The organism is Microbacterium memoriense (assembly GCF_025398275.1).
GTDB classification, from domain to species: domain Bacteria; phylum Actinomycetota; class Actinomycetes; order Actinomycetales; family Microbacteriaceae; genus Microbacterium; species Microbacterium memoriense.
Genome location: NZ_JAODOR010000005.1, coordinates 114,456 through 172,126, shown reverse-complemented (window position 1 = coordinate 172,126; position 57,671 = coordinate 114,456). Strand labels below are relative to the sequence as shown.

Genomic DNA, 57,671 nt, shown 5'->3' with positions numbered 1-57,671 from the left:
CGGAATCAGCTACGCGATTGCTAGGGGCGTTGAGGCAGTAGCTCTGGTGAACAACGATGCTCTCCCTTCAACTAGCTGGGTCTCCAACCTTGCCTCTGAGCTGTTCACGACTCGCGCATCTATCGCGACAGGTCTGCTTCTCGACGGCGGCGGCAAGAGGATCGACACTTCTGGAGACTTTTACTCAAGATGGGGAATGCCATACCCCCGCGAGCGCGGCAAGCTTGCTGAAGAAGCATCATCATCGGGTCCCGTTTTCAGCGCGTCCGGTGGGGGGAGTCTTTATCGGACCGAGCTTTTTCAGGACATCGGCATGTTCGATGAGAAGTTCTTCGCATATTTCGAGGATGTCGATCTGAGCTTCCGAGCGCAGCTTCAGGGCAAAGAGATCCGCTTCGTGCGAGATGCGGTGGCGCTACACAGGAGAGGCTCGAGCAGCAGTAAGGTCGCCGGATTCACCACCTATCAGAGCCTAAAGAATCTGCCACTCGTTTTCTGGCGGAATCTCCCTGCTTCGACAATTCTGCGGGTTGGCCCACGATTCGCCCTCCTCTATCTGGCAATCCTCGCGAACGCTGTTCGAACGGGCAGAGGCCGACCCGCATTGCGTGGTGCATGTGAAGGGTTCGCCCTTGTTTTCACGCACGCACTTCCGACTCGTCGCGAGATACAGAGGAGACGAAGCATCACACCGAGGTCTGTTTCCGCTCTGCTGACGTCAGAGAACCCGTTTCGACCACATCGGTATCACTGAATTCTGCGGCGCTCGGCCCGAGCTCGGGCATCATACTCGACCTGGAATACGCTGCAGCAACCAAGATCGCGAACCACGGGATGGTGTGGTTGTCGCCATAAAACAAAGTGGTGTCCGTCATCCCGTGCACGAGCGGCCAGGCAAGCCCGGCGAAGACAACCACCAAGCGCGCGCTGTTGAGAGAAAGCACCTTTTCTGACCGTTGCGCCCTCATTGAGGCAACAACTGTCAGTAGCGGCCCCACAGCGAGCACAACCACCAGCAGCAGCGCGATCAGGCCCGAATCTACCCACGCCTGCGCGAAGAGGTTGTGCGGTGGGAGTACTCGGAGCGTCGGGTCACCTGCCAGTTGAGGATTCTCGACAACACGATCGACCATGCGCTCGCGCCAGTTACCGAAGCCCAAGCCGGAGAACCATCGAGATGGCACCGATTCCAGGACTAGGCCCCAGAGGACGGCGCGCTCGCCGATGGTGCGTGTTGCTTCTTCCAAGAGCTCAGGTTTCACCAGGCGAACGCCCACGACGAGAAGGACGGCGAGCGCACCGGCTCCCAAAGTGAGTAGAACACCGATCAGCGGTTTGCGAACGGCGATCAGGATTGCGAATGAGATGAGAGGAAGTACGACGATCATCGCGACGGGTGACTTGGACCCGGTGAAGAGCATTGCAACGCTGCACAACGCAGCGATAGACAGCAGCGCTGCCTTGCGACCCGGCCACCAGCAGCCGACCAAAGCGTAGACGCACGCGCAGAGCGCCATGAGTAGTGCAGCCGTATTGCCGTTCAGAAGCATCCCGCCAGACTTTCCAGGATCCAGAACGTTCTCGTAGCCGCCGGTGAAGAGCACGTCCACCCCAGGCTCGCTAACAAATCTCGCGATCGGAGATGCGAGGAATAGCTCTTCGACCGCGGGTGACAAACGGAAAAGAAGAATCATTCCCGCTTCCAGCACCACAACAGGCGAAGCAACGAGCACCGCGTAGCGGATGTCGCGGGGCGAATCTCGGAGAACCTCGCGCGCTATGAGGAACGCGGAGAGCAGAGCCATCGAGCCCATCACCCCGTAGGCCGCTGATCCGAACTTAAAGGACCAAAGCGACGAGACTCCTTGCCAGAGAACAAGTCCGCCCAGCGCCCACAGCCACCATTCGCGTCGTTGATGCCAAGTTCGGACGATCATGCCGGGCGCTAATCCAGCCGTAAACATCAGCGCGAACGACATGAATCCCAATGAGCCGAACCCTTGAAGGAGAGACACCACCAGGACGCTAGCCAGCAGCACTCGCAGAGGAAGTCGCAGGCTCAGGAAAAACAACGCTACTGAGGCGACAAGCCCGATGGCCGCCAGCAGCATGAAACCCCCCGGCGTCAGCGTCGCAGTGAAAGAAGGCTCAAATCTCATTCTTGCCGTCACCAATCCTCAGCGCGCGCGCCAGATCTCGTGCGTTGGTTTCATACGTCCGCGCGCCAATTCGCGCCCTCGCTCGATCGGCGCGTTCTTGTGCGGACTCGAGGTCCGCCATCGTGTCGAGCACACGCTGCGCGAGTGCAACTGAATCCGCAGGACGCGCGTAGAGCGCATCATCCTCCATCGAAACGCGGACGCCCCCGATATCTGTGCTTACCACCGCTGCGCCAGCCATGGTCGCCTCTGCGGGGGGTAGATGCCACCCTTCTGCATCACTTCCGCACAAGTACACCACCGCCTCGCCGTAAAGCGTGGCCAGTAGGGCTGGAGACGGGGCATGGTAGTAGGACACATACTCCGGCAAACCCTCAGGGCGCGTCTCCTGGCCGAATGCACGCAGGGTGATCTCGGGAGCGGCTCTGTGAATGCCCTCGAGTGCAGCGATCACAACATCAGCACGTTTGTACACATGCGGCGAGATCAGGCTGAGGACGCTCGGCTCTCGTTCTCGCAAGAACTTGCCACGGGGGAACGCTAGAGGATCTATCGCGTTGGGGATCAGGTGAGACCCCAGCCCGTTTAGCTTGCAGAGGTCTCCCAGCCATGGCGCGATGACGATTCTCTCATCCACCATTCCCCAACTGCGTTGGATAAAGGACTCGGAAGCAGCCCACGTTTCGTAATGCTGAATCAATGCGACGGATCTAGCTCCTGCGCGCGCAGCAGCTTTTGCGACTCGTGGAGTGGTCTCAACCGCAGAGGCGACGACCGCGTCACCAGGCCGCAACCGAGGGTTCGGATAGCCAGCACTCACCCTTACGCGCACGCGAGGGTCGATCTCGAACCACGAAATGGGGCGTCGCCCGAACCGGATTCTTGCCTGCAGCGCACGAGCCGCCGCCTTGATTCGCGCTGAAATCCGACGGGCACCGGGCAAATCCGCGTAAAAGGCCCGCGAATGCCACAAGGTCACGTGGAATCCGTGCGAGACGAGAGTGTTCGCGTACTCATAGACGACCTTGTATCCACCGATTGGCGTGGCCGATACACCCAGGAGGAAGAAGTGCACCTGCGGTCCGCCGCGGCGTGCACCTTCCGGACGTGGAGATTTCGATTGGCGAGTCATCCTTCACCTTCCCCGAGGTCAGAGTGTCCCCGTCTTTCACCCGCGTGGGGCACAAGCCCAACCCGGTAGGCGAGTGCGGCACACGTCGTGAGCGTAACGAACTCACTCAGTGCGAGACCCGCAGCGACTCCCGAGGCACCCCACCAGAGCACCGCGATCAACATCGTGGCAACACCCAAGAATGCACTGATCAGAGTGGTGATGAGCACTGCGCGATCCATTCGAGCCGGCATCAGGATGTTGCGGATGAGAGCGGTGGATATTGCAACTGAGGTGAATGCGATGCCCAGCCAGAGCATCGTGATGCTCTCGACTGCAACGGCCTGACCGAAAAGCAACGCTGTGAGCCAGCGACCCAACAGCGCAAGCGCTACTCCCCCGCAGACCCCGAGCGCGGTCATTGCGCAAATCGCGAAGATGTTTCGTCTGCGCCGTTGTTCTCCGATGACTTCAAGCACCCACCCCTGAAGAGCGTTTCCGAAAGCCACAACCGCATAGAGGCTGTAGCGGTAGAGCCTGTCACCCGATGAATAGGACGCCGCATCGGCGGGATCCCCGAGCGCCGCAGCCACCGGAACAGGCGCATTTGCATAAAGATTGCCGGTGATCTCAACGCTCCACGCAGCTTTTCTCCCCAAGAGGCCTGCCCGCACAACGACCCACCCCGGCCATCGCGGCCATACACGCCCGAAATTGCGTTGATGGAACGCCACGAGTCCGGCGAGAGGCGCAACGATCAAGCTGAGTGCGTAAATCATCACCTCCCCGGTCAAGAGAACAAGCGGCACCGCGACAGCCGTCACCACCGCGCGAGGAAGGAGCTCGTAAAGCGCTATGGTCGCCGGGGACGAAATGCCGACCGCGTACCACGCGATGCCGAGCGCTGATAGCGCGGCCCCAACCGCAAATATCGCGGCGACATGACGCGTTTCCGCTGGAGCAATCGAACTCGCTATGAGCGCGGCCAGAGGAGCCACAAGTACAAGAACTAGTGACCGGACGTATATTGAACGGCGATACAACTCGCGCCTGTCGCTAACGCTCGCTGCGACTGCGACCAACGGCGTTCCCAAGACATTCCAACCAACGAATGCTACGGCTGCGGCATACGACCCGATGGCCTGACCTATCGCAAGAGCCGACCACCCATCCACACCCCCGACGCGAGCAACGACGGGCAGCGCCACCAGCGGAACGAGGAGGGACAGGAAGGGAAGCGCAGTAAAACTCGCGAGCCGTTTGGCTAGATTCAGCATGAAGCGGAGCCCTCCGGCGCGACGAAGCGACGACTCTCGGTGCTTCCGTTGGCAGCAGCTCGCGAGATCATCATCGCTGGGCGGCGCGGTCCAGTTGGCGGCTCAGAACATCGGAAACTGATTCTGCCGCGAGTTCCCAACTGTATTCGCCGGGCGATGGAGGTTCAACCGAGATCCTCGATTCGGCGCACTCCATCATCACTTCGGCGAGCTGAAGATGATCATCCCACTTGGAGATCGCGAAACCCCGGGTTCCTACAATCTCGGCGACAGAACTGCAGCCTTCCCAAAAGGCGACCGGAGTCCCGCACTTAATACTCTCCAGAGCCGGCAAGCCGAAGCCCTCGAGTATCGAGGGAACCAGCGTCACGGATGCTCCACGATAGAGAGTAGCCATCTTTTCGTCGCTCACCCCCGAAAGCCAATCGATCCGATCGCCCACACCGACTCGGTGAGCGAGGTCTGCCACGGCCAGTTGTTCTCTCGCCGGCACAACTGCTTTCATTCTCATTCCCGGAGCCGCGGCCACCGCGTTTAGCGCGGTAATCAGATTCTTGTGCGGGCGAGCGTTCCCCACAAAAAGTGCATATGGCGGTCCATCTTCCGCCCAGAGGCCTCGCGTATTGAACTCTTCGGAGCACCCGATTCCGGCGTTCACAACCTCGACATCATCGTCGCGCAACCACTCACGAATGGCTTCTCGAGACGTCTCTGACACGGTGATCACTACGCCCGAGCGCCGGATCGCAGGCTTCAACACGCCCTGATAGTAGGCCAGATACTTCGCTCGCATAGGCCATTCTGTCCGCAGATGAATGAGATCGTGCACCGTGACCACCTGGTCGACGACGCGAAAACAGTTGTAGCCGGGCGTGTAAACCACGCTCCCAGAACGCGAATCGCGAGGACGGCGGAACGCATCTAAACCGCTTGTTGGTGATCCGGGAACAGACATCGGCCGCATCGGTACCTGCAACCGCGATAGGACTTCACGCGCGTATCTACCAATCCCATGTTCACCAGACCAGCGTTCGTCGATCAGCACTGCAGGCGAAGGAGCTCCGACCCTCATAGTCGCGCACCACCCATTCGCATCCAATTCTCTACGCCATTGCCGAAGGTGCGGTCTGAGAACTGCTCGGCTGTCTTGACGCAGTCGCTCGCGTTGGTGGCCAGCGCAACCTCAACGGCCTCCGCCAACTCCGAACCGCGCCACTCAGCTATAACGGCTCCCGTTTGGCGATGCACGACGGACTCCGCCGCGCCACCCACCGAGTTTGCGATCACCGGTGTCCCGGTGGCCATCGCTTCAACCGGGATTATTCCGAAGTCCTCAATTGGGGGGAAGACAACGACTGCTGCGCGACGGTACAGGTGAGCGAGTAGCGCGCGAGAAGGCTTGCCGACAAACGTCACATTTGCCGTGGATCCATTCGCCAGTTCGCGCAGTTGCAAGGCGTCGGGCCCTTCACCCGCTATTACCACCGGCATGTCCGCGGCCGCCCCTGTGGCGATCACTAAGTCGAGACGCTTGTATGACACGAGGCGGGATACGCCCAGCAGAAAGACCTCAGGGAGAGAATCGAGTGTTCGCTGGTCAATTCCCGTCAACTCAATCGAATCGACTCCAGAGAAAAAGCCAACATCCACCGGCGGGTATATGACAGTCGCTTCCCTCTCCCACGTCATGGCAATACGCGCAGCGACAAACCGACTGTTCGCGGCGATTGAGACCGGCTCCTGGGCACGCCTGCGATCCAGTGGCTTGAGCACGCTCGACGCCGCTCGCGCCATTGCGCCGCTTCCGCGCCCATCGAGCTCGGGAACCCATACGTAACGGGCAGGTGTATGAGCATAGACAAACTTCGGCGCCTCCCGAGCCGACCCCTTGAAACGCGCGTGGTGCGCGAAGAGATGGCTACTAGTGAGCACCCACTCCGCATCCACCGCTGGGAGTTGACGCCACGCGAGGGGCATCAGCGGGAGTGCGAGAGCTTTGCGACCCTTGAACGGTGTGCGTGCGAGCCAGGTCTCTCCGACGTCTTGGAACCGGCCGCCGCTCTCGTTCCAAAGACAATAGCGAGCGGCGTCCGGGAACACCTCGCTGAGAACCTCGAAGACGTTCTCCGATCCACCAGTCGGCGCAAGCCACTCATGCACAATCACACCAGACAAATGCCGAACCCCACAGATCTCATCAGTTGTTTCCAGCCTAGATGACCAAATGTCGTGTCCCGTATTCACACAGCCGCGGCCGGATTCCCGGACAAGCCCGCACACGCAGAACGCCCCCAGGAGCACGAGGCTCCCGGGGGGCGTTCCAGATCACGCGGTGTTACTTGAGGATCTTGGTGACCGTGCCGGCGCCGACGGTGCGGCCACCCTCACGGATCGCGAAGCCGAGTCCGTCTTCCATGGCGATGGGCTGGATCAGCTCAACGGTCATGTCCGTGGTGTCGCCGGGCATGACCATCTCGGTGCCCTCGGGCAGCGAGATGACGCCGGTGACGTCCGTGGTGCGGAAGTAGAACTGCGGGCGGTAGTTCGTGTAGAAGGGGTTGTGACGGCCACCCTCCTCCTTGGACAGGATGTACGCCGTGCCCTCGAAGTTGGTGTGGGGCGTAACCGAGCCCGGCTTCACGACAACCTGGCCACGCTCGACGTCGTCACGCTTGGTGCCGCGGAGGAGCAGACCACAGTTCTCGCCGGCCCAGGCCTCGTCGAGCTGCTTGTGGAACATCTCGATACCCGTGACGATGGTCTTCTGCGTCGGGCGGATGCCGACGATCTCGACCTCGGAGTTGATGGCCAGCGTGCCACGCTCGGCGCGACCCGTGACGACCGTGCCACGACCGGTGATCGTGAAGACGTCCTCGATCGGCATGAGGAACGGCTTGTCCTTGTCACGCACGGGGTCGGGGATGTTCTCGTCGACGGCTTCCATGAGCTCGACGATGGAGTTGACCCACTGCTCGTCGCCCTCGAGAGCCTTCAGGCCCGAGACGCGGACGACGGGAGCGTTGTCACCGTCGAAGTTCTGCGAGCTGAGCAGCTCACGGACCTCGAGCTCGACGAGCTCCAGGATCTCCTCGTCGTCGACCATGTCGCTCTTGTTCAGCGCGACCAGCAGGTAGGGAACGCCGACCTGCTTGGCGAGCAGCACGTGCTCACGCGTCTGAGCCATCGGGCCGTCGGTGGCGGCGACCACGAGGATCGCGCCGTCCATCTGAGCAGCACCGGTGATCATGTTCTTGATGTAGTCGGCGTGACCCGGGGCGTCGACGTGCGCGTAGTGACGCTTGGGGGTCTCGTACTCGACGTGCGAGATGTTGATCGTGATGCCGCGCTGACGCTCTTCGGGAGCGGAGTCGATCGACGCGAAGTCACGCTGCACGTTGGTCGCGGACGGGAACTTGTCAGCAAGCACCTTCGAGATCGCTGCGGTGAGCGTGGTCTTGCCGTGGTCGACGTGACCGATCGTTCCGATGTTTACGTGCGGCTTGGTGCGCTCGAACTTGGCCTTAGCCACTGGGTCCTCCTCAGGACGTTCGTGTAGAGGTCCCGGTCGCTGGTTTGCGACCGGTTTCTACGGGGATGGTGTCAGTGTAGTTGACGGTTCTGTATTCAGTTTGGGTGGATGCTGTGCGCCGCCGTGGCGCACAGCATCCGTTCGGGCGGTGCTACTCGCCCTTGTTCTTCTGGACGATCTCGTCGGCGACGGCCCGCGGGACCTCCGCGTACGAGTCGAACTCCATCGAGTAGACGGCACGGCCCGAGGTCTTCGAGCGCAGGTCGCCGATGTATCCGAACATCTCCGACAGCGGAACGAGAGCACGGACGATCTTGATGCCCGAACCATCCTCCATCGACTGGATCTGGCCGCGACGGCTGTTCAAGTCGCCGATGACGTCGCCCATGTACTCCTCGGGCACGCGCACCTCGACCGCCATGAGCGGCTCGAGGATGACCGGGTTCGCCTTGCGGAGCGCCTCTTTGAAGCCCATCGATCCGGCGATCTTGAACGCCATCTCGGACGAGTCGACATCGTGGCTCGCGCCGTCGAGCAGGAGCGCCTTGACACCCACGATGGGGTAGCCGGCGAGCACGCCGACGTTCATCGCGTCCTGGAAGCCCTGGTTGGTCGGCTCGATGTACTCGCGCGGGATGCGGCCACCGGTGACCTTGTTCTCGAACTCGTAGGTGTTCTCCGACGAGAGATCGAGCGGCTCGATCGCGAACTGGATCTTCGCGAACTGACCCGAACCACCGGTCTGCTTCTTGTGCGTGTAGTCGTGACGCTCGACGGCCTTCTTGATCGTCTCGCGGTACGCAACCTGGGGCTTGCCGACGTTGGCCTCGACGTTGAACTCGCGCTTCATGCGGTCGACGAGGATGTCGAGGTGCAACTCGCCCATGCCCTTGATGACCGTCTGACCGGTGTCGGGGTTGAGTTCGGTGCGGAAGGTCGGGTCTTCTTCGGCGAGCTTCTGGATCGCGACGCCGAGCTTCTCCTGGTCGGCCTTGGTCTTCGGCTCGATGGCGACCTCGATGACGGGCTCGGGGAAGGTCATCGACTCGAGGACGACGGGCGCGGCCGGGTCGGTCAGGGTGTCACCGGTGGTGGTGTCCTTCAGGCCGATGACGGCGTAGATGTTGCCGGCGGAGACCGCCGGAACCGGGATCTCCTTGTTGGCGTGCATCTGGAAGATCTTCCCGATGCGCTCCTTCTTGCCCTTGGTCGAGTTGATGACCTGCGCACCCGAGTCGAGGCGACCCGAGTAGACGCGGATGTAGGTGAGGCGACCGAAGAACGGGTGCACCGCGACCTTGAAGGCCAGCGCCGAGAACGGGTCGTTCGCGTCGGGGTGACGCTCGATGATCGTGTCGTAGTCCTTCGGGTCGTGCGCCTCGATGGCGCCGACGTCGAGGGGGTTCGGCAGGTAGTCGATGACGGCATCGAGCATGGGCTGCACGCCGCGGTTCTTGAACGCGGAGCCACACAGGACCGGATAGACCTCGCTCGACACGGTCAGCTTGCGAATCGCGCCCTTGATCTCGGCGACCGTGAGCTCTTCGCCACCGAAGAACTTCTCCAGCAGCGCGTCGTCGGTCTCGGCGACCGTCTCGAGCAGGAGCTGGCGGTATTCCGCCGCCTTCTCGGCGAGGTCGGCCGGGATCTCCTGGATCTCGTACTTGGCGCCCATGGTGACATCACCCTTGGAGTCACCGGGCCACACGAGCGCGCGCATCTCGACGAGGTCGATGACGCCGAGGAAGTCGCTCTCCGCGCCGATCGGCAGCTGGATCACGAGGGGCTTGGCACCGAGGCGCTTGATGATGGTGTCGACCGTGAAGTAGAAGTCGGCGCCGAGCTTGTCCATCTTGTTGACGAAGCAGATACGCGGGACGTTGTACTTGTCGGCCTGACGCCACACGGTCTCGGACTGGGGCTCGACGCCCTCCTTGCCGTCGAAGACGGCGACAGCACCGTCGAGAACGCGGAGCGAGCGCTCCACCTCGACCGTGAAGTCCACGTGACCGGGGGTGTCGATGATGTTGATCTGGTTCTTGTTCCAGTAGCAGGTCACGGCGGCGGACGTGATCGTGATGCCGCGCTCCTTTTCCTGCTCCATCCAGTCGGTCGTGGAGGCACCGTCGTGCGTCTCGCCGATCTTGTGGTTGACACCCGTGTAGAACAGGATGCGCTCGGTCGTCGTCGTCTTGCCGGCATCGATGTGCGCCATGATGCCGATGTTGCGGACCTTGTTGAGGTCGGTGAGCACTTCTTGTGCCACGGGGTGTCCTTACTTGTGGTGGGGAATGTCGCGGGGATGGCCGGCCCGTTGGGGCCGGCCATCGGAAACGCTGGTTACCAGCGGTAGTGCGCGAAGGCGCGGTTCGACTCGGCCATCTTGTGGGTGTCTTCGCGGCGCTTGACCGCGGCACCCAGGCCGTTCGAGGCGTCGAGGATCTCGTTCTGCAGACGCTCGGTCATCGTCTTCTCACGACGACCCTTCGCGTAGGAGACGAGCCAGCGCAGCGCGAGCGTGTTCGCACGGTGCGGCTTGACCTCGACGGGCACCTGGTAGGTCGAGCCACCGACGCGGCGGCTCTTGACCTCGAGGGTCGGACGGACGTTGTCGAGCGCCTTCTTCAGCGTGGCGACGGCATCCTGACCGTTCTTGGCTTCGACACCCTTGAGCGCGGTGTAGACGATCGACTCGGCGATCGACTTCTTGCCGTCGACGAGGATCTTGTTCACCAGCTGGGTGACGATCGGAGCACCGTAGACCGGGTCGTTGACGACGACGCGGCGGGGTGCGGGTCCCTTACGAGGCATCTAACTCAACCCTTCTTTGCGCCGTAGCGGCTACGAGCCTGCTTACGGTTCTTGACGGCCTGGGTGTCCAGGGCGCCACGGACGATCTTGTAACGGACACCGGGGAGGTCCTTGACACGGCCTCCACGGACGAGCACGAGCGAGTGCTCCTGCAGGTTGTGGCCCTCACCGGGGATGTACGCGGTGACCTCGGTGCCGTTGCGGAGCTTGACACGGGCGACCTTGCGCATCGCCGAGTTGGGCTTCTTGGGCGTGGTCGTGTACACGCGGGTGCAGACGCCGGCCTGCTGCGGGTTCGACTTCAGGGCGGGTGCCTTGGTCTTGGTGACCTTGGGCGAGCGACCCTTGCGAACCAACTGCTGAATGGTTGGCACGTTCTCTCCTTGTTGTGCTGCACGGTGACAGCGTTCGTGGTTTCACCACAAATCCACCGGCGCGGCAGAAGAGCCGTGCTTTTGGGTGGTGGATATGCCGTGGGGGCGACCTGTTCGCAGGTCGTTCCCGAGATGCGGCGAACATACGGCCCGTGTCGTGTCGAGACATGACGCAAGGCGCGCATGAGCGCACACCCGATCAATCATACGCGTGCGCGGGAAGCCGGTCAAACGATCGCGGGTTCAGCTCTCCACGCGGTGGAGCAGGAACTCCTCATCGCCCAGATAGAACCGCTCGCCGGCTTGCAGCTCGGTGCCCGCTTCGATCTCGAGTTCCTCCCCCATGAGGGTGCGCAGCATCACTCCGTTGGTCGATGCGAGGTCGGTGATGTGCCACCGTTCGCCCCGCAGTTCGATGCGCGCGTGGGTCTTGGACACGGTTCGCGCGCTGTCCGGCACGGCGAGAAGCTGGGCGCGGGGAAAGGTCGGGTCGGCTGCCGGTCGGCGGCCGAGGATCACGACGTCCGCCGTCAGCGGCAACGGTACGCCGGATGCCGGGACCAGTTCCCACGCGGGACGCTTCACGCGGCGCGCGATGACGGTGCGTTCGAGGTCGTCGTCTTCGTCGCCGAAGGGCTCCTGGCGGCGCTGCTGCGCCGAGACGGAGCTGAGCGCGGAGCGCGGTGTGCCGGCGCGGGGCGCGCCGATCACGGCGGAGACCTCCCCGGACAGCTCGGGGAACGCCTCCGGCTCGTCGGAATCGTCGGTGCGCGCCGACCGGCGCGTGCCGGGCGCTGCGGCCGGCATCCGGGTCACCGGAGGATCGGCGGGTGCCGGATCGACGTTCGAGCGGCGGCCGGGAACGAACGCGATCGGGCCACTGTGCTCGTCATCGGCGTCCTCGCGAACGGGCGGTGCGGCGTAGCGACGCCCCGCGGCCGCGCTCGGCGGGAACGGGGAGGGAGACACCGCCGACACGTCGTCGATCTCGGACGGCCAGGAGACTTCCTCGGGTTCCTCCGGCACCGAGACAACCGGCGTTGCGGGGGCCCCCGGCGGCGGCGCTGCGGCGGGCGGTGAGGTCGTGATGTCCGGCGGCACCCACACCGGGCCGGTACGCGGCGCGGGCGGAGCGAAGGCGAAGGCGTCGGCCGCAGTGTCGACCTGCGCGGCCGGCGGCGCGACGACCGGTGCCGCCGGCGCACTCGGCACAGCCGGCGTCGGGGCAGGATCGGCATCCAGCGGGTCCGTGACGGCGGGACGCCATGCGGCGGCTCGCGCCCCCAACCAGCGCGCGGGGCCGAACCCGAGGATGCTCGCCCAGATGATGAAGAAGAAAGCCGCGAGCACCGTCATCCCGGCGCCGTAGCCGAACCCGGGGTTGATGCGGTGCGCGGAGACGATCATCAGAATCAGGATCACGATCGGCCCGATCACCGGGATCAGGCCGATCAGGACGAGCCAGGGATTGAACCCGCCCCAGGTGAGCACGGTCGCGAGGTTGAGGAAGGGCACCCAGCCCTTCCACGGTTCTTCGCCCATCTTGCGGAACATCGCCGACAGCGCGAGGGCCGCCCACAGATACCCGATCACGCCGATGAGGAGCCCGAAGAGCCCCAGGAGCGAGAGCAGCGATTCGTCGACGATCGGTGTCATGTGGTGTGTCGCGGCGTCTGGGACGCGCGACTCCCCCTCTCCATCTGCGGTGCGGGCCGGCGCCCGGGCGGGACGAACGATCTCAACGATACGGCCGCGCGCACGCGCGCCCAGAACCCCGGGGCGAACGCGCGGCGCTCGACATCGACGATCCGCCAGAATTCGTCGGCATCCCGCTCCTCCACCGTGGCCGCGGAGAAGACCGCTTCATCGGCACTCGTGGCGAGCACGGCGGCACCGGGTGAGGCGTGGAGTGCCGCGATCTCCGTGCGCGTGGATGCCGCCGGTGCGCGGCGGCCGGCATCCACTGCGGCGTCGAGATACTCCTCCCACCCCCCGGCGACACGGTCAGCAGGACGGTCCGCACCACGACGACGGCGACGGCGCAGGGCCTTCGCGGTGATCACGAGCAGGATCGGTCCGGCGACGACCGCGAGGATCCCGAGCGACCACGCCGTGATCCGCAGAGTCGCCCACAGCCAGCCGAGATCGGCGGCCTCTTCCGGAGGGGGCGTGCCGGCGGTGTCTTCCTGGGCGGGCTTGGGTGGCTGGACTTCGTCGACCGTGGCGGGGCGGACTGCTGTGCCGATCGTCGGATCCGGTTGTTCGGTGACGTCGCGACTCGGCGCCTGCGCGTGCTGAGGGGTGACATCGATCGGGATCCAGTCGCCGGTCGACGCGCGCACTTCGACCCACGCCGAGATGTCGCCCGACCGGCACCCGGTGTCGGCGCAGACACTCAGCCCGGCATCGCTCGACGCCAGACGCGCACCCACGACGACGCGTGCGGGAAACCCCAACTCGCCCGCGATGAGGGCGACCGCGGTCGCGAACTGCTCGTCGTCACCGATCGCGGCGACGTAATTGCCCGTCGCGGCAGCCCGCGGATCGGCCTCACGCTCGGCGAGCGCGGCGAACATGTCGTCGATCCGTGCGAGAGAGTGTCCCGAGGCGCTCGGGGCGAAGCGATAGTCGTCGAGGTCACGCATCCACTCGGCGCTGCCGTCGTCGCCGATCAAAGCGTGCGAGAGGTACCCGCGCGCCCGGAGGAGCTCGACGAGAGAAGCGAGGGCTGCTCCCCCGGTGCCGGTGGTGTGCTCCTCCACCCACGTGCGCAGGCTTGCGGGGGCCAGGGTCATGCCCTTGAGTCCGCCGGGCGCGCTCGCCTCGCTCAGGGCCGGCACCGCGGGAACCGCCGCGCGGAGGCGGTAGGTGTCGCCGGCCGCCCACGTGCCAGTCTGGACCGCGGCAGAAAGGTCCGGGCTGTAGTAGAAACCGTCAGCGAGAGACACGGCGCGCCCACCGCCGAAGTCGACGCGCTCGAGCGACCCGGCCGAGGGCATCCAGATACCCTCCAGCGCGCCGATGACGACATCGACCTCGGCGAGCTCACCGTCGCCCGCGTCGCGCCCGGCCGGCACCCGGACGAAGGGTGCCCCCGAGGTCGTCGCATCTGTGCGGAAGACCGCGCCATCGTAGGCGTCGAGCACGGCCAGCCGCACCCGCTCGGGCGGGGTTTCTCCCGTGGCGGAGAAGAGCACCTGTCCGAAGGTGCCGTCAACGAAGAGCGCGCGAAACGCCGCGAGTGGACTGATCTCTCGGGAGATCTCGACCTGCGGTCCCGTGGTATCGCGCAGCACGGTGCGGGGGGCGGATGCCACGGCCGCCGGCACGACGAGGCCCACCGCGAGCGCGCCGACCGCGATCATGCCCACGCCGAGCGCCAGCCGGCGTGCGTCGGCCGGCGCCGTGCGCCGCATCCGCACACCGGTGGACTCGGCGGCACGGCGGAGGGCCCGGATGCGTTCCTCACGACTCCGCCAGGACAGCCACAGCACCCCCCCGACCAGCCAGATGACGCCGAGGGTGGTCTCCACCGGAGCGGGGAACGTCATCGGTCCGATCCGCAGCGGCGCGCTGACCTCGGTGCGGCCGAACAGGAGCCCGAAGCCGACCATCCCGAGGCTGACCGGCACGGCCCAGAACGCCCCGGCATCCGATCGCCAGGCCGCCCGCAGGGCGAGGGTCGTTCCGACGAGGAACACCACGAGTGCGGGGACCAGGAGATTGCGGTAGCTCCCCACCGGCACCTGGACCGTCAGCAGATCCTTCCACCCGACCACGAGTCCCGCGGCGAGTTCGCCGAGGCCGTGGATCAGCTCGCTCGGCCCGCCGAGGCGTCCGGGGACGGCCAGCGGAATCCCGAAGACGAAGAAGGCTCCCGCCAGGAGCCCGGCGGTCGCCCCTGCGCCCCAGCGCCGCCAGGTGACGAGCACCGCGATGCCGACGGCAAGCAGGGTCGCGACCCCCACGAGCACGAGGAAGGCTTCGGACCGATAGATCGGCCAGGCAGCGACCGCGGCCAGGAGGACCGACACCCCCACGTAGAGGGAGCCGGCGGTGACGTGCGGGGAGCGTCTCACGACGTCGCTCCTCGCAGCAGCAGCCCGGCGAGGTCTTCGAGGGTTCCGATCGTGTGCACCGTCATCGGTCCCACGATCTGGGTGCGCGGGTGCGCGTGTTCGTCGCACACGATGCCGACGACGGCGGCATCCGCCGGGAAGGCCAATGCCGCCTGACGCACCTGCGTGAGCGAGACCGCCGAGCCGACCACGAGGACGGCGATCGACAGGCGGTCGGCAGCTTCAGCGGTGAGGCGGCACACCTCGCGGAAGGCCATCGTGTTGCTCAGGCGCTCGACCGAGCTGAAGCCGTCGAGGACGACCCGCGGAGCGCCGGTGGGCAGATGCCGGATCGCGCGGAGGCGACCGCGGACGACCCGCGGGATCTCGGCGCCCACGACGATCTCGAGATCGCGCGCGTCGTGGACGGCCCGCAGCGACAGCGAGGCGGCAGCGCTGACGGCGAGCTCGAACTCGTCGGGCGACGCGAATTCATCCTCGGCCAGGCCCAGCACGACGGCCATACGCGAGCGGCGCGATTCTTCGTACTGACGCACCATGAGCCGCCCGGTCTTGGCCGTCGACTTCCAGTGGATCTGACGCCGCGAGTCACCCGGCGCATACTCCCGGATGGCGTGGAAGGACATGTCGGCATCCACGAGACGCCGAGTGGGGTTGCCGTCGAGATCGCGGATGAGGCCTGCGCTCGAGGACGGCACGGTTACGGTCCGCGGGTGGACGTACAGGTCGTGGATGTCGTCGAAAGCGTGCTCGCGATGGAGCAGTCCCAGCGGATCGGAGCGCACCGTCGTCGCGGGGCCCACCCGCACGATCCCCCGCGGCTGCGGCGGGATCTCCAGCGTCCGCGGTGATTCCTGGCCGGCGTGCAAGAGCGGTACCCCGAACTCCACGAGGCCCGCGCCGACCGGGACGTCGATGCGACCGGGCAGCGCCGCCCGCGCGCCGGTGTTGCGCACCGTCACGGTCGCCGAGACTCCGTGTCCGGCGACGATGCGCTCGTGTTCGAGGGTGAGGTCGACGTCGTAGGTGCGCGTCCCGAAGAGGAACGGGATGCTGAGGACCAGGAAGACGAGGGCGAGCGCCCCGGCCACGACGGCCTCGACCCACCCGAAGACGAGCCCGGCGAGGAGCCCGATCGTCGCGACGGCGATCACGAGCGCACCCGCGGGGCGGATCGTCCGCGCGCACCACGCGATCGCCGTGCGGAGCGCCGCGCGCACAGCCGTCCACGCCCGCGAGGCCCGCACCGCCGCCCCGACGACCGCGCGGGAGCGTGCGGAGGTGACCTCGGTGCGCTCGGTGCGATCGCCGGTGGAGGCCGACGTACGGGTCAGGCGGGTGTCGGGAAGGCTCACGGAGCCTCCCGGCGGGTCGGCGGCGTGACATCGAGGAGCACCTGTCCGATCACGGCCTCCGGGGTGACGCCGTCGAACTCGGCTTCGGGGTGCAGGATGAGCCGGTGCGCGAGCACCGGCACGGCGAGACGCTTCACGTCGTCGGGAGTCACGAAGGTGCGCCCCTGCGCGGCGGCACTGGCGCGCGCGGCCCGCGTCAGCGCGAGCGCCCCACGAATGCTGACGCCCAGGCGGACTTCGTCCGCGGAGCGGGTTGCATCGACCAGGCGCGCGATGTAGTCGAGCACGAGCGCATCGACGTAGACGTCGGCGGCCAGTTCGCTCATCCCGACGAGCGCATCGGGGGTGATGACGGCGGCGAGATCCTCGGTCGCCACGGCCGCGCCCCCGAGGATGCTCACCGTCGCGGCGTGATCGGGGTAGCCGAGCGAGGTGCGCAGCAGGAAGCGGTCGAGCTGCGCCTCGGGAAGGCGGTACGTGCCCGCCTGCTCGACAGGGTTCTGGGTCGCCAGCACGAGGAAGGGCTTGCCGACGGCGCGCGTGATGCCGTCGATCGTCACGCGGCCCTCCTCCATGACCTCCAGGAGCGCCGCTTGGGTCTTCGGGCTCGCCCGGTTGATCTCGTCGGCGAGGACGATGTTGGCGAAGATCGGACCGGCGTGGAAGTCGAAATCGCCGGTCTTCTGGTCGTACACCGTGATCCCGGTGATGTCGCCCGGCAGCAGGTCGGGGGTGAACTGGATGCGGGTGTTCGAGCCCTGCACGGACTGACCGATCGCCCGGGCGAGCGAGGTCTTGCCCGTCCCCGGAACGTCCTCGATGAGCACGTGCCCTTCACTCAGCATCGCGGTGAGGATGAGTTCGACGACATGGCGCTTGCCGAGCACGGCGCGCTCGACATTGTCGGCCAGATGCGCGAACGTCTGCGCGAACCAAGTCGCCTGCTCGGTGGTGATCGTCATGGGAGTGGGTCCTCGTTCAGGGTGCGGGCTCGGTCGGGGGCTGAGGAAGTGGCGTGCAGGTGGCTGACATCTCGGCGATCGCGGAATCCAGGTTCCACGCGGGCCAGTCGACGCGCACGCCGACGCCCGTCACGCGGACCGCGGCGTCCGGAACCCGCAGCGGGTCGCCATCGGTCGGCAGGACCTCGCCGTTCGCATCGGTGTAGGTGATCGCGTCGGTGGGGAAGCTGATCGACGCGCGACCGTCGGTCGAGGTCCCACTCGGCTCGAGGAGCGAGCCCCCCGTGCAGGCGCCGAGCGACCAGCGTGCCTGCACCTGATACGGCGCGCTGCCACGAGCCGGGGTGACCTCACCCCAGGCGGATTGCCACCATCCCGCGGTGTGCTCGTACCTGACGCGGATGCGCGGATCGCTGTCGAAGACGCCCGTCGGGAACCGATCGAACACGGCGACGTTGCTCTCCGGTGGCCTCTCCGGAGACGTCGGCGTGCTGTCGATCGTCCACGTCGCGCGCCCGTCGGCGACCCGCGCGGTCGGGCCGACGACGAAGGTGTAGTTCCGCGGGGCCGCACCGTTCTGCGCGGCGCGGACCTCGGCGCTCGTCGTCACGCGGCCGAACATGGTGCCGTCGAACCACGACTCCACGCAGAGCACGAACGTGTACTGGCGACCGTCGGGAAGGTTGGAGAACACCGCCCGGCTGCCGTTCTCCGACACGACGCACGCCGTCCCGTCGGGCACGATGCCGTAGCGGAGCGTCGAGCCGTCGCCACCGGATGCGGCCGTGCCGACCGCCGTGACCTCTGCCCGACCGTTGCCCGTGTTGACCGCCGTCAGGGTGAGTGCCGGCGCCAGCGGTGCGCCGATGCCGTGCGCAGACACAGTGACCGACTCGATCGCGGGTCCGCCGAGGCCCGGCGGCACGTCGAAGCGGGAGACGGGGGTCACCGTGACCGTGGTGGCGGTGTTCGATCCCACCCGGAACGACGGCAGGGTCGCCTCCGTCTGAGTAGGGCTCACGGCGACCGACACCGTTTCTCCCGCAGGGCTCGCAACCTGCAGCGCACCGGTGTCGGCGGCATCCACCCCGCGCATCGTGATCGCGGCCACACCGCCTTCACCGGCCGTGGCGACCGGCGCGGCGGACACCGACGTCGGTGCGGCGGGCGGGTCGTACGCCCACGCCACCGTCCGCACGGACGTGCGGGACGGGCCGACGGCGTTGACGGCGACGGCCTCGTAGGTGCGCTGGTCGCCGTTGGGTGCCGTGATCGCGGGGCAGATCCCCTGCGGCGTGCACGTCGCGACGACCGCGCCGGCCTGACGCACCTCGAACCCGGTGATCGCCGGGGCGGCCGACGAGGCGGCGCCCGTGTCGATGCGGAGGGTCAGGGTCCCGTTCGCGTACGCGCTCTGGGTGATGCTCGCCGGCGCCTTCGGGAAGCCCTGCAGGTCGAGCGTGATCCGCCCGTTGCGGGCCGCGGCGCTCTGCCGCCCTTGGGCGTCGCGGACGGTGAAGGAGGCAACGCAGGTCGCGCCCGGCGCATCGTCGGTCCAACTCGCGATCACGCGGGTCGCGGAGGCCACCGAGAAGCTGACGCCCACGCAGGCGCTCGCAGAGGACGCCGCGACGAGCGTCAAGGGCGTCGAGGGCAGCGGATTGACCTCGCCGGGCGCGCCGATCACGTCGATCGCGCACGACGACCCGGACGCCTGGCTGCACTGCTGCTGGACCGCTCCGCCCTGCGGAAGCGTGGACGGGGCGGCGCCGACGCGAAGGGTCACGCGCGCCGGAGTGACCCCGGCATGACTGGCGACCTCGATCGAGACGGATTCCACCGTGCCGGGGACAGCCGCATCGCGTGCATCGATGGTCAGGGTCGCTCCCGTCACCGCCACGTCGAAGGATGCCGCCTCCCCGCTGACCCGGTACACGATCGGTTCGGGAGTGCCCTGCCAGGTCGTGATCGTGCCGAGATCCACGGTGTGGCGCTCACCGGGTGCGATCTCGTACGCCGCCGCGCTCACGACCGGCTGCGGATCGATCGGCGTCACGACGACGGGGACCGAGAGCACGGTCCACGCCGACTGCCCGGCGATCCGGACAGAGACCAGGCATCCGTCGTTCCAGGGCGCTCCGGTACCGGCCGTGTACCGCAGGGTCGTTCCCGATTCGCGGGCACAGACGCCCGTCGTGCGCGCCCCAGACGCCCGCACCGGATCGCCGACCTCGAGAACGCTACCGCGCGGCTGCGACACGTAATCGGACAGATCGAAGGTGACATCCTGCCCTTCGCCGACCTGCACGGGTGCCACGCCGGGACGCAGAGACACCGTCACCTCGGAGGCGGCGGGAACCCTCAGGAACGCGTAGGTCGTGACGGGGCCGGTGGCGGTTTCGCCGGTCACCGAGAACGCGATCAACCGCGCTTCCTCGCCGACGTCGCCGCGGATGCGAGAGCCCGAGACCCGCACCCCCTCGGGGTCGCCCCATAGCGCGATGGTCAACGCGGACGCATCGCCCCCGGACCAGAGGACCTTGCCGGAGAGCACCTCGACGCCCGTGCGCAGATCCTCACGATCCTGCGCACGGAGGACCGTGTCATCGACGACGGGGAAATCGGGGACACGCTGAGCGACGACCCGGACGACCAAGAGACCCCGCGCGGTGTTGCCGGAGGACGACTCCACGTCGTAGAGGAACGTCATCGTTCCGGGCGCGGCGCCGGCCGCGATCGTGACGGTGTCCTCGGTGACCGAGACGATGCGCTCGGACAATCGTGCGTACTCGACAGAAGCGGTTCCGTCCTCCGCGACCTCGGGCACATCCGGTCGCACGCCGGTGAGGGTGAGGGTGCCCTGCGTCGGGTCGAGGTCGTTGGCCAACGGGTCCACGCGGATGATGCTGTCCGCGCCGGCTTGCACGTGCACGTAGTCGGTGTAGGTGATCGGGCTCGGGTCGGCATCGCCGCCGAGGATGCCGATGCGGACCCGCCCGTCGCCCGCCGCGCCGAACGTGTCGACGACCCGATACCGGAACTCGACCTGACCGGTGTCGCCGGCGACGCTCGTGTAGACGATCGACGTTCCGTCGGCCGAGATCGCCGCGGAGCCGCGCGCCGGTTGATCGACGATGGTCGCGAGCCGGACCACATCGCCGTCGGGGTCCATCCCGAAGCCATCCACGGCGATGGAAGTCGTGAGGCCGCTGAGCACCCGGCCGCTCAACGAGGGCGGCAGCGGTTCGCGGTTCGTGTCGTCGGCGACGGCCCGCACGTGCACGGTCGCCTGGTCGCCGAGGTCGGGGGCGCCGGTCGTGAAGGCGCGGTACTGGATGCTGTACTGGCCCGGCTCGGGCGGCGCGAGGTAGCGCAGGACCTCGCCGGAGGCGAACGCGAGGACCTCGGCCGACGACGACACGATCGACTCGGGATCGAGCCGCGGGCGCGTCCCCGAGGACGAGATGTCGTTGGCGAGCACGGGGATGTCGACCTGCGACCCCACCCGCACCACGACGCTGTCATCCACCGCGATCGGGGCCTGCTCGCTCGCGACCGGCAGCAGGTACACCGTCGCCTCTCCGATGACGGACGAGCCGGTGTCCTCGGTGCCATCACTGACCCGATAGGTCACGGTCCCGAGGAGCCCGGAGTCACCCGTGGCCGTCGTCCCGGAGACGCGAAGTTGACTCTGACCTACGGCATCCGCATCCATGCTCGCGCCCGCCGCGGGATGGCGGACGATGTCGCTGAGCAGCAGCACACGACCGGTGGGGTTCGACACGGCGGCGAACACGTCGACGGTCGCATCGGCCTGGGGGCGGACGAACGCCACGACCGGGGCCGTCGAGAGATCGGCGGGCGCATCGGCGGGCAGGAGGGTGATCCGGACGGTTCCGGTGACCTCCTGGCCCGCGGCCGACACGGTCACGGCGACCCGGTAACTCCCCGCCGCCGGCGCGGTGAAATCGAACGCGGTCGAGCCGCCGACGACGGTCGCGGTGGCGCCCGCGTCGTCGAGCACCCGCGCGGAGCTCACGCTGATGTCTCCGGCCGTCCCGGTCACGTGGGGCGCGACATCGACGCTGACCCGCGCACCCGCGGTGTCGAGCACGGCGAAGGATTGCAGGGTGGGCTGCGGGTCATCCACGACACGGACGACCAGTGTCCTCGTCGCGGTCGCACCCCGCGCATCGCCGACCGTCAAGACGATCGAGACGAGCTGTTCTCCTTCCGCGCCCGTGTCGCTGTGCTGATAGACGACGTTGCCCTCGGGGGTCGCGGCGACCTGACCCGAGCCGGAAGCGTCGCTGGCCGACAGCAGCAACAGGGGGTCACCCTCCGGGTCGACCCAATCGCCGAGGACGGGGAGCGTGAGCGTGCCACCCCGCGCGACGTCGGGCCGAGGCCACGTCTGTTGACACAGCTCGACGGCGCACCAGGCCGGCGCGGCGTTGTCGGCCTCATCCGCGACCGTCAGGGTCACGGTCGCCGGCGGAGACAGGAGTCCGTCCGCCGTCGTGCCGTCGGTCACGGCGTAGGTGAAGGTGGCGGCGCCCGCCGCATCCGCCGCGACGCGCACGGCCAGTCGCTGGCGATCGTCCGTCGTCGTGAGCACGCCGAAGCCAGGGTCGAGTCCCGTGACGGATGCCGGATCGATCGCCAGCACGTCTTCGTTCGGGTCGTGGTCGTTGAGCAGCACCGGCAGCGACACCAGCGCACCGGGGCGCACGCCGAACGCGTCATCGACGGCGACCGGGGGACGCGGATCGATCACCGGCGGCGGCTCGTCATCACTGACCTCCGCGGCCGTCTCGACGCGATCGTCGATGTCCCAGTTCTGGGTGGAGGGCAGCAGCGCGCCGCTCGGCGCGCTCCACACCCAGCCGGAACGGGCATCGTTGAGGAGCAGGGTGTTCCCGGCATCCGTGAAGACGGGGCGGCGCTGCGCACCGAGGCTGAGTCCGGCGTAGTCGAGCGGAACGTCGCCGTCCGCCGAGCTCCAGAGCGTGCCGGGCCCCGCGCCCTCGGGAAGCCACGCGGCGTACACCGTGCCACCGCGCACGACGGGCCGTGCTGCAGTTCCCCGCGAGGTCGTGCTGTCACCGAACACACGCTCGGCCGCAGCGCCGTCCGGCGCGATACGAACGAGACCGCTCGCATCGGCGATATAGAAGGCATCGGCATCGGCGTCCGACCGCGCGACCGCGACGGTACCGCTCGTCCCGGCGGAGGCGATGGCGTCCGCGCCACGCGGCAAGTACAGCCCGGAGGACGTGTCGATCACGACCCACTGCTCCCCTGCCGCGGTCACGACCGGTGCCGAGAAGGTGACGGGTGCAGGATCGATGCCGCGGACCTCGGCGTTCGTGACGTCGACACGGGCGACCGTCTCGTCGGCGGCCGAGTAGCTCATCAGCAGACCGTCGGCATTGATTGCGATCGCGTCCGATGTGTAGGCGGGAGCATCCTCGGGCGCATCCGACGGGCTCACGCGCGGTTCGATCCGCGTGAGCGATCCGGTCGAGAGCCGGCCCGCGTAGACCGCACCGGCATCGGTCCGGTAGGCGACGAAGTCGCCCGCGTAGTCGACCTCATCTGTGCCGGGTGGCGCGGAAGAAGCGGCCTTCAGCCCATCGGCGTCGAGGTCCACCGGCGCCGCGTCATCGATGCGGATCACCTTGCTGTCGCTGTCGGTGAACATGTAGGCGCCCGTCGTCGCACCGGCGATGCGGCTCGGGTTGCTGACGGCACGGACGGTGTCCAGTTCACCGATCGCGCTGTTGACGCGCGCGTAGCGGAGTCCGTCCGCCTGCAGCACCCAGGCTGACGCCGTCTGGACCGGCGTCTCCTGTGCGTCGAGCCCCGGCCAGGCGATACTCACGCCCGCGACGAGCGCGATGGCAGCGACGGCGGCCGAGAGACCGACCGCAGTGCGGCGGCGGTTCACCACAGCCCCCACCCGGTGCCCACCGCGAGAGCTGCCCCCGCGACCAGCGCCAGCGCGGCGATGCCGCCCGTCACCCACGGCCACACACGGCGGTGCGGCGGCGGCGCGGTCAGACTCGTGTCCTCATCACGACGGCGGCTCGTTTCCTCCGGCACAACGCGCGCGCGCCGCGCGGTGTGCTCGAGTCGGCTGCGCACGGGCCCGCGCGGAGCCGCGTCGGAGAAGTCGATCACCTCGGATGCCGGCAACCACTCGTCGGCGGGGACCTCCAGTGGCGTCGGCGCGACACCGACCGACTGCTGCACCGCGCGCACCGCTTCTCCGAACGCCTGCGCGGTCGGATAGCGCGCGTCGGGGTCGCGCGCCATCGCCGTCGCCAGCACGTGCTGCAGGGCGTCGGGAACATCGGTGCGCGGCACCGGCACGAACGTCGCTCGCGAGATGCGGCGGCGCATGAGGTCGCGGGTGTTCTGGCCCTTCTCACGCCGCTCGAACGGGCTGTGACCGGCCAGCAGGGAATAGACCGTCGCGCCGAGGCTCCACACTTCGCTCGCGATCGTTCCCCCGGAGTGCTCGGTGACCACTTCGGGGGCACTCCAGGGGATCGACATCGCGACGACGTCGCCCGCCGACTCGCGCAGGAGCGACGACGAGATCCCGAAGTCGGCGAGCACGGCAGCGCCGAAACTCGTCACGAGGATGTTGCTGGGTTTGATGTCGCGGTGGATGAGGCCCGCGCGGTGCGCCGACTCCAACGCGCCGGCCAGGCGCACGGCGATCGCCATGACCTCGTCGACCGGTATCCGTTCGATGCGATAGCGCTGCGCGAGCGAACCCGGGCAGTACTCCATGACGATGTAGGGGCGGCCGTCGGCCGAGATCCCCGCTTGATAGACCGTCACGATCGCCGGATGCGCAGACAGGTGCGCGAGGATATCGGCTTCCGCGTTGAACATGCGCAGCAGTTCGGGATCGCGTTCGTCGGCCGGCAGGACCTTGACGGCGACCGAACGGCGCGGCATGTCCTGTTGATACAGGAAGACGTCCGCGAACCCACCCGATCCGAGCGGCCGGATATAGGTGAGACCCGGAAGCAGCGGCGGCGCGGACGGGAGTCTGCGCGTCATGGCATCCCTCGTCGCTCTCTCGGCACGGCAGTCCTCACATCCCGGCAATGCTAACAAAGCCGCGGACGCCACACGTCGCTAGGGTCCGGGCTTCGCTCCGCCGGACGGGTCGGGATCCGCGTCGCCCGGCGGATCGGCGGGTGCAGCGAACGGGGCATCGAGCGAACGCGTGAGCTCTTCCAGCATTGCGGCGATCTGCGGTTCGACGTACTGGCTCACCGCGGACTGGATCCGCAACCGGTGATGCAGCAGGATCGCGCAGACTTCACGTCCGACGAGATTCGCATAGTCATCGGCCAGGCCGACCTCCTGGCGCAGGGCTGCTTTGGCTTCGGCGCTCAGCGGCGGGAGGTCGGGAAGACCGGCATCCACTTCGTCGGCCATGCCGGAGATCGTGAACAGGAACGGCGCCCCGGGCACGGGATCGGGATCGAGCGGCAGGCCTTCGAACTCGGGATCGAGCCCCTCCGCGGGCCGATAGCTGCGCGCACGGTTGCGGGCGGCCTGCTGATCCAACTCGGCCTGCAGCATGGGCAGGTTCTGCGCCGTATAGTCGGCGACCGCGTGGTCGACGATCGTCTTGATCCGCGTCGACAAGCCGTGCTGGACGCCGTGGGGAACATCCGCGCCGAGTCCCGCCGCAGAGAGCACCGGTGAGCCGAAGCACCGGCGGCACGGGGCGACCCTTCCCCGGTGGGTCGCGGGCTCCCATCGGGGCAGCCATCGGAGCCAGGCGTCGACCGCCTGGCTCACCTGGGTCTCGATCGACCGCTCCACAAGGCCCATTGTGCCCCGCCCATGCCCGTGCGTGGGGATGTGAGGCGAAGCCGTGTGGCGCGAGGTGGGGGATGCCGGCATCCCCCCGCGCAGAACGCGCCACCTGATTCACGCGGGAGCATTCGCGCGCTTCTGGAATTGGGGCCGCAAGTGGTGGGTACCTTGTGCCTGAGGTGGCAGATTGCGTCCCCTTGTTGGATCGGGCTCGAGACAGGTGGCGCGACCGGTCCACTCCTCGCGGCTGAACCCGCAGAATGCGCCGCCTAAGAGAGCCGCACGCCTGGGATCACCGACGACCGACGGGATGCCCGGCGGTCTCGACTACTCGTCGTCGTCGCGCTCCCAGGGCCAGCGCGGGCGGGAGGCGTGCGTGCGCACGAGCGCGACACCGGCCCAGGCCGCCGCAAAACCCGCCAGAGCCAGAACGAGGGCGAACCATGAGACGGCGAACGCGCCCGCCGTGGCGACAGCTGCCGCCACCTCGGACCCCTCGATGAGCGTGCCGACGAGGATCCCCAGCACACACGCGACGACTACCCCGACGGCAACCGTGAACGAGACGCCGTAGGACGGCGGCACACGGCGGATGCCGGTCCATAGGAGAGCGGCGAAGGCCAGGGTCGCGGCGGCAACGCCGACGATCCCGGGGATCTGACCGTGACCCGGGCCCGCAATGACATCGGTCTCCGTCACCAGGGTCGTCACGCCGAACCCGGCGATCACGAGCGCGAAGAATCCGACGACCGCGAAAGCCACCGCCACCGGCGGTGAGACTCCCGGGCCCGGTGCATCCATCAGGACTGGTGGAGCCGGGGACCCGCCTCGAGCGTGCGCTCGTACTCACGCTGGGCTTCGTTGTTGATCTCGGTCACCCGCGCTCCGCGCGAGGACACCCACGCGCCGAACCAGATCGTGATCTCGCGCCCGATGACGAACGCGGCGATCGCGAGAGGGGCGAGGAGCTGGCCTTCGACGAGGTCGGCGCCCTCACGAGCCGTGAGCGTCCAGAACGGAGCCTGGAAGAGCTGGCCCAACAGATGTCCGCCGTAGGAAGCGACACCCACGAGCAAGCCGAAGATCACCCAGTACGCCCAACGTCCGCGATTGATGATCGCGCCGAGCAGCCAGAAGGAGATGAAGAAGACGACGACCGGCACCCAGAACCACCAGGTGGTCAGCGCAGCGAGCGCCTCCGTGCCGACGTTCGCTCCGGTCACGTCACCCGTGATCGCCCGGAATCCGAGCGACGCGGCGAGGTACAGCACGCCGAACGTGAGCGCGGCGAGCAGGCCGATCAGACCTGCGGCGGCGCGGTTCCCCCGCGGGCGGGGGGCCTCGGGCGCCTGCACGAAAATGGGCTGGGGTGCCGGAGCCACGACGGGGACGACGGGCTCACTGGGAGTGACCACCGCGGTGGGTGCGACAGCGCCCGCTGCGGGCGCGACTGCGGCAGCACCGGTGGAGTAGTCGAGCGCCAGATCGTCGCCCCGGTACAGCGGGTCAGCGGCAGGCTCCGCAGCGACCGTCTCGACGTGTTCGGGCGCGACCGGCTCCGCGTGCGCGGCGGTGTCGACGTGCTCAGCGTGGTCCGCAGCAACGGGATGCTCGGGCGGCGTGTCCACGGCATCCCGCGACGCTGCCTCGGCCTCGGCCAGGCTTTCGTTCACGCGTCCGACCACGTCGTCGCCGTGCGCGGCGTCGTCCGTGTGTGTCTCGTCGACCGGGTCGCCGTACTTGGGGTCGCTCATGGCGGGTGCTCCTCACGCGGGGCGCACGCCACCGCACAGCGAGCGTAACGCCCGGGAAGGACAGCGGAGCGTAGGCGTGCCGTCGTGTCTCGACGTCGCGCGCGCCACCCGCGCCTATCGTGGAGGCATGTACACGCCCCGAGGTCTCACCACGCCGGCGGCGCTGGGCCTCGCGGCGCTCCTCCTCACCGGATGCGCGGGCACCCCGGCCCCGGAGACGTCGACATCGGGCACCGCCGAGGCGGTCGCGACGTCGCCCGCCGCGACCCCCCTGCCGACCATCAGCCCGTTCCCGATCGGTCCCTCCGAGTCGACGACCGCACTGCCGACCGATTGCGAGGCGATCCTCTCCGGCACGGTCCTGACCCAGCTCGACGGCGTACCGCTGAACGCCCCCGGCATGGGTGGCGGCATCCGCCCCGACAGCAGCCGCGTCTGCGTGTGGGGAGAGCCGGACGCGCTCGCCACCCGCCTCGTGACCGTGATCGGCTACTCCCCCGAACGCGAGGCTCTCGATGCCCTCTATGCGCTCGGCAACGACGGCTTCACCTGTTACGAGCCCACCGGCGGCGTGCGCTGCGAAAAGACCTGGACGAGCGACACCCTCGGGATCGAAGAAGGCCGGACGCTCTTCTACCGCGACGGCGTCATCGTCGACACGCAGTTCACGAACCTCGCGCCCGCGGGGTACACCAACGCGATCATCCGCTCCCTCTGGCCCACCGGCTGACCGCGCTCCTCACCGGCCGGCCTCTCGCCCCTCGCCCCTGGCGCCCTCACTCCGGCCAGAGCTGGGCGGCGACGTTGTCGGTGTAGCCGGCGGGATGCCAGGTGGTTTCGGACGTGGAGAGCCACAAGCCGCCGCCGGTCTCGATCGTCTCGGTGAGATCGCCGTCGGTGCGCGTGCACCGCGTGCGTTGCTCCCGCGCTTCGCACGCGAACCCCGACCCAGGCAGCGCGGATGCGGCGATCGCTCCGGCATCCGTGGCGACGGTGGCGAAGGTCGTCGCGACCGTGCCGGCATCGGCCTTCCAGGAGCACGTCAGCTGCACCTGCGGCTGGAGCGCGCTGACGAGCGCCGTGGCGGTGGTCGTCGGCGCATCTTTCGAGGGGGTCAGGACAGCGCCGTCCGAGAAGCGCAAGGACGCCCACAGTGCCTCGCCGTACAGCTGATCGCACTCGGCCGGAGTGCCGCCCTCGTTCCCTCCGAGGGGATCGGCGGCGACGGGTTGCTCGGTCGGCCGGTCGACGGTGGCACCGACCCACGAGACGGATGCGGGGAGCAACGGCAGCGCCAGGAACGCCAAAGCGCCGAGGGTCGCCGCGCATCCGATGCCGACCACCCACGCGATGAAGGCATTCCTGCCGCCGACTCGGGCCATGCCTCCACGCTACGTTGCCGCGACGCGCGAACCCGGCGGACACGGCGAAGGGCCCCGGGATCGTGAAATCCCGGGGCCCTTCGTATCACTGCGCTCAGTTATAGGTACCGGGCGTGAAGTCGTCCGTCGAGAAGCTGTCGAAGTCGACGTAGCTCAGGTCGGCGTCGCTGTACGCACCGTCCGAGGCGAAGATGCGGTTGGGGTACCGCTCGCTCTTGGCCTCGTCCGTCGCCTCGACCACAACGTTGCGATACTTCGCAAGGCCGGTGCCGGCGGGGATGAGCTTTCCGATGATGACGTTCTCCTTGAGGCCGACGAGCGGGTCGCTCTTGCCCTGCATGGCCGCTTCGGTGAGGACGCGGGTGGTCTCCTGGAAGGAGGCCGCCGACAGCCACGACTCGGTCGCGAGCGACGCCTTCGTGATACCCATCAGTTCCGGGCGACCCGACGCGGGGCGCTTGCCCTCGGCCACGGTCTCGCGGTTGATCTGCTGGTAGCGCTTGAAGTCGACGAGCTCACCGGGCAGCAGCTTCGTGTCAGCGTGGTCGACCACGGTGACCTTCCGCAGCATCTGGCGCACGATGACCTCGATGTGCTTGTCGTGAATCGGCACACCCTGCGAGCGGTACACGCCCTGGACACCGTTCACGAGGTACTTTTGCACCTCGCGGGCACCCATGACACGCATGACCTCCTTGGGGTCGAGCGTGCCGACCAGGATCGGCTGACCGACCGTGACCCGCTGGCCGTCCTCGACCAGGAGCGTCGCGCGCTTCAGGACGGGGTAGACGTGCGGCTCGTCCCCGTTGTCGGGCGTCAGGATGACCTTCTTGGCCTTGTCGGTCTCATCGATCGTGATGCGACCGTCGGCCTCGGCGATCGGGGAGGCACCCTTGGGGGTACGCGCCTCGAACAGCTCCTGCACACGCGGCAGACCCTGGGTGATGTCATCGGCGGAAGCCGAACCACCCGTGTGGAAGGTACGCATCGTGAGCTGCGTTCCGGGCTCACCGATCGACTGGGCCGCGATGATGCCGACGGCCTCTCCGATGTCGACGAGCTTGCCGGTCGCGAGCGAACGGCCGTAGCACTGCGCGCAGACGCCGACAGCCGACTCGCACGTGAGGACCGAGCGGACCTTGATCGACTCGACACCCGCCGCGACCAGCTTGTCGATGAGCACGTCACCCACGTCGTCACCGGCGTCGGCGATGACCTCACCCGAGGCCGTCACGACCTCGGCGGAGAGGGTACGGGCGAACACCGAGTTCTCGACGTTCGCGTCGCGTACCAGCGTGCCGGAGGCATCGACGGCCGCGATCGTGAACTCGAGGCCCTTGTTCGTACCGCAGTCGTCTTCGCGGATGATGACATCCTGCGAGACGTCCACGAGACGACGCGTGAGGTAACCCGAGTCAGCGGTACGCAGAGCCGTGTCGGCCAGACCCTTACGGGCACCGTGGGTCGCGGTGAAGTATTCCGCCACGCTCAAACCCTCGCGGTACGAGGAGATGATCGGACGGGGCATGATCTCGCCCTTGGTGTTGTTGACCAGGCCTCGGATACCGGCGATGTTCCGGATCTGCAGCCAGTTACCACGGGCGCCCGAGGTCACCATGCGGTTGATGTTGTTGTCGGCCGGGAAGTTGTCCCGCATCGCCTGCTGAACCTCGTCGGTCGCCTCGGTCCAGATCTTGATCTGCTCCTGGCGACGCTCGGCATCGGTCACGAGACCCTTGTCGAACTGGTTCTGCACCTTGGTGGCGAGCTTCTCGTACTTCGAGATGATCTCGCCCTTGTTCGGCGGCGTGAGGATGTCACTGAGCGCGACGGTCACTCCCGAACGGGTCGCCCAGTAGAAACCGGCATCCTTGATGCGGTCCAGCGACGCGGCGACCTCGACCTTGGGGTATTCCTCGGCGAGCTTGTTGACGATCTGCGACAGCTTGCCCTTGTCGGCCTGCTCGCGAACGAACGGGTAGCCCTTGGGGAGCGTGTCGTTGAAGATCGCCTGACCGAGCGATGCATCCAGCAGTCCGTGACGCTCGTAGTTCTCGGGCGCTTCGCCCTCGAGGAACGTCAGACCCGGAACGCGGATGCGGACCTTGGCCTGCAGGTCGAGGGTGCCCTCGTCCTTGGCCAGGATCGCCTCGCCGACCGAACCGAACACGCGCCCCTCGCCGGTAGCACCCTCGATGACCGTGGTCAGGTGGTGGAGACCGATGATCATGTCCTGCGAAGGCAGGGTGACCGGACGGCCGTCCGACGGCTTCAGGATGTTGTTCGACGCCAGCATGAGGATGCGGGCCTCGGCCTGAGCCTCGACCGACAGCGGCAGGTGGACAGCCATCTGGTCACCGTCGAAGTCGGCGTTGAACGCCGCGCAGACGAGCGGGTGCAGCTGGATGGCCTTGCCCTCGACGAGCTGAGGCTCGAAGGCCTGGATGCCCAGGCGGTGCAGGGTGGGCGCACGGTTGAGCAGCACGGGGCGCTCGCGGATGATCTCCTCGAGCACGTCCCAGACCTCGGGACGCGTGCGCTCGACGGCACGCTTGGCGGCCTTGATGTTCTGGCTGTGACCGAGGTCGATCAGGCGCTTGATCACGAACGGCTTGAAGAGCTCGAGCGCCATCTGCTTGGGCAGACCACACTGGTGCAGCTTCAGCTGGGGACCGACGATGATCACCGAACGGCCCGAGTAGTCGACGCGCTTTCCGAGCAGGTTCTGACGGAAACGTCCCTGCTTGCCCTTGAGCATGTCGCTCAGCGACTTGAGCGCGCGGTTACCGGTACCGGTGACGGGACGACCACGACGACCGTTGTCGAACAGGGCGTCGACGGCCTCCTGCAGCATCCGCTTCTCGTTGTTCACGATGATCTCGGGGGCACCGAGATCGATCAGACGACGGAGGCGGTTGTTGCGGTTGATCACGCGGCGATAGAGGTCGTTCAGGTCGCTCGTGGCGAAACGGCCACCGTCGAGCTGGACCATCGGACGCAGCTCCGGCGGGATGACCGGGACGACGTCCAGAACCATCGCGGCCGGGCTCATGCCGGTCTGCAGGAACGAGTTGACGACCTTCAGACGCTTGATCGCACGGATCTTGCGCTGGCCCTTGCCCTCGGAGATCTGCAGGTGCAGGTTCTCCGCTTCGGCGGCCAGGTCGAACGCCTGCAGGCGACGCTGGATCGACTCGGCGCCCATGTAGGCCTCGAAGTACTGACCGAACCGGTCCTGCAGCTCGTGGAAGACGTCGTCTTCCTGCTTGAGCTGACCGACCGAGAGGCCACGGAACTCGTCCCACATGCGCTCGAGCTTGGCGATCTGCTCGTCAGCACCCTTGCGGATGAGGGTCATGTCCTTCTCGGCGGCGTCCTTGACCTTCTTCTTCTGGTCGGCCTTGGCGCCTTCGGCCTCGAGAGCAGCGAGCTCCTCTTCCCACTTCTGCAACCGGGTCGCGATGCGGGCATCGCGACGATCGCCGAGGTTCTTGATCTCCAGACGCAGGTTGGTCTCGTGCGTGGGGAGGTCGCGGTGACGCGCATCCTCATCCACCGAGATCACCATGTAGGCGGCGAAGTAGATGACCTTCTCGAGGTCCTTCGGCGCCATGTCCAGCAGGTAGCCCAAGCGCGAGGGGACGCCCTTGAAGTACCAGATGTGGGTGACGGGTGCGGCGAGCTCGATGTGGCCCATGCGCTCACGACGGACGGAGCTCTTGGTGACCTCCACGCCGCAGCGCTCACAGACGATGCCCTTGAAGCGGACACGCTTGTACTTGCCGCAGGCGCACTCCCAGTCGCGGGAAGGGCCGAAGATCTGCTCGCCGAACAGACCGTCCTTCTCGGGCTTCAGGGTGCGGTAGTTGATGGTTTCGGGCTTCTTGACCTCGCCGTAGGACCAACGACGGATGTCGTCGGCCGTGGCCAGGCCAATGCGAAGCTGATCGAAGGTGTGTGACTCGAGCACTGGTTCTCCTGTGTCGGAATTCTCTTGAGGGGTGGCCGAGATCAGATCTCGTCGATGGACGAGGACTCGAAACGGCTGGAGATGTTGATGCCGAGCTCTTCCGCTGCGCGGAAGGCTTCATCGTCGGTGTCGCGGAGGTTGACCTCGGTACCGTCGGCCGAGAGCACCTCGACGTTCAGGCAGAGCGACTGCATCTCCTTCATGAGGACCTTGAAGGACTCGGGGATGCCGGGTTCCTGGATGTTCTCACCCTTGACGATGGCTTCGTAGACCTTCACGCGGCCGACGATGTCGTCGGATTTGATGGTCAGAAGCTCCTGGAGCGCATAGGCGGCACCATAGGCCTCGAGGGCCCACACTTCCATCTCACCGAAACGCTGGCCACCGAACTGCGCCTTACCACCCAGCGGTTGCTGCGTGATCATCGAGTACGGACCGGTGGAGCGCGCGTGGATCTTGTCGTCCACGAGGTGGTGCAGCTTCAGGATGTACATGTAGCCGACCGAGACGGGAGCCGGGAACGGATCTCCCGAGCGGCCGTCGAACAGGAGGGTCTTGCCCGACCCGTCGATCAGACGCTCACCGTCACGGTTGGGGCGGGTCGAGTTCAGGAGACCGACGATCTCGTCCTCGCGCGCACCGTCGAACACCGGCGTGGCGACCTTGGTTCCGGGCTCTGCCGCACGGGCATCCGCCGGAAGGTCCTCGGCCCACTTCGGCGAGCCGTCGACCTCCCAGCCCTGCTTCGCGATCCACCCGAGGTGGGTCTCCAGCACCTGGCCGAAGTTCATTCGACCCGGGATACCGAGCGGGTTCAGGACGATGTCGACCGGAGTGCCATCCGCGAGGAAGGGCATGTCCTCGACGGGGAGGATCTTCGCGATGACGCCCTTGTTGCCGTGACGACCGGCGAGCTTGTCACCCTCGGTGATCTTGCGCTTCTGGGCGATGTAGACCACGACGCGGCGGTTGACGCCCGAGCCGAGCTCGTCGTCGCCACCTTCAGCATCGAACTCCTTGACGGCGATGATCGTGCCCTGCTCACCGTGGGGCACCTTGAGCGAGGTGTCACGGACTTCACGGCTCTTCTCGTTGAAGATCGCGCGGAGCAGGCGCTCCTCGGCGCTGAGCTCGGTCTCACCCTTGGGCGTGACCTTGCCGACGAGGATGTCACCGGGACGAACCTCGGCACCGATGCGGACGATGCCGCGGTCGTCGAGATCCTTCAGCAGGTCGGGGCTGACGTTGGGGAGGTCACGGGTGATCTCCTCCTTGCCCAGCTTCGTGTCGCGAGCATCCACCTCGTATTCCTCGATGTGGATCGAGGAGAGCGTGTCGTTCTTGACGAGCTCCTGGCTGAGGATGATCGCATCCTCGAAGTTGTGACCTTCCCACGTCATGAACGCGACGAGGAGGTTCTTACCGATCGCCAGTTCGCCGTTCTCGGTCGCAGGACCGTCGGCGATGACCTCGCCGACCTCAACCCGCTCGCCCGCCGAAACGATGACGCGCTGGTTGTAGGAGTTGCCCTGGTTGGAGCGGTCGAACTTGCGGAGGAAGTAATCCTTCGTCCCACCCTCGTCGAGCTGCAGAGTGACGACATCGGCGGACACCTCGGTGACGACACCGGCCTTGTCGGCGGTGACGACGTCACCGGCGTCGATGGCCGCGAAGCCCTCCATGCCGGTACCGACGAGCGGCGAGTCACTGCGGAGCAGCGGCACAGCCTGACGCTGCATGTTGGCACCCATGAGGGCGCGGTTCGCGTCGTCGTGCTCGAGGAACGGGATCAAGGACGTACCGACCGACACCATCTGGCGCGGGGAGACGTCCATGTAGCCGATTTCCTCGGCGTGGAAGAGGTCGACCTCGCCACCGTCGCCGCGACGTGCGAGCACGCGGTCCTGAGCGAAGGAGCCGTCCTTCTTCAGCTCGGCGCCGGCCTGGGCGACGATGAACTCGTTCTCTTCGGAGGCCGTCAGGTAATCGATCGTGTCGGTGACCTTGCCGTCTTCGACGCGACGGTACGGGGTCTCGATGAACCCGAACGCGTTGATGCGGGCGAACGAGGCCAGCGAGCCGATCAGGCCGATGTTCGGGCCTTCCGGGGTCTCGATGGGGCACATGCGGCCGTAGTGCGACGGGTGGACGTCACGGACCTCGACACCGGCGCGCTCACGGGAGAGACCACCGGGTCCGAGCGCCGAGAGGCGACGCTTGTGGGTCAGACCCGCGAGCGGGTTGTTCTGGTCCATGAACTGCGACAGCTGCGACGTTCCGAAGAACTCCTTGATCGCGGCGACGACGGGGCGGACGTTGATCAGGGTCTGCGGCGTGATCGCCTCGATGTCCTGCGTGGTCATGCGCTCGCGGACGACGCGCTCCATCCGGGACAGACCCGTGCGGACCTGGTTCTGGATGAGCTCGCCGACGGCGCGGATGCGACGGTTGCCGAAGTTGTCGATGTCGTCGACCGACAGACGGATCTCGGCCGGCTTGCCGGCGCGGACGCCGGGGATCGTGACATCGCCGCGGTGGATCGCGACGAGGTACTTGATCGTCGCGACGATGTCCTCGACGGTCAGGACCGAGTCGCTCAGCGGCTTGTCGAGGCCCAGCTTCTGGTTGATCTTGTAACGACCGACCTTCGCGAGGTCGTAGCGCTTGGAGTTGAAGTAGAAGTTGTCCAGGAGCGCGCGGGCGGCCTCGGCGGCGACCTGCTCGCCCGGACGGAGCTTGCGGTAGATGTCGCGGAGCGCATCTTCCTTCGTGAGGATGGTGTCCTTGCTGAGGGTGTCCTCGATCGACTCGTAGCCGGCGAACTCGGCCAGGATGTCTTCGCTCGACAGGCCGAGAGCCTTCAAGAACACGGTCACCGACTGCTTGCGCTTGCGGTCGATGCGCACGCCGACCTGGTCGCGCTTGTCGATCTCGAACTCGAGCCACGCACCGCGGCTGGGGATGACACGCGCCGAGACGATGTCCTTGTCACTCGTCTTGTCGGGAGTCTTGTCGAAGTAGACACCGGGCGACCGGACGAGCTGGCTGACGACGACACGCTCGGTGCCGTTGATGATGAACGTGCCCTTGCCGGTCTGGAGCGGGAAGTCGCCCATGAAGACCGTCTGCGTCTTGATCTCACCCGTGAGGTGATTCATGAACTCGGCCTCGACGTACAGCGGGGCGGCGTACGTCTTGCCGCGCTCCTTGCACTCCTCGATCGAGTACTTCTCGGGCTCGAGGTACGGGTTGGTGAAGCTCAGCTGCATCGTCTCGCCGAGGTCTTCGATCGGAGAGATCTCCTCGAAGATCTCCTCCAGACCGCTCGTCGACGGCACGTCCGTGCGTCCGACGGCCGTCGCCTCGGCGACGCGGGCCTTCCAGCCCTCGTTTCCGACGAGCCAGTCGAAAGACTCCGTCTGCAGCGCGAGAAGGTCAGGGACCGTCAGCGTGTCAGAGATCTTGGCGAACGAGAGGCGCGAAGCACCTCGGCCGTTCTTAGGGGTGGTGGTGGAATTGGTTGCGTTGCGCGCAGCAGCCAAGGGGATTACCTCCATGAGCCCGGGCAGGGGCCGGTTCCTTGTCGTCAGGTGGAGTGCTCCCGATTCCCACTGCCTGTCGCACGCGCCGCCGGAGCGGGGGCTGCAGGCACAAGCCGACCACCATATGAGGGCATGGGGGAAGGGAGCGCAACTACCAACTATATGCCTCACGACTCGCCATGGCAAGCGGGATCCTTGACGCGTTTCGGATGCTGCGGTATAAACGCGCGCCGATGTCAGCGGGCGTGGCGGAACAGGATGCGGGATCCCGGGCGCGCCTGGGCCAGAAGATCCCGTGTCCGGTCGGTCACGACCGCGATCACGGGATAGCCACCGGTCACCGGGGCATCCGGCCCCAGGATCACCGGACGACCGTCGGGGGGAACCTGGACGGCGCCGGGCAGCATCCCCTCGCTCGGCAGTTCGCCCGTGCGAATGCGATCCAGAACCGGGCCGTCGAGGCGGATGCCGATGCGATCCGCGGCGTGGGAGACCGTCCAGGTCGCGTCGAAGAGCGCGGCGTGCGCCGCTGGAGTGAACCAGTCCGCCCGCGGGCCGGGGGCCAGGTCCACCGCGACCAGGGTGTCGTCCGGCGGGCCCCACGGGTGCACGGCCAGAGGTGGGATGCCGGCGCTCCCGGCATCGGCGAGCGTCAGCTCATCGCCCTCGGCCAGCGGCGCGGACCCGAGCCCGGCGAGCAGATCCGTCGCTCGAGACCCTGCCACGAGCGGGCCACCGAGGCCGCCGCGGATCGCGAGGTAGCCGCGCGCGCCATGAGTGAACCAATCGATCTCAAGTTCCGTACCCGCGGGCCAGGGCTGTGCGTCGTAGGGCCCCACCTCGCGGCCGGCGATGCGGATCGGGCCCCATGCGCCGGTGACGGCGACCCACAGATCTCGGCGCGCGCGCAACCGCAGGCCGCCCATCGTGATCTCGATCCCAGCGGCCGATTCGTCATTGCCGACAAGCCGGTTCGCCGTCCGCAGGGCGCCGCGGTCGGCGGCCCCCGACGCCGAGATACCCTCCGCCAGGTGACCAGGGCGACCCTCGTCTTGGCGTGTCGAAAGCAGGCCCGATGCCACCACATCGGCCGCGACGACCCGGTCAGGGTCGATCGAGCCTGCTTCCGACACATCACGCGGGAGCGCCGCGGCCGGGGACGTGGCAGCGACCGGCACGAACCGCACGCGGGAGCCCGGGGCGAGGAGGGCGGGTGGGGCGGCATCCGGATCGAACAGCGAGGCGCTCGTCGTCCCGATCAGCTGCCAGCCACCGGGAGTCGCCCGCGGATACGCCCCGGTGAACTCGCCGGCGAGGCCCACCGCGCCGGCCGGAAGCCGCGTACGCGGGCTCGAGCGTCGCGAAACTCGGAACGGCCACTCCGCGCTGACGAGATAGCCGAATCCCGGGGCGAATCCGGTGAAGGCGACGGTCCACTCGGCCGCGGAATGACGCCGGATCAGCTCGTCGACACTCAGCTCAAGGTCTTCGGCGACGGCGGCGAGATCTTCACCGTCGTAGACGATCGGCAGCAGCAAGATCTTCGGGTCGAGAGGAACCTCGGGCGCACCGGAGGTCCCGGCGATCCACGCCCGCACCACCGTCAGCGGCAGCACCGCCGGGTCGACGACCACGAGCACGGTACGTGCGGCCGGCACGAGATCGACGACCCCTTCGAGGCGCGACCCGGCGAGCCGTGCGTGCAAGGCGAGCACGTCCGCGAGGGAGTCGACCTCGGCCAGCACCGCGGCCTCACCGAAAGGCAGGACGCGCGGGCGTTCGGGTGGATGTCGATGTTCCGGCAACAGGAGATTTCCTTCCCCGGGTGGCGAAAGGGCCTCTTCTCCGCGCTCGCGCGCAAAATCTCCTGTCACCGGTTCACCACGGCGCCCGCACCGTCACCCCGGCGGCATCGAGCGCGGCGCGGACAGCGCGGGCCATCGCGACGGCGCCCGGCGAGTCGCCGTGGAGGCACAGCGAGACGGCGTCGACGGTCACGGGCTCTCCCGCCACGGACACCACGGTCCGCTCGGTCACGAGGCCGACCGCTCGGGCGGCAACCTCGGCGGGGTCATCCAGCAGCGCCCCGACGTGACCCCTCGGCACGAGGGAGCCGTCCGGAAGGTAACCGCGGTCGAGGAAGGCCTCACCGTGGAACGGCAACCCGGCATCCGCCGCCGCGCGCGCGATCGCTCCGTGCATCCCGAGAAGGGGAACGGCCCGACCGAGCTCCGCCGACAGGTCCGCCGTGGCGGCGGCGACAGCCCGCGCTTCCGCGCAATCGCTCCGAATCGAGTGGTAAAGCGCCCCGTGCGGTTTGACGTAGCGGATGTCCGCCCCGGCATCACGGAGTGCTCGCAGCTGGGCGGAGATCTCCGCGCGGAGCTCGTCCGCCGGCATCCGCACTCGAGTGCGGCCGAAACCGGCACGATCGGGATAGGCGGGATGGGCGCCGACAGTCACACGGTGCCGCGCCGCGAGGGCCACGGCATCCCGCATCGACCCGGCATCGCCGGCGTGCCCCCCGCACGCGATCGACGCGCTCGAGATCACCGCGAACATCGCCGGGTCATCGGCCGTCGGCACCCCATCGACGGTTTCGCCGAGGTCTGCGTTGAGGTCGATCGTTGCCATGGGCCCACGCTACCGGCGGGCCGCGCAGGGAGGCCGCCGGTAGCGTGGGGACATGGCCAGAGCGCACGTCGAAGAATCCGGCGCCTCCGTGCGCCTGTCCGACGGGACGATCGCGCGGGTGGTCCCCAGCCGATTCGCGGGCGGTTTCGAGCTCGATGTCGACGGCACGCCGCAGTCGCACGTCGATCTCGACGATCCCACGCACCTGCATTTCGAGTACATCGCGCGGATGGGCGCGGTCATCGATCGCCTTCGGATGCCGGGCCAGCCGATCACGGCCATCCACCTCGGTGGGGGCGCGCTGACCCTCCCCCGTTATGTCGAACAGACGCGGCCGGGGTCACGTCAACAGGTGATCGAGTTGGAACAGCCCCTCGTCGACCTCGTCCGCGAGCAGTTGCCGCTCCCGCGCGGAGCGCAGATCCGCGTGCGCATCGGCGATGCCCGCGATGTCGCCGGCCGCCTTCCGGCGGGCTTGCAGGGTGCGGCCGACCTGGTGATCTCGGACGTGTTCGCCGGCGCGCAGACCCCGGCACACCTCACGACGATCGAGTATTACCGCACCGTCGCGGCGCTGCTGGCCGCCGACGGCGTGCTGCTCGTCAACGTCGCCGACGGCGCCGGACTCGCGTTCGCGCGTCGCCAGGTCGCGACGGTGCGCGCCGTGCTGGCCGAAGTGATCGTGCTCGCCGAAGTGCAGACGCTCAAGGGTCGCCGGTTCGGCAACCTCGTCATCGCCGCGTCGGCCGCACCCCTGCCCACCGAGTGGCTGCCGCGCCTGATGGCGGCCGGCCCCCACCCGGCAAAGGTCGCCCAGGGTACGGAGCTCGACGAGTTCGTGCGCGGATCGGTTCCGGCGACGGATGCCGATGCCACGGCATCGCCGAAACCTGCGGCATCCGTTTTCGAACGCTGAGTCGGCCCACGCGGCGTGCCCTCAGGAGATCCCGCCCGGGCCGGGTGAGACTGTACGGACGCGTCGGAAGGAGCAGCAGTGAGCTACATCAAGGGATACGATCCGGAGACTCTGCGCGAGCTCGTCGATGCCCGCCAGTGCGCCGAGCGGCTGAGCGAACTGGGCGACCAGCGCAGTCTCGCCGCCCTGCTGGAGCGGGTCTGGCTCCTCAAGGTGCTGGGTCGCCTGGATGAGGCACTCGTGATCTCGGAGCAGTCCGTCCGCGTCGCACGCATGGGCGGCACGCGGAAGGACCTGTTGCGCGCCCGCATTCTGCACGCATCCGTACAGCAGCAGCGGGGCGCCTACGCCGCCGCCACGCAGGAACTCACCACGTGCGCCGAAGAAGCCGAGGGGCAGGGATGGTCGGCGCTCGCGGCCTTCGCTTATCAGCATCGCGGCAAGGTGAGCTACGACGTCGGCGACTACACCGATGCACGCGCCGACTTCAAGAAGGAACTGTTCCTGCGGCAAGAGGCCGGAGCTCCCGACGACCAGCTCGCGTCGACCCTGATGGCGATCGAAGCGACAGAGCATCGACGCGCGGCGACCTTCGTCGCCAGCTGAGTGTCGTACATTCGTTCTAGTCTGTGCGGCATGACCGAATCCCTGCATCATGTCTGATCTGCCGGCCGTCCGCCGCGAGGCGGAAACACTCATCGCGGCGCACCTCGACGCGTCGTGGTCATTCGCGTTCGACAATGCGAAGCGCCGTGCCGGCGCCTGCGACTACACCCGGAAGCGGATCACCGTCTCGCGGTACCTCTCCGCGCGATACGACGACGAGACCAACCGGCAAACGCTCCTGCACGAGGTCGCCCATGCCCTCGCCGGCGCACGCGCGGGTCACGGGGCAGCGTGGAAACGCGTCGCGCGGTCGCTCGGCTACACCGGGGGAACCACTCATCGCGGCGAGACCGCGATCGAGCTCGCGCCCTGGGTCGGCGTGTGCCCGGCCGGCCACACGGCCTACCGACACCGGAAGGCGACACGACCGACATCGTGCGCACGGTGTTCGCGGTCGTTCGATGAACGGTTCTTGTTCGCGTGGACCCGGCGGGAGATCTCCCCGGCCACCCGCCTCGCGGCGATGACCCCGCGCTGAGCGTTCAGTAGGCGACGAACACGCCGTCCCGCAGGACCGGGACGGCGTCGAGGTCATCGAGCACGGATGCCGCGAGCACCTCGTCGCGCCGATCGAGGTCGATGAGCTCCTGGCCGGACCCGCTCGCCGCGAGCAGGTGGCGCAGCGCCGGGCGGAGCCCGCGGAACGCCTCGCCGGTCGCGGCTGCTTCGGGCGAGGTGTGGTCGATGCCGAGCACTCCCAGCGCGTCGACGATCGCGCCCGCCCCGAGCTGATCCTCGACGGCGAAGCGCACGGGGCCGTCCCGTCCCTCGCGCTCACCGGCGGCGATCACCGCGATCGATGTGCGCGCGCCGCGGTCGTGCTGATGCGCCAGCACGGCACGGGCGACGGCGCCGGCATTGCGAACGCATCCGAGCAGGATGAGCGCGTCTGCGGCATGCGCGGCGACGACGGCGCCGTTCACCGACACCGCGTGGGCGGCTTCATCGAGAGCGACGGACTCGCCTGCCGCGACACGGCCGACGACCGTGGAGGAGAAGCGAAGCACATCCACGACCACGACGACATCCGCCGGGGCGAGGCGGGCGAGACCCTCCGTGCCCCACTCGAAGCGGACCTGATAGCGCGACTGGTCGAACGGGGAAGCCATCCCTCCAGGCTAAAGCCCTGCCTCCACCCGCCGACGCCGGGCCGGCCCTGTGCGCGTGCCCCGCGCACACCCGTCCCGCACGCACCGGATTCGGATGGATGCCGCAGAATCGGGCGCGGAGTCAGGCAGGCATCCGAATCCGGCGACATTGTCCGATTCTGGCGACAGCACCCAGACCCGACCCGCAGCCGATCCCCCGGGTGCCGCGCGGGCGCGTCAGGTGCGGGCGTCGATCACCGGGGTAAGGGCGAGCACCAGGCCGAGGACGTTGCGGGCGCCGCGCTGCAGCTCCCCGAGCGTGAGTCCATCGGGCCGAGCGAGGGACTGCGCGATCGAATCGTCCGCGTACGACTGCGGACCGGCATCCGTCTTCACCCCACCCGGCATGAGCACGTCGACCTGCGCACGCACGCGATAGGCGCTGTTCTCGAGCGCGGGGAAGAGCGGATCGACCGCCTCCTCCATCCACCAGTCGGTCATGACGCATCCGGTGTAGCCCCACTCGCCACGGAGGATCGTCGTGACCAGGTCGTGGTGATAGTGCGCCCACACCCCGTTGATCTGGTTGTACGACATCATGATCGCGAGCGGCTGGGCTTCGCGCACGCAGATCTCGAAGCCGCGGAGGTAGATCTCACGGAGGGCTCGCTCGGAGACGCGCGAATCGTTGCGCGTGCGGTTGGTCTCCTGGTTGTTGGCCGCGAAGTGCTTGGGGCAGGCGGCGACGCCCTGAGACTGGATGCCCTGGACGACAGCGGCGGCCGTCCATCCGGTGACGAGCGGGTCCTCGGAGAAGTACTCGAAGTTGCGGCCGCACAGCGGGTCACGGTGGATGTTCATGCCGGGGCTCAGGAGCACATCGGAGCCCTTGCGGATCATCTCCTGCGCGTGCAGAGCCGTCAGTTCGCGCACGAGCACCGGGTTCCACGTCGATGCGAGCGCCGTCCCCGACGGCAACAGTGACGCATAGGCCGACAGGCGGATGCCGCTCGGACCATCGGTCGTCGTGACGGGCCGCACGCCCTTCGCGCGCAGGGACTCCGAGACCCCGCCGAGGACACCGGCGTTGCCGGCCGCGCCGAGCGGCGAGTGCATCGTGATGTCACCGCGCGCGATGTCAGCGAGCTCTGCGGCCGTCAGCTGCGCGACGAACTCGTCGAGCGTGGCCTCGCCCGCCGCAACCGCGTCGAGCGTCAGCGGTGCGGCCGGAACGGGAAGAGCCGCCGGCAGCTGCTGGAGGATCCGTTCGCGCAAGTCGACCGTCGCCGTCGGCACGGGTGCCGTGGCAACGCGCGCCGTGCCGTCGGTGTCCCGAGTGAGCGTCATCCGCTCGAAGGGGAGTACCGGGGCCGCGGCCTCGGTGACCTGACGGACGACGCGCACGTCCGGGATCGTCACGGTCGTTTCGGCGGTCGCGCTGCGGACATCCGTCCCGACGAAGAACGCGTAGTCACCCGCCTCGAGCACCCACGCACTGCGGTGGCCCGTCGCGCCCGCATCGTCGTACGACGCGAGGTCATCCATCGCGATCGACACCTGCACCCGCTCGGACTCGCCGGGCTGCAGCACGGCGGTCTTGCGATAGGCCGCAAGTCGTCGAGAAGGCTGGCTCAGCATGACGCCCGGCGCGGCGACGTAGACCTGCACGGTCTCCGCTCCCGCTCGGGTTCCGGCGTTGCGCACATCGATGGTCAAGCGCAGGATGCCGTCGACCTCGTGCGCCTGCGTCGTCAGCGCGAACGTCGTGTACCCGAGGCCAAAGCCGAATGGGAAGAGCACCCGCTCCGGGGCGAAGGTTTCGAAGTAGCGGTAACCGACGAAGATGTCCTCGACGTACGTGTTCGCGTCGGGGTCGCCGAAGTTGGCGGCACTCGGGTAATCGGCATAGCTGCGGGCGATCGTGTCGGTGAGCTTGCCGCTGGCGGGGGTTTCGCCCGAGAGGACGGCGGCGACGGCGCGAGCGCCTTCCATCCCGCCCTGCCAGGCCGCGAGAAGTCCCGTGATCCGGTCGCCGTAGTCCGCGAGCCAGGAGAGATCCATGACGTTGCCGACGTCGAGAACCACGACCGTGCGGGCGAAGGCGGCGGTGACGGCATCGAGCAGGGTCCGCTCTTCCTCGGCGAGGTAATAGCTCCCCGGCTCCAGAATGCTCTCTCGCGCTTCCCCGGCAGCCCGACCGATGACGACCACGGCGGTGTCGGCACGCGTCGCGGCGGATGCGGCGACCGCGGGGTCGAGGGGCATCTCGGGGAAGTGATGGGGCCACTGGCCCCAGGTACCGGTGAGCTCCGCCGGATTCTCGGCGCACCAGGCCGCATAGAGATCAGCGACCTCACTGTCGACGGTGACGCCGGCATCCCGCAGCCCCGCCACGAGGTTCCAGACATAGGGCACCTTGACGTCGCCGCCCGACCCGTAGCCGACGGCGAACCAATCCAGTTGCGTGCGCCCGAACACCGCAACCGTGCGCCCATCCAATGGAAGGACGGCATCGTCGTTGCGGAGGAGCACGATTCCTTCGGCCGCGGCCTGCCGCGCCAGGCGGCCGAGCGCCGGGTCAAGAGTCGGATCCGTGTCTTCCAGAATGGTCGACAGCTGGGCGACCGACTCGATCGCGGTGGCGCCGTGAGAACGGTCGCCGGATTCGATGGCGGGGGTGAGCGGCACTGGTCTTCCTTCGAACGGGCTCCTAATGAGGCCTGGGAGCGCTCCCACATTACCGGATGCCGAGCCGCAAGGTGTCAGACTGCAGTATGCGGATTCTGTTGAAGCTCGTCTTGGACTGTGACGCCGATGCCGCCTGGCGCGCCCTCCACTCCCCCCGCGCGATCGCGGAGCTGTACGGACCGCTCATGATGATGGAACCCATGTCGCCCAGCGGCCTGCCGTCCTCCCTCACGCCGGGGATGGACGTGCCGGTGACGCTCACGCTCGCCGGCGTCGTGCCCCTCGGGCAACAACTGATCCACGTCAGCGAAGAACACACCCACGACGCCGACGGACCCGTGCGTATCTTCCGCGACAGCGGCATCCCCCTCACCGGACCGCTCTCGTCGCTCGACGTCTGGGATCACCAGATGGCGGTCTCACCCCTGCCCGGCGACGAGACGAAGACGCTCTGGCGCGATCGCCTCGTGATCGACGGGCCGATCGCGCCGGCGCTCTGGCCCGTGCTCTGGGCGACGTGGCAGTGGCGCGGGGCGCGCCTCCGGGCCCTCGCACCCACCTGGGCACACGACCCGGAGCCCCCGCTCGCGGGCTGACGCGCGTCAGCCCGCGAGAGCCGCGATCGGGGCGACTCGCGTCGCCAGGCGCGTCGGGGTGACCGTGGCCACGATCGTCAGCACGGCCGTGGCGAGGATGATCGCGAGCACCGGCATCCACGGGACGGACGGAGCGACGAGCGTCGGCGACGACCACGCCGGCGGCACCGCGACCGACCCGAGCAGCGACTGCGCGGCGACCCAGCCGTAGACGACCCCCAGCACCAGACCGAAGACGAGCGACGTGATCGTCACGTGCACGGCCTCGAGCAGCACGACCCGGCGGATCTGCGGCGCGGTCAGCCCCAGCGCCCGCAGGAGCCCCAATTCCCGCTGACGTTGCACGATCCCGATACTCAACAGGTTGACGAGGCCGATGCCGGCGATCACGGCGGACACCGCGACGAGGCCCATCATGACGCCCGCGAACGTATCCATGATCTGCGACATCTCCGCCGGTGGTTCGCCGCCGGCGGAGGCTGCCATGACCCCTTTCACGGACTCATTCGCGACCGCGAACAGTGAAACGAGGGTCACCCCCATGACGATGCCGATCGCCATGCGGCTCGACCGCTCCGGGTAGCGCAATGCGTTCTCCGCGGCCAGACGAGCCGTCGCGGAACGGCCGAACAGACGCCCGGTCAGTCGGAGGAGCGGCGGCATGATCAGCACCGCGCTGAGCGAGAGTCCGGTAAACGACAGGATGCCGCCGAAGAACGCGATCACGACACCGAGCGGGCTGAGGAGACCCGCGGCGACGCCGAGGACCAGCAGAGCGGCGCCTGCAGCGAAGAGAACGATCGCGGCGATCCGCCGCCCGCGGGAGCCCGCCGCCTCGGCGTGCGTGCGCGGGGTGGAGCCGGCGAGCGCCTGGAGAGGCGTCACGGTGAGGACCCGCCGCGATCCCGCCCACGCCCCGACCCACGTCGTCAGCGCGACGATCACCGCGGGGATCGCGAGCACGGGGTGGAGGATCGCGTAGTCGGCTGTGATGTCGAGGGCGACGCGGGCACCGGCGAGCAAGATCGCGGCGAGCACCGTGCCGAGCACGAGGCCGGTGACGGCACCGATCGCACCGACGACGAGTCCCTGACGCGCGATCTCCGCACGCTGGGAACGGGCCGAGGCTCCGATCAGACGCATCAGCGCGATGCGACGAGTCCGCCCTGCGACGATCGTGGCAAACGTGTTCGCCGTCACGATCGCCGCGACGTAGACAGCGACGCCGACCAGCAGGACGCTCAGAATGCCGACGACGATCGCCGCCGTCTCACCGCCCCCGATGTAGGGGTCGCTCCTCAGCCACGCGCCCATGAACCCGGTCGCACTCAGCAGAAGCACCCCGAAGGCCGACGAGATCGCGGCGACGAGCACCGTGGCGCCCATCCCCCGCTCACGGAGCCACTCCCACGAGCCGGCTGTGCGCGGCATCCGAACTGCGCCGGCGGTCATGCCGACACCTCCGCCGCGAGCATGAAGGCCGACACCTGCTGCGCGCTCTGGCGGGACTTGTCGGCGACGATCCGCCCATCGCCGAGAAAGAGCACCCGATCGGCGTAGGCCGCCGCGACGGGGTCATGAGTGACCATCGCGATCGATTGACCGTGCTCCCGGGCTGCCACCGCCAGCAGGGTCAAGACCTCGCGACTGGAGCGCGAGTCGAGGTTGCCCGTGGGTTCATCGGCGAACACGAGGTCGGGGGCCGTCGCCAGGGCCCGCGCAATCGCCACCCGCTGTTGCTGACCGCCGGAGAGCTCGTGCGGGCGATGCCGGAGACGCGCACCGAGGCCGAGCGTCTCGACGAGTCCATCGATCCGTGCACGTTCGAGGGCCGTCGGCACCCGACCGTCCAGATCGAACGGCAGCAGGATGTTGCCGATCGCATCGAGGGTGGGGACGAGGTTGAACGACTGGAAGACGAACCCGACGCGGCGGCGGCGCAGAACGGTCAGATCGAGGTCGGACAGGCCCGTGATCTCCGTGTCACCGATCCACGCACGGCCACTCGTGGGCGCGTCCAGCCCGGCCATGATGTGCATGAGCGTTGATTTTCCGGATCCGGAGGGTCCCATGATGGCGGTGAACTCTCCGCGGCGAATGCCGACGCTCAGGTCGTCGAGTGCGCGCACGGCGCTTTCGCCGGCGCCGTAGGTGCGAGTGAGGGTGTGAACGCGGGCGGCGAGGCCCATGTCTGTCGTCGAAATCTGCATGTCTTCGACGCTACGAACACGGGGATGCCGCGGGCGTCGGCCCGAGGTCGCGCTGCCGTCACTCTGGAGGATGATCCCGCGGGCGCGTCAGGCGACGCCGTGCTCGAACGCGAAGACCACCAGCTGCACCCGATCACGCAGCGTGAGTTTGGACAGGATGCGGCTGATGTGCGTCTTCACAGTCGCCTCGGAGAGGAACTCGCGGCCGGCGATCTCGGCGTTCGACAGACCCCGGGCGGCGAGCGCGAAGATCTCACGCTCGCGGTCGGTCAGCGATCCGAACGCCGGCGGGGGCGGCTCGGGTGCCGCCGAGAACTGCGCGAACAGCTCGCGCGTCGCCGCGGCCGCGATGACCGACGAGCCGGCATGCACCGTCCGGATCGCGGCGAGGAGAAACTCCGGGTCGGCATCCTTCAGCAAGAATCCGCTCGCGCCCTGTCGGATCGCCCGGGCTGCGGCTTCGTCGAGATCGAACGTCGTCAGCATGACCACGCGCGGCGGAGCCTCGCCGAACGACGTGTCCCGCAGGAGCTCGGCCGTGGCGGTCAGCCCGTCCATCACCGGCATCCGAATGTCCATCAGCACCACATCCGGTCGAGCCGCGCGAACGACCCTCAGTCCCTCAGCGCCGTCACCCGCCTCCCCCACGACCTCCAGGTCGGGCTGCGAGTCGATCACCATGCGGATGCCGGCACGGAACAGAGACTGGTCATCGACCAGAACGACACGAATCATGAGGTCTCCTGAATCGGGAGCTGCGCCCGCACGACGAACATGCCGCTCGACGGCCCGGCTTCAAGGGTTCCCCCGACGAGTTGCGCCCGTTCGCGCATGCCGATGAGCCCGTGTCCGCGGGCAGGCTCGAGAGCGCTCCGCGCGTCACTGGGGTTCTGCACGGACAGATCGACACGATCGGCATGCCAGGCCAGCGCGAGGTGGACGGGTTCGCCCCCGTGTCGGAGCGCATTGGTGAGCGCCTCTTGCAGGATGCGGTAGACCGCGAGCTCGACAGATGCCGGCTGGGCGCCGTGCGGGGCCGGGTCGACATCGACGCGCAGATCGACCCCGGCGGCGCGCACCTGCGCATACAGCGCCTCGAGGTCGGCGAGGCTCGGTTGCGGGCCCGGGGCCTGCGCATGCCGGAGCTGGGTCAACAGCATCCGAACGTCCGACAGCGCGGAGCGCGCTGTCGTGGAAATCGTGCCGAGCGCCGTCGCGGCCACCGCAGGATCCGCCGCGTACCGCGCACCGTCGGCTTGCGCGATCAGGACGGCCAGCGAGTGGGCGACGACATCGTGCATGTCGCGCGCGATGCGCACCCGTTCCTGCTCCGCGGCGGTCTCCGCTTCGGCGCGCTCCTGCGCCGCCCGGGTCGACCGCGCACGGATGGCCATGCGAGCCAGCGCACCGACGGTCCAGGCAAGCAGCAGGGCGAAGACCGCTGCGGCGAACATCGTCACGCCGACGAAGAGATACGAGCCGACCGCGGTCTCCGCACTCCATTTCCCCGAAACGAGCGGCGGCACGAGCAGGTAGCCGGTGATCAGGACGGCGCCACCGAGGGCCGAGGCGAACCCCGACCAGAAGACCACTCGCGTGCCGTAGGCGGCGGCCGTGTAGAGGATGCCGAGGATCGCAAGGTTCGCGGGGAGCGGCGGAAGACCCACGGCCATCTGCAGGAGCGACGCCGCCCAGGCGACGCCGAGGGCAAGCCCGGGCGCCCACCGTCGTCCTGCCAGAGCGACACCGAAGACGAGTGCCAGCGCCAGCCCCGCGACCAGGCTCGCGCGCTCATCCGGCAGTCGCGAGGTCGGGGCCAACGGCCCCGACGCGACGATCGTCGTGACGATCGCGAACAGCACGAACGCCACGGCCAGCCCGATGTCGGTGACGAGCTGGTAGCGCGGGATCTGCCGGAACACCCCTCCGACGCTACGCGAGGCCGGCCGCCCGGGCATCCGCCCAGCGATGTATCGCGGCCGCGTTCACGGTGTCGCGAGAGGCACGAGCGGGCGATGCTCGTAAAAGCTCTGCAGCACGACGGTCGTGCGGGTGTTGACGGATGCAGCCTGCCGAATGTCCCGGATGAGCTCTTCCAGCGCGCGCGGCGTGGGGACCCGGACGAAGAGCATGTACGCGGCATCGCCCGCGATGGAGTGGCAGGCCTCGATCGCATCGAGGTGCTCGAGGAGCTCGGGGGCATTGTCGGGCTGGGCAGGGTCGAGCGGCGTGATCTCGACGAACGCCGCGAGCGGCCGGCCGACAGCCTCGGCATCGACGATGGCCCGATATCCCGAGATCGTGCCGTCCGCTTCGAGCCTTTTCAGCCGAGCTTGGACCGCGGACACCGACAATCCCCCCGCGTCGGAAAGCTGGGCGAGCGTGGCCCTCCCGTCCCGGGAGAGTTCACGAACGATGGCGAGGTCGACAGCATCCTGCATGCATGGAAGAATATCGGATAAAAGGCACAAACGCCGCAATATTTCCTGCAACGCGTCGAAGGATCGGAGTTCTCATGTCCCTGACCGCCCACCGGGCGCCCGCCGTCATCGGAGAGCCCGAGGTTGTCGAAGACAACCGAGCGACCACGCAGTTTGTCGAAGACAACCGAGCGACCACGCAGTTTGTCGAAGGCGTTGCCCTCGCGGAACAGCCGGCCTGGCTCGCCCTCCAGGCGGCAGCCACCCACCTCCAGTCCCTTCAGGAGACGGACGGGTCCATCGCCGACACGGCCGATCACTCGGCCGCGCGCTCCCATGTCGCCGTGATCACGTCCTCGATTCGTGCCCTTGCTCCTCTGTTCCCGCACGATGCGACGTACCTGGCGGCATCCATCGTCGACTTCGAGCGCTGGACGGCAGAGGACTTCGGCGCTCCGGACTTCCTCGATTCGTTGCAGGCCTTCCAGCCGCAACGCGACCGCGTCGACGGACTCGCGCATCTCGTCGTCTTCCCGATGTACACCCAGAACGGCTCACGTAGCCGCCTCGTCGAGGCGGTGCTGTGCGAAGTCATCTGGCCCGAGTTCATCGGCGAGCTGGAGAAGACGTACACGAACGGACTCTTCGTCTCGCTGCGCCTGATCGATTTCACGCCCGGGTACGACACGAACTCGGCGGTGCTCTTCCCCGAGACGGTCGCGATGCGCGAGATCCCGTCGTTCACGTGGGGAGCGATCTTCCAGGACCGCGAGGCTGCCCGCTTCCGCCGTGTCGTGCGTGCCGCGGCGGAGATCACGAAGCTCGATCTTCCGGAGGGCGCTCAGCGGATGCTGGAGAGCCAGGAACTCACCGAGCAGACATTCGTGATGTGGGACATCATCCACGACCGCACCCACATGCGCGGCGACCTGCCGTTCGATCCCTTCATGATCAAGCAGCGGATGCCGTACTTCCTCTATTCGCTCGAGGAACTGCGGTGTGACCTCACCGCGTTCCGCGAGTGCGTGAGGATCGAACAGCGATTGTCCGCCGCCGACTCCCGCAGCGACAGCGAAGCCGAGATGCTCGACCACGCGAGGCTCGTGCAATACGCCGTGTTGTTCGACCGGATCTTCCGGTTCGCGATCACCGGTACCCGCGTGCGCAACTACGACGGACTGGGCGGCCAGCTGCTCTTCGCCTGGCTCCATCAGCGCGGTGTGCTGCACTGGACCGATACGGCACTCGCGCTCGACTGGCCGGAGGTGCCCGCCGCCGTCGTCTCGCTCGCCGATGCGATCGACCGCCTCTACTGGGAGTCCATCGACCGGCCGAAGGTCGCGCACTGGCTGGCCGCGTATGACCTCGTCCGCACGGTCGTCACCCCGCACCCCGCATCGCGCTGGGCGCGAGGCCTCCCGGATGACGTGCTCGCCGGCCCCCCATCGGGATACACCGACGCCATCCTGGACGACGAGTTCCCGCTGTCGATGTTCTTCGAGGCCCTCGAGAAGAAGATGCGACCGGTGATCGCGTCGACCGAAGGTATCCGCGGCACGGACGGCTGAGACGGATTACTGCTCCGCCACGCCTCCCCGCGCCTGCGCGGCGGAGGCGGGTGGCGTCGGTGGCCCTTCATCGGCGGACTCGATCGAGACTTCCGGCGCTTCCGAGTACCCGGCGGAAAGGATGCGGTAGGACCGCGTCGTGAACGCCACGATCGCGAGCACGACCATCGCCAACCCCGAGAACAGGAAGATCAGCGCGATCCCGCGCGCCTCGCCATCACCGAGGAGCCACCCCCAGGTCGCGAGGCCTGCGTCGGTCTTCATGTACGGGATGATCCAGAACTCGGCGAGCGGTGCGATCGCGAACGACGTGATCGGCGCAGCAGAGACCTCGAGGGCTGTCGCGGCACCGAACACGCGCCCCTGTTTCTCGAACGGGACGACTTTCTGGATCACGGTCTGCTCGGCGGCTTCGACCGCCGGGATGAGCATCATGTACAGCCAGATGCCGACGACGTAGAGCCATGCCCATTCGCGGATCGTGAAGATCGCGCCCAGGAACCCCATCGCCGCAACGAGCCAGAGCATGGTGCGGATCGGGTTGCGACCGAGACCGCGCGCCGCGACCACCGCCCCGCCGATGATGAAACCCGTGGAGCTGAAGCCGAGGACGACGCCCCACCATTCAACGGGGAACAGCGTCAGACCGTACGGGTCCATCAGGGCCATGTAGACGCCGCCGATGAGGTTGTTGAAGGTCGAGAAGATGATGAGCGCGAACAGACCCGGGACCGCGCCGATCGCCGCAGCCGCGCCGCGGATATCGATGAGCTTGCCACGCTCGGCCCGCTCGGGCTCGTCCTCCGGCACGCGGAGGAACAGAAGGTGGATGAGCGCCGCAAGCGTGAAGACGATCGCGATGATGAGCGTCCACCCCATGCCCAGCAGCCCGATCGACAAGCCGGAGAACACGCTCGTCACGAGGAACGCCAGCCCCTGAACCGTGCCGACGAGGCCGTTCGCGTTCGCATGGCGCTCGGTGGGGACCAGCAGAGTCACGGTCGTCGAGAGAGCGATGTTGCGGAGGTTCTCGATCACCGCCCCGCCGAGGATCACACCGGAGAAGAGCCAGAACCACGGCCCGCCGAGATCGAGCAGTTCGGCCTCGGGGCGGGCGAGGTAGATCGCCCCGGCGAGAGTGAAGGCGGCCAGGGTGACAACGGCCGACAGCACCATGACCCTGATCTTTCGATGGCGGTCGACGATCGTGCCGAACACCATGCCGAAGATCGCGAGGAGCAGCATGTAGGCCCCACCGATGATCCCCGTCGCGAGCACTGATCGGGTCTCGAGATACACCCAGAACGTGAGGGCGAACCAGAGGAAGCTCGTGGTCACATTCGCCGCGGCCGTGTTCACCAGGACGTGCAGGAACACACGCATCCCGTTCTGGGGAACCGCGCGCGCAGATGCGCCCACCTCGTGCCCGACCTGATCCTCGCTCACGCCGCCGAGGTTAGCGGAGGGCTCGGACATTCGTAACCGACCGAGGGCTCGTAGGCTGGACGACGTGACCACACTGCATGATGCCGCCGTGCGCGGCTTCGCGAGCGACAACTATTCCGGCGTCCACCCCGAGGTCCTCGCGGCGATCGCGGAAGCCAACCACGGGCACCAGATCGCCTACGGTGAGGACGCGTACACCGCGCGACTGCAGGAGGTTTTCGCTCAGCACTTCGGCGAGAGCGCGCAGGCGTTTCCGGTGTTCAACGGCACGGGAGCCAATGTCGTCGGCCTGCAGTCGATGCTCCCGCGCTGGGGTGCGGTGATCGCGGCATCCACTGCACACATCAACGTCGACGAGGGCGGCGCACCCGAACGGGTGGCGGGAATCAAGATCCTGAACGTTCCCACGGACGACGGCAAGCTCACCCCCGAGCTCGTCGACCGCGAGGCATGGGGCTGGGGCGACGAGCACCGAGCGCAACCGCTCGTGGTCTCGATCACGCAGTCCACCGAGCTCGGCACGCTCTACACGCCCGATGAGATCAGGGCACTCGCCGATCACGCGCACGCGCGGGGCATGCGTCTGCACCTGGACGGAGCGCGGATCTCGAACGCGGCCGCCGCCCTCGACCTGCCGCTCCGGGCGTTCACGACCGACGCGGGCGTGGACCTGCTGAGCTTCGGGGGCACGAAGAACGGGGCAATGCTCGGCGAGGCGGTCGTCGTGCTCGATCCCGCGGCATCCGAGGGTCTTCTCTTCCTCCGAAAGCTCAACATGCAGCTCTCGAGCAAGATGCGTTTCGTCTCGGCGCAGCTCATCGCTCTCCTCGAGGGCGATCTCTACCTCCGCAACGCGCGGCACTCCAACGCGATGGCTGCGCGGTTGCGTGCCGGCGTCCAAGCGGGACTCGCCGACGGAACGATCGCGGGCGTCACGTTCAGCCAGCCGACGCAGGCCAATGGCGTCTTCGCGACCCTGCCGGACGGTGTCGCCGATCAGCTCCGCGAGGCCTTCCGGTTCTACGACTGGGACGCGGCGAAGAACGAAGTGCGCTGGATGTGTTCGTTCGACACGACCGAGCAGGACGTGGACGCGTTCGTCGCGGAGCTCGCGCGCCTCACCTGACCCCGGGGCTCGCACCCCGGTCGGTATTCAGTCCGCCCGCACCTCACGGCGCGGCCGTGCCGCGGAAAGTCCGCCTCGCGTGCCCGCTGTCATCGCGGGGAGACTGAATACGGTCCGCGGGGCGGCGGCCGGTCGCGACGGGTGGTGGCTCAGTCGTATGGCGCGTGAGGTGTTGGGCGTCCCACGCGCAACAGCGGACACCATACGCACCAGCGACCATGCGGCTCAGCCGCGAGTCGCCGGTGCCCTCCGCGCGCTCGGCGCGATCAGTCGCCGGTGCCGTCGGCAGGCTCGGGCTCGGGTGTGGGCGCCGCGGCCGCGGCCGACTCGGCGCGCATGAGCTCCTTGACCTCGGACATGAAGCTCGTGAGCTGCTGCTGCTGCCACCGGAGCTGACGCGTCCGGTCCTCGGCATCGCGCAGGACCGACTGCGAGTGCTCGGTCACCGTGTCGATGATCTTCTGCGCCTTGACGCTGGAGCGCTCGAGGATCTCCCGCGAACGCATTTTCGCGTCGGCTTCGAGTTGCTGCGACTGGGCGCGCATGAGCTTGTCGAAGTCGTCGGCCTTCGCGGTGATCCGCTGGGAGTGATCCAGCGACGCGGCGACCTGGTCATTGGCATCCTGCGTGATGCGCTCGGCGTGGGCGACAGCCTGGTTGTGCAGCATCAGGAACTCCTGCTGCGCGTCATCCTGCCGCCGGGTGAGGGATTCCTCGAACTCGAGCGCACGCATCCGCTGCTCGCGGACCGCCTCTTCCGCCTCGGCGCGCATCTGCTCGCTCTCACGGGCGACGAGCGCGCGGAGCGCCGCAGCGCCCTTCTCCGCCTCGGTGCGGATCGCGGCGGCTTCCTGCTGGGCCTGAGCGACCTTCTCTGCCGCATGCGCCGCCTCGCGCTCGAGCTGCGATTCGTGCGCCGTCAACTCGGTGTCGATGCGGAGGCGCGCCTGCTGCGCATCGGTCTCGGCCTGAGTGCGGACGGTGTCACTATCGGCCTGCGCGTCCGCGCGCCGTGTCGCGATCTCCTCGCGCGCGGCTTCGAGGAGCCGATCGGCCTGTACGCTGGCGTTCTTGATGATGACGCTGGCCTGCTCCTCGGCGACGCGCAGCACTTCCTCGAAGCGCTCGCGCCCCTTCGAGGACTCGTCGGCGGCGCCGATGAGCTCGGCGCTGAGGGTCGAGACTTTGTCCTCGGCGTTGCTGACCTTGGCCGCTTCGACCGCGAGATCGGCCTCGAGCGACGCCGCCTTGTCTTCGAGCGCTTCGATCGTCGCCACGTGGGTCTTGATCGTGGCGACCGCGCGACGGTACTTGTCGGTGAGCTTCGCGACTTCATCGCCGTGTCCGCTGCGCTGGGCGGTCAGCTCGGCGATCGCGGCGTCGACCTCGGCCTTGTCGTAGCCGCGAAAAGTCGTCGTGAAAGCCCCCGACGATGCCGCCGGAGCGCCGGCGATCAGCTCGTCGAACGGCGACGCATCGGAGTTCTCATCACGGGAGGAATGCACATCGGACACAGGGGTCTCCGGTTCGCGCGGGGGCCGTGGCGGGAACACGACCCCGGGTGGGGGGATGCCGGCGCGGGTCCGTCGACGATCGAAGGATACCGGACACCGGAGTCCGCACAATCACGCGCGACGCAAGGGCGTTCCCCGCCTCGTCGAAGCCGCGTCGGACCAGTTCCTCAGCGCAGCGCGCCGACGCTCGCCAGGGCGAGGCGCAGGAGCGTCAGTCGCCCGCCCTCCATCTCGGCGGCGAGCGCGTCGGATGCTGCCTCCTCCGGCGACATCCACGTCACCTCGAGTGCATCCTGACGCGGTTCGCACGTCCCGGTCACGGGCACGACGAACGCAAGCGAGACGGCATGCTGCCGCTCGTCGTGATAGGCGCTGAGCCCCGGCATGGGGAAGTACTCGGCGACCGTGAACGGCACCGGCTGCGGCGGCAGCAGCGGGAAGGCCATCGGGCCGAGGTCGTTCTCGAGGTGGCGGAAGAGCGCGTCGCGCACGGTCTCGCCGTAGCGGACCCGGCCGCTGACGATCGTGCGTGTCATCTCACCCATGGGCGTCGACCGCAGCAGGACGCCCACATGCGTCACCGCGCCCATTCCGTCGGTACGCACGGGAACGGCCTCGACGTAGAGGATCGGCAGCCGCCGGCGCGCTTCGGTGAGCTCGATCTCGGTGAGCCACCCCGGGTTTCCGGCGTTGCCGGGGGCGGGCGATCCGAAGGAGCCGTCCCCGTCGGGGTGTCCCGCACGCCCATAGCCGCGCAACGGATCACGTTCCGCGCCGTCGTCGTCGCGCTCGTTCGGATCGGGGTCGGGGGTGCGAACGGCCATGCCTCATGTATACCTCAGCCCACCGCGGCGTCGGAGGTGCCTGTCAGACTGTTCGCATGATCGTGGTGCCACCCCTGGATGCCGACGCCGTCCTCTGGTCCGTTCCGCCCGAGGAGCGCGCGGGGCGGCCGCTCCTCGTCCTCCTGCACGGGTACGGATCTCACGAGGAAGACCTCTTCGGCCTCGCGTCGTTCCTGCCTGAGGAGTTCGTCATCGCGGCCGTGCGGGCTCCGCTCTCGCCTCCGTTCCCGGCGCCGGGCTGGTCGTGGTTCCCGATCGAGGGACTCCACGCGCGCCGCGGCGAGGCCGTGACGGCAGCGACCGAACGCCTGTTGACCTGGCTCGACGAGCAGACGGATGGCCCGACCATCGGTCTGCTCGGCTTTTCGCAGGGTGCCGTCATCGCCCTGCAGGCCCTGCGGTTGCAACCGACCCGGTTCGCTTTCGCGGTGGCCCTCGCCGGGTTCGTCGCGGACGAGCCCGTCCCGACGGATGCCGCGCTGGCCGCGGTACGCCCGCCGGTGTTCTGGGGGCGTGGCGCTCGAGACGAGGTGATCCCGGAGGAACGCATCGCACACACGAGCCAGTGGCTCCCCGGCCATGTGGATCTCAGCGGCCGGGTCTACCCCGGGCTTGCGCACAGCGTCTCGCAGGACGAGCTCGACGACGTCGTCCTGTTCCTCCGCCAGCGCCTCGCGGCGAAAGCGGCGCCGGAGTAGAATCGACCGGTCTTGTCCCGAGTGTGAGGAAATGCCGGTGAAGCTCGACGCGTCCGCGCTGTGATCGTGCGCTGATCCGTTGTGCCCGGCATCCGGGAGATGACGTCGGTCTGCGCCTGTTCTGTTCGCGTAGACCCGTCGACGCGCCGCCTTCGCGGGGGCTTTCCGGTGTCCGTCGTGCCTGCGCGTCCCCATCCTCGGGAGGCACCGCATGTCCATCCATTCCCCCGCCGTCGTTCTCGACGGCCTGACCTTCACCTGGCCGGACGGCACCACCGCTCTCCGGGATGTCTCGGGCGCGTTCGGCTCCGGGCGCACGGGACTCGTCGGCCGCAACGGCGCCGGCAAGTCGACACTGCTGAGCGTGATCGGCGGCGCGCTGGTGCCGGCATCCGGCACGGTGCGCACGACCGGCATCGTCGACCTCCTTCCGCAGCGACTGCCGCTCGACACGGACCGACGCATCGTCGAGGTGCTCGGGATCGCGCCCGTGTGGGACGCCATCCGCGCGATCGAATCGGGTGACGTCGAGCCGCAGCACTTCGACGCGGTCGGCGACGACTGGGATATCGAAGCCCGCGCGGTCGCGGCATTGGCCGAAGCAGGACTGCCCCCGGACACGCTCACTCGGCGTATCGGTGAACTTTCCGGTGGCGAAGGCGTGCTGGCGGCGATCACCGGAGTGCGCCTCCGCGGAGCGCCGATCGCGTTGCTCGACGAGCCGACGAACAATCTCGACCGTGATGCGCGCGCCCGTGTGGCCGAGCTCGTCCGTACCTGGCGGGGGACCCTGATCGTCGTCAGCCACGACACGTCGCTTCTCGAGCTGATGGACGATACGGCCGAGCTCTACGGCAGCACGCTGTCGACGTTCGGCGGGCCATATTCGCAGTGGCGCGCGTGGCTCGACGCCGAGCAGGCTTCGGCCGCCCAGGCCGAGAGTGCCGCGCGGCAAGACCTGCGCCGGGAGAAGCGAGACCGCATCCATCAGGAGCAGGTGCTCGCCGCGCGCACCGCGATGGGCCGGAAGGCCTCGGCCGAGAAGCGTGCACCCGGGATCATCATGAACGCGCGAAAGCGGTCCGCGCAGGAGTCGGCCGGCC

General features: G+C 67.9%; 43 protein-coding genes (2 of these 43 cut by a window edge). 10 read left to right on the top strand and 33 right to left on the bottom strand.

Annotated elements, in window-relative coordinates:
• Positions 1-754, top strand: partial view of a glycosyltransferase family 2 protein gene (locus N4R40_RS05510; protein ID WP_261606367.1) — the 3' portion only. 248 nt of this gene lie to the left of the window's left edge; the window shows 754 of its 1,002 coding nt (coding positions 249-1,002); its start codon lies off the left edge, out of view; the stop codon is at positions 752-754.
• Here the strand turns inward: N4R40_RS05510 and N4R40_RS05505 are convergent.
• The 18 genes from N4R40_RS05505 to N4R40_RS05420 all read right to left on the bottom strand — a co-directional run bounded on the left by N4R40_RS05505 (position 687) and on the right by N4R40_RS05420 (position 27,259).
• A complete protein-coding gene (locus tag N4R40_RS05505; RefSeq protein WP_261606366.1) occupies positions 687-2,111 on the bottom strand; it encodes an O-antigen ligase family protein in 1,425 nt (474 codons plus the stop codon). The genes N4R40_RS05510 and N4R40_RS05505 overlap by 68 nt on opposite strands.
• Before the next feature lie 37 nt (positions 2,112-2,148).
• A complete protein-coding gene (locus tag N4R40_RS05500) occupies positions 2,149-3,291 on the bottom strand; it encodes a glycosyltransferase family 4 protein (RefSeq protein WP_261606365.1) in 1,143 nt (380 codons plus the stop codon).
• The gene (locus tag N4R40_RS05495) at positions 3,288-4,547 is read right to left on the bottom strand and encodes a lipopolysaccharide biosynthesis protein (RefSeq protein ID WP_261606364.1); all 1,260 of its coding nucleotides are present in this window, start codon (positions 4,545-4,547) and stop codon (positions 3,288-3,290) included. The genes N4R40_RS05500 and N4R40_RS05495 overlap by 4 nt, the downstream gene beginning before the upstream one ends.
• 70 nt (positions 4,548-4,617) lie before the next feature.
• Positions 4,618-5,430 carry a glycosyltransferase gene (locus N4R40_RS05490; RefSeq protein WP_261606363.1) on the bottom strand — a complete coding sequence of 271 codons (813 nt, stop codon included), beginning with the start codon at positions 5,428-5,430 and terminating at the stop codon, positions 4,618-4,620.
• A 185-nt stretch (positions 5,431-5,615) separates the two neighbouring features.
• A complete protein-coding gene (locus N4R40_RS05485; protein WP_261606374.1) occupies positions 5,616-6,713 on the bottom strand; it encodes a glycosyltransferase in 1,098 nt (365 codons plus the stop codon).
• Positions 6,714-6,882: 169 nt separating this feature from the next.
• A complete protein-coding gene (gene tuf, locus N4R40_RS05480) occupies positions 6,883-8,076 on the bottom strand; it encodes an elongation factor Tu (protein ID WP_261606362.1) in 1,194 nt (397 codons plus the stop codon).
• A 151-nt stretch (positions 8,077-8,227) separates the two neighbouring features.
• On the bottom strand, positions 8,228-10,342 hold the full coding sequence (gene fusA, locus N4R40_RS05475; RefSeq protein WP_261606361.1) for an elongation factor G: 2,115 nt from the start codon (positions 10,340-10,342) through the stop codon (positions 8,228-8,230).
• Between the two features lie 74 nt (positions 10,343-10,416).
• A complete protein-coding gene (gene rpsG, locus N4R40_RS05470; protein ID WP_023954027.1) occupies positions 10,417-10,887 on the bottom strand; it encodes a 30S ribosomal protein S7 in 471 nt (156 codons plus the stop codon).
• 5 nt (positions 10,888-10,892) lie between these two features.
• Positions 10,893-11,261, bottom strand: coding sequence for a 30S ribosomal protein S12 (gene rpsL, locus N4R40_RS05465; RefSeq protein WP_017201609.1), 369 nt, complete (start codon positions 11,259-11,261; stop codon positions 10,893-10,895).
• Positions 11,262-11,504: 243 nt separating this feature from the next.
• Complete coding sequence (locus tag N4R40_RS05460) at positions 11,505-12,917, bottom strand: DUF5684 domain-containing protein (protein ID WP_261606360.1); 1,413 nt, start codon at positions 12,915-12,917, stop codon at positions 11,505-11,507.
• Positions 12,914-15,340, bottom strand: coding sequence for a DUF3488 and transglutaminase-like domain-containing protein (locus N4R40_RS05455; protein WP_261606359.1), 2,427 nt, complete (start codon positions 15,338-15,340; stop codon positions 12,914-12,916). Before N4R40_RS05455 ends, N4R40_RS05460 begins: the two co-directional genes overlap by 4 nt.
• Positions 15,337-16,695, bottom strand: coding sequence for a DUF58 domain-containing protein (locus N4R40_RS05450; RefSeq protein ID WP_261606358.1), 1,359 nt, complete (start codon positions 16,693-16,695; stop codon positions 15,337-15,339). Before N4R40_RS05450 ends, N4R40_RS05455 begins: the two co-directional genes overlap by 4 nt.
• Positions 16,692-17,657 (bottom strand): AAA family ATPase, encoded by a 966-nt coding sequence (locus N4R40_RS05445; RefSeq protein WP_261606357.1) that lies wholly within the window; start codon positions 17,655-17,657, stop codon positions 16,692-16,694. Before N4R40_RS05445 ends, N4R40_RS05450 begins: the two co-directional genes overlap by 4 nt.
• A gap of 16 nt (positions 17,658-17,673) precedes the next feature.
• The gene (locus tag N4R40_RS05440) at positions 17,674-23,607 is read right to left on the bottom strand and encodes an Ig-like domain-containing protein (protein WP_261606356.1); all 5,934 of its coding nucleotides are present in this window, start codon (positions 23,605-23,607) and stop codon (positions 17,674-17,676) included.
• On the bottom strand, positions 23,604-24,734 hold the full coding sequence (locus tag N4R40_RS05435) for a serine/threonine-protein kinase (protein ID WP_261606355.1): 1,131 nt from the start codon (positions 24,732-24,734) through the stop codon (positions 23,604-23,606). Before N4R40_RS05435 ends, N4R40_RS05440 begins: the two co-directional genes overlap by 4 nt.
• Positions 24,735-24,812: 78 nt before the next feature.
• Positions 24,813-25,511, bottom strand: a complete 699-nt coding sequence (locus N4R40_RS05430) for a spermidine/putrescine ABC transporter substrate-binding protein (RefSeq protein ID WP_261606354.1) — start codon at positions 25,509-25,511, stop codon at positions 24,813-24,815.
• Positions 25,512-25,832: 321 nt separating this feature from the next.
• Positions 25,833-26,306 carry a hypothetical protein gene (locus tag N4R40_RS05425; protein ID WP_261606353.1) on the bottom strand — a complete coding sequence of 158 codons (474 nt, stop codon included), beginning with the start codon at positions 26,304-26,306 and terminating at the stop codon, positions 25,833-25,835.
• Entirely contained in the window at positions 26,306-27,259 is a 954-nt protein-coding gene (locus N4R40_RS05420) for an ABC transporter (protein WP_261606352.1), read from the bottom strand. Before N4R40_RS05420 ends, N4R40_RS05425 begins: the two co-directional genes overlap by 1 nt.
• Positions 27,260-27,386: 127 nt before the next feature.
• On the opposite strand from N4R40_RS05420, the gene N4R40_RS05415 reads away from it, so the two are divergent.
• Positions 27,387-27,989 (top strand): hypothetical protein, encoded by a 603-nt coding sequence (locus tag N4R40_RS05415; RefSeq protein ID WP_261606351.1) that lies wholly within the window; start codon positions 27,387-27,389, stop codon positions 27,987-27,989.
• Between the two features lie 46 nt (positions 27,990-28,035).
• On the opposite strand, the gene N4R40_RS05410 is transcribed toward N4R40_RS05415, so the two are convergent.
• The 5 genes from N4R40_RS05410 to pxpA all read right to left on the bottom strand — a co-directional run bounded on the left by N4R40_RS05410 (position 28,036) and on the right by pxpA (position 38,787).
• Entirely contained in the window at positions 28,036-28,641 is a 606-nt protein-coding gene (locus N4R40_RS05410) for a hypothetical protein (RefSeq protein ID WP_261606350.1), read from the bottom strand.
• Positions 28,642-28,735: 94 nt separating this feature from the next.
• Complete coding sequence (gene rpoC, locus N4R40_RS05405) at positions 28,736-32,611, bottom strand: DNA-directed RNA polymerase subunit beta' (RefSeq protein ID WP_261606349.1); 3,876 nt, start codon at positions 32,609-32,611, stop codon at positions 28,736-28,738.
• A 41-nt stretch (positions 32,612-32,652) separates the two neighbouring features.
• A complete protein-coding gene (gene rpoB / locus N4R40_RS05400; RefSeq protein WP_261606348.1) occupies positions 32,653-36,153 on the bottom strand; it encodes a DNA-directed RNA polymerase subunit beta in 3,501 nt (1,166 codons plus the stop codon).
• Between the two features lie 236 nt (positions 36,154-36,389).
• The gene (locus N4R40_RS05395) at positions 36,390-37,958 is read right to left on the bottom strand and encodes a 5-oxoprolinase subunit B/C family protein (RefSeq protein ID WP_261606347.1); all 1,569 of its coding nucleotides are present in this window, start codon (positions 37,956-37,958) and stop codon (positions 36,390-36,392) included.
• A gap of 73 nt (positions 37,959-38,031) precedes the next feature.
• Complete coding sequence (gene pxpA / locus N4R40_RS05390; protein ID WP_261606346.1) at positions 38,032-38,787, bottom strand: 5-oxoprolinase subunit PxpA; 756 nt, start codon at positions 38,785-38,787, stop codon at positions 38,032-38,034.
• 52 nt (positions 38,788-38,839) lie between these two features.
• On the opposite strand from pxpA, the gene N4R40_RS05385 reads away from it, so the two are divergent.
• The 3 genes from N4R40_RS05385 to N4R40_RS05375 all read left to right on the top strand — a co-directional run bounded on the left by N4R40_RS05385 (position 38,840) and on the right by N4R40_RS05375 (position 40,847).
• Positions 38,840-39,703 (top strand): spermidine synthase, encoded by an 864-nt coding sequence (locus N4R40_RS05385; RefSeq protein WP_261606345.1) that lies wholly within the window; start codon positions 38,840-38,842, stop codon positions 39,701-39,703.
• 78 nt (positions 39,704-39,781) lie between these two features.
• The gene (locus N4R40_RS05380; RefSeq protein ID WP_261606344.1) at positions 39,782-40,309 is read left to right on the top strand and encodes a hypothetical protein; all 528 of its coding nucleotides are present in this window, start codon (positions 39,782-39,784) and stop codon (positions 40,307-40,309) included.
• A gap of 49 nt (positions 40,310-40,358) precedes the next feature.
• Positions 40,359-40,847, top strand: a complete 489-nt coding sequence (locus N4R40_RS05375; protein ID WP_261606343.1) for a SprT-like domain-containing protein — start codon at positions 40,359-40,361, stop codon at positions 40,845-40,847.
• Positions 40,848-40,851: 4 nt separating this feature from the next.
• Here N4R40_RS05375 and N4R40_RS05370 read toward each other — a convergent pair whose 3' ends face one another.
• Positions 40,852-41,478 carry a 2-phosphosulfolactate phosphatase gene (locus N4R40_RS05370; protein WP_261606342.1) on the bottom strand — a complete coding sequence of 209 codons (627 nt, stop codon included), beginning with the start codon at positions 41,476-41,478 and terminating at the stop codon, positions 40,852-40,854.
• Positions 41,479-41,694: 216 nt separating this feature from the next.
• Entirely contained in the window at positions 41,695-44,145 is a 2,451-nt protein-coding gene (locus N4R40_RS05365; protein ID WP_261606341.1) for a beta-glucosidase, read from the bottom strand.
• An 86-nt stretch (positions 44,146-44,231) separates the two neighbouring features.
• On the opposite strand from N4R40_RS05365, the gene N4R40_RS05360 reads away from it, so the two are divergent.
• Entirely contained in the window at positions 44,232-44,741 is a 510-nt protein-coding gene (locus N4R40_RS05360; RefSeq protein ID WP_261606340.1) for a hypothetical protein, read from the top strand.
• A gap of 6 nt (positions 44,742-44,747) precedes the next feature.
• Here N4R40_RS05360 and N4R40_RS05355 read toward each other — a convergent pair whose 3' ends face one another.
• The 5 genes from N4R40_RS05355 to N4R40_RS05335 all read right to left on the bottom strand — a co-directional run bounded on the left by N4R40_RS05355 (position 44,748) and on the right by N4R40_RS05335 (position 49,392).
• Complete coding sequence (locus N4R40_RS05355; protein WP_261606339.1) at positions 44,748-46,193, bottom strand: ABC transporter permease; 1,446 nt, start codon at positions 46,191-46,193, stop codon at positions 44,748-44,750.
• On the bottom strand, positions 46,190-46,951 hold the full coding sequence (locus tag N4R40_RS05350; protein WP_261606338.1) for an ABC transporter ATP-binding protein: 762 nt from the start codon (positions 46,949-46,951) through the stop codon (positions 46,190-46,192). The genes N4R40_RS05355 and N4R40_RS05350 overlap by 4 nt, the downstream gene beginning before the upstream one ends.
• A gap of 87 nt (positions 46,952-47,038) precedes the next feature.
• Positions 47,039-47,686 (bottom strand): response regulator, encoded by a 648-nt coding sequence (locus tag N4R40_RS05345; protein WP_261606337.1) that lies wholly within the window; start codon positions 47,684-47,686, stop codon positions 47,039-47,041.
• Positions 47,683-48,873, bottom strand: a complete 1,191-nt coding sequence (locus N4R40_RS05340) for a sensor histidine kinase (protein ID WP_261606336.1) — start codon at positions 48,871-48,873, stop codon at positions 47,683-47,685. The genes N4R40_RS05345 and N4R40_RS05340 overlap by 4 nt, the downstream gene beginning before the upstream one ends.
• Before the next feature lie 63 nt (positions 48,874-48,936).
• Positions 48,937-49,392: an Lrp/AsnC family transcriptional regulator gene (locus N4R40_RS05335; RefSeq protein ID WP_261606335.1), complete on the bottom strand. Its 456-nt coding sequence runs from the start codon at positions 49,390-49,392 to the stop codon at positions 48,937-48,939.
• Between the two features lie 74 nt (positions 49,393-49,466).
• Here N4R40_RS05335 and N4R40_RS05330 point away from each other — a divergent pair, with 74 nt between their 5' ends.
• Entirely contained in the window at positions 49,467-50,939 is a 1,473-nt protein-coding gene (locus N4R40_RS05330) for a DUF6421 family protein (RefSeq protein WP_261606334.1), read from the top strand.
• Positions 50,940-50,945: 6 nt separating this feature from the next.
• Here the strand turns inward: N4R40_RS05330 and N4R40_RS05325 are convergent, their stop codons facing one another.
• The gene (locus N4R40_RS05325) at positions 50,946-52,322 is read right to left on the bottom strand and encodes an MFS transporter (protein WP_261606373.1); all 1,377 of its coding nucleotides are present in this window, start codon (positions 52,320-52,322) and stop codon (positions 50,946-50,948) included.
• A 127-nt stretch (positions 52,323-52,449) separates the two neighbouring features.
• Between N4R40_RS05325 and N4R40_RS05320 the strand changes: the two genes are divergently transcribed.
• A complete protein-coding gene (locus N4R40_RS05320; RefSeq protein WP_261606333.1) occupies positions 52,450-53,511 on the top strand; it encodes a threonine aldolase family protein in 1,062 nt (353 codons plus the stop codon).
• 266 nt (positions 53,512-53,777) lie between these two features.
• Here the strand turns inward: N4R40_RS05320 and N4R40_RS05315 are convergent, their stop codons facing one another.
• Entirely contained in the window at positions 53,778-55,025 is a 1,248-nt protein-coding gene (locus N4R40_RS05315) for a DivIVA domain-containing protein (RefSeq protein WP_261606332.1), read from the bottom strand.
• 167 nt (positions 55,026-55,192) lie between these two features.
• Positions 55,193-55,849 (bottom strand): NUDIX hydrolase family protein, encoded by a 657-nt coding sequence (locus tag N4R40_RS05310; protein WP_261606331.1) that lies wholly within the window; start codon positions 55,847-55,849, stop codon positions 55,193-55,195.
• A gap of 56 nt (positions 55,850-55,905) precedes the next feature.
• Between N4R40_RS05310 and N4R40_RS05305 the strand changes: the two genes are divergently transcribed.
• Together N4R40_RS05305 and N4R40_RS05300 are read left to right on the top strand one after the other, a co-directional pair.
• A complete protein-coding gene (locus N4R40_RS05305; protein ID WP_261606330.1) occupies positions 55,906-56,568 on the top strand; it encodes an alpha/beta hydrolase in 663 nt (220 codons plus the stop codon).
• Between the two features lie 211 nt (positions 56,569-56,779).
• Positions 56,780-57,671, top strand: partial view of an ABC-F family ATP-binding cassette domain-containing protein gene (locus N4R40_RS05300; RefSeq protein WP_261606329.1) — the 5' portion only. The gene runs 710 nt beyond the window's last position; the window shows 892 of its 1,602 coding nt (coding positions 1-892); the start codon lies at positions 56,780-56,782; its stop codon lies beyond the right edge, outside the window.

What these genes read in the sequence shown, in the direction of transcription:
- N4R40_RS05500 (WP_261606365.1), bottom strand. Translation starts at nt 3,291, where the DNA reads ATGACTCGCCAATCGAAATCTCCACGTCCGGAAGGTGCACGCCGCGGC.
- N4R40_RS05435 (WP_261606355.1), bottom strand. Translation starts at nt 24,734, where the DNA reads ATGACGCGCAGACTCCCGTCCGCGCCGCCGCTGCTTCCGGGTCTCACC.
- N4R40_RS05410 (WP_261606350.1), bottom strand. Translation starts at nt 28,641, where the DNA reads ATGGCCCGAGTCGGCGGCAGGAATGCCTTCATCGCGTGGGTGGTCGGC.
- N4R40_RS05445 (WP_261606357.1), bottom strand. Translation starts at nt 17,657, where the DNA reads ATGACGATCACCACCGAGCAGGCGACTTGGTTCGCGCAGACGTTCGCG.
- N4R40_RS05330 (WP_261606334.1), top strand. Translation starts at nt 49,467, where the DNA reads ATGTCCCTGACCGCCCACCGGGCGCCCGCCGTCATCGGAGAGCCCGAG.
- N4R40_RS05375 (WP_261606343.1), top strand. Translation starts at nt 40,359, where the DNA reads ATGTCTGATCTGCCGGCCGTCCGCCGCGAGGCGGAAACACTCATCGCG.
- rpsG (WP_023954027.1), bottom strand. Translation starts at nt 10,887, where the DNA reads ATGCCTCGTAAGGGACCCGCACCCCGCCGCGTCGTCGTCAACGACCCG.
- N4R40_RS05370 (WP_261606342.1), bottom strand. Translation starts at nt 41,478, where the DNA reads ATGGCTTCCCCGTTCGACCAGTCGCGCTATCAGGTCCGCTTCGAGTGG.
- N4R40_RS05335 (WP_261606335.1), bottom strand. Translation starts at nt 49,392, where the DNA reads ATGCAGGATGCTGTCGACCTCGCCATCGTTCGTGAACTCTCCCGGGAC.
- N4R40_RS05325 (WP_261606373.1), bottom strand. Translation starts at nt 52,322, where the DNA reads ATGCGTGTGTTCCTGCACGTCCTGGTGAACACGGCCGCGGCGAATGTG.
- N4R40_RS05360 (WP_261606340.1), top strand. Translation starts at nt 44,232, where the DNA reads ATGCGGATTCTGTTGAAGCTCGTCTTGGACTGTGACGCCGATGCCGCC.
- N4R40_RS05350 (WP_261606338.1), bottom strand. Translation starts at nt 46,951, where the DNA reads ATGCAGATTTCGACGACAGACATGGGCCTCGCCGCCCGCGTTCACACC.
- N4R40_RS05505 (WP_261606366.1), bottom strand. Translation starts at nt 2,111, where the DNA reads ATGCTGCTGGCGGCCATCGGGCTTGTCGCCTCAGTAGCGTTGTTTTTC.
- N4R40_RS05495 (WP_261606364.1), bottom strand. Translation starts at nt 4,547, where the DNA reads ATGCTGAATCTAGCCAAACGGCTCGCGAGTTTTACTGCGCTTCCCTTC.
- N4R40_RS05415 (WP_261606351.1), top strand. Translation starts at nt 27,387, where the DNA reads ATGTACACGCCCCGAGGTCTCACCACGCCGGCGGCGCTGGGCCTCGCG.
- N4R40_RS05425 (WP_261606353.1), bottom strand. Translation starts at nt 26,306, where the DNA reads ATGGATGCACCGGGCCCGGGAGTCTCACCGCCGGTGGCGGTGGCTTTC.
- N4R40_RS05355 (WP_261606339.1), bottom strand. Translation starts at nt 46,193, where the DNA reads ATGACCGCCGGCGCAGTTCGGATGCCGCGCACAGCCGGCTCGTGGGAG.
- N4R40_RS05345 (WP_261606337.1), bottom strand. Translation starts at nt 47,686, where the DNA reads ATGATTCGTGTCGTTCTGGTCGATGACCAGTCTCTGTTCCGTGCCGGC.
- N4R40_RS05305 (WP_261606330.1), top strand. Translation starts at nt 55,906, where the DNA reads ATGATCGTGGTGCCACCCCTGGATGCCGACGCCGTCCTCTGGTCCGTT.
- N4R40_RS05310 (WP_261606331.1), bottom strand. Translation starts at nt 55,849, where the DNA reads ATGGCCGTTCGCACCCCCGACCCCGATCCGAACGAGCGCGACGACGAC.
- N4R40_RS05420 (WP_261606352.1), bottom strand. Translation starts at nt 27,259, where the DNA reads ATGAGCGACCCCAAGTACGGCGACCCGGTCGACGAGACACACACGGAC.
- N4R40_RS05460 (WP_261606360.1), bottom strand. Translation starts at nt 12,917, where the DNA reads ATGACACCGATCGTCGACGAATCGCTGCTCTCGCTCCTGGGGCTCTTC.
- N4R40_RS05385 (WP_261606345.1), top strand. Translation starts at nt 38,840, where the DNA reads ATGGCCAGAGCGCACGTCGAAGAATCCGGCGCCTCCGTGCGCCTGTCC.
- pxpA (WP_261606346.1), bottom strand. Translation starts at nt 38,787, where the DNA reads ATGGCAACGATCGACCTCAACGCAGACCTCGGCGAAACCGTCGATGGG.